This is a genomic window from Chitinophaga sp. sic0106 (assembly GCF_019219075.1).
In the GTDB taxonomy this organism is placed as follows: Bacteria; Bacteroidota; Bacteroidia; order Chitinophagales; family Chitinophagaceae; genus Chitinophaga.
Genome location: NZ_JAHUWJ010000001.1, coordinates 1 through 57,671, shown reverse-complemented (window position 1 = coordinate 57,671; position 57,671 = coordinate 1). Strand labels below are relative to the sequence as shown.

Annotated in this window: 54 protein-coding genes (1 of these 54 running past the window's edge); 36 read left to right on the top strand and 18 right to left on the bottom strand. The window is 46.1% G+C overall.

All coding sequences use genetic code 11. From position 1 onward, the window contains the following. Positions 1–120: the end of a PfkB family carbohydrate kinase gene (locus KW844_RS00270; protein ID WP_218374713.1), read on the top strand. 804 nt of this gene lie to the left of the window's left edge; the window shows 120 of its 924 coding nt (coding positions 805–924); its start codon lies beyond the left edge, outside the window; its stop codon occupies positions 118–120. A gap of 209 nt (positions 121–329) precedes the next feature. Here the strand turns inward: KW844_RS00270 and KW844_RS00265 are convergent, their stop codons facing one another. Beyond that, positions 330–1,121, bottom strand: a complete 792-nt coding sequence (locus KW844_RS00265) for a S1/P1 nuclease (RefSeq protein WP_218374712.1) — start codon at positions 1,119–1,121, stop codon at positions 330–332. Between the two features lie 102 nt (positions 1,122–1,223). Between KW844_RS00265 and uvrB the strand changes: the two genes are divergently transcribed. The 4 genes from uvrB to KW844_RS00245 all read left to right on the top strand — a co-directional run bounded on the left by uvrB (position 1,224) and on the right by KW844_RS00245 (position 7,323). Beyond that, positions 1,224–3,278: an excinuclease ABC subunit UvrB gene (uvrB, locus tag KW844_RS00260; protein ID WP_218374711.1), complete on the top strand. Its 2,055-nt coding sequence runs from the start codon at positions 1,224–1,226 to the stop codon at positions 3,276–3,278. A gap of 439 nt (positions 3,279–3,717) precedes the next feature. Continuing rightward, entirely contained in the window at positions 3,718–5,109 is a 1,392-nt protein-coding gene (locus tag KW844_RS00255) for an ammonium transporter (protein WP_218374710.1), read from the top strand. A 319-nt stretch (positions 5,110–5,428) separates the two neighbouring features. After that, on the top strand, positions 5,429–6,514 hold the full coding sequence (locus KW844_RS00250) for a porin (RefSeq protein WP_218374709.1): 1,086 nt from the start codon (positions 5,429–5,431) through the stop codon (positions 6,512–6,514). 149 nt (positions 6,515–6,663) lie between these two features. Further along, entirely contained in the window at positions 6,664–7,323 is a 660-nt protein-coding gene (locus KW844_RS00245; RefSeq protein ID WP_218374708.1) for a DUF2461 domain-containing protein, read from the top strand. A 46-nt stretch (positions 7,324–7,369) separates the two neighbouring features. Here the strand turns inward: KW844_RS00245 and KW844_RS00240 are convergent, their stop codons facing one another. Both KW844_RS00240 and KW844_RS00235 read right to left on the bottom strand, forming a co-directional pair. Further along, positions 7,370–7,621, bottom strand: coding sequence for a hypothetical protein (locus KW844_RS00240; RefSeq protein WP_218374707.1), 252 nt, complete (start codon positions 7,619–7,621; stop codon positions 7,370–7,372). A gap of 307 nt (positions 7,622–7,928) precedes the next feature. Beyond that, positions 7,929–8,918: an aspartate-semialdehyde dehydrogenase gene (locus tag KW844_RS00235; RefSeq protein ID WP_218374706.1), complete on the bottom strand. Its 990-nt coding sequence runs from the start codon at positions 8,916–8,918 to the stop codon at positions 7,929–7,931. 154 nt (positions 8,919–9,072) lie between these two features. On the opposite strand from KW844_RS00235, the gene KW844_RS00230 reads away from it, so the two are divergent. The 3 genes from KW844_RS00230 to KW844_RS00220 all read left to right on the top strand — a co-directional run bounded on the left by KW844_RS00230 (position 9,073) and on the right by KW844_RS00220 (position 13,355). Beyond that, on the top strand, positions 9,073–10,797 hold the full coding sequence (locus KW844_RS00230; RefSeq protein WP_218374705.1) for a lamin tail domain-containing protein: 1,725 nt from the start codon (positions 9,073–9,075) through the stop codon (positions 10,795–10,797). Between the two features lie 94 nt (positions 10,798–10,891). Further along, positions 10,892–11,563: a DUF5606 domain-containing protein gene (locus KW844_RS00225; RefSeq protein ID WP_218374704.1), complete on the top strand. Its 672-nt coding sequence runs from the start codon at positions 10,892–10,894 to the stop codon at positions 11,561–11,563. Positions 11,564–11,633: 70 nt separating this feature from the next. Continuing rightward, positions 11,634–13,355, top strand: a complete 1,722-nt coding sequence (locus tag KW844_RS00220; protein WP_218374703.1) for a M3 family oligoendopeptidase — start codon at positions 11,634–11,636, stop codon at positions 13,353–13,355. A 67-nt stretch (positions 13,356–13,422) separates the two neighbouring features. Here the strand turns inward: KW844_RS00220 and KW844_RS00215 are convergent, their stop codons facing one another. Together KW844_RS00215 and KW844_RS00210 are read right to left on the bottom strand one after the other, a co-directional pair. Beyond that, on the bottom strand, positions 13,423–13,857 hold the full coding sequence (locus tag KW844_RS00215; RefSeq protein WP_218374702.1) for a Fur family transcriptional regulator: 435 nt from the start codon (positions 13,855–13,857) through the stop codon (positions 13,423–13,425). A 12-nt stretch (positions 13,858–13,869) separates the two neighbouring features. Continuing rightward, complete coding sequence (locus tag KW844_RS00210; protein ID WP_218374701.1) at positions 13,870–14,496, bottom strand: SCO family protein; 627 nt, start codon at positions 14,494–14,496, stop codon at positions 13,870–13,872. Between the two features lie 169 nt (positions 14,497–14,665). On the opposite strand from KW844_RS00210, the gene KW844_RS00205 reads away from it, so the two are divergent. From KW844_RS00205 to KW844_RS00195, 3 genes are all read left to right on the top strand, one after another. After that, positions 14,666–15,067: a MerC domain-containing protein gene (locus KW844_RS00205; protein WP_218374700.1), complete on the top strand. Its 402-nt coding sequence runs from the start codon at positions 14,666–14,668 to the stop codon at positions 15,065–15,067. An 11-nt stretch (positions 15,068–15,078) separates the two neighbouring features. Then, the gene (locus KW844_RS00200) at positions 15,079–16,260 is read left to right on the top strand and encodes a GTP-binding protein (protein ID WP_218374699.1); all 1,182 of its coding nucleotides are present in this window, start codon (positions 15,079–15,081) and stop codon (positions 16,258–16,260) included. A 133-nt stretch (positions 16,261–16,393) separates the two neighbouring features. Next, complete coding sequence (locus tag KW844_RS00195) at positions 16,394–18,847, top strand: TonB-dependent receptor (RefSeq protein WP_218374698.1); 2,454 nt, start codon at positions 16,394–16,396, stop codon at positions 18,845–18,847. Here the strand turns inward: KW844_RS00195 and KW844_RS00190 are convergent. The 3 genes from KW844_RS00190 to KW844_RS00180 are packed head-to-tail and all read right to left on the bottom strand — an operon-like array spanning position 18,844 to position 20,909. Beyond that, entirely contained in the window at positions 18,844–19,515 is a 672-nt protein-coding gene (locus KW844_RS00190) for a hypothetical protein (RefSeq protein ID WP_218374697.1), read from the bottom strand. The two genes, KW844_RS00195 and KW844_RS00190, sit on opposite strands and share 4 nt — an antisense overlap. A 38-nt stretch (positions 19,516–19,553) precedes the next feature. After that, on the bottom strand, positions 19,554–20,120 hold the full coding sequence (purN, locus tag KW844_RS00185; RefSeq protein ID WP_218374696.1) for a phosphoribosylglycinamide formyltransferase: 567 nt from the start codon (positions 20,118–20,120) through the stop codon (positions 19,554–19,556). Positions 20,121–20,159: 39 nt separating this feature from the next. Further along, the gene (locus KW844_RS00180) at positions 20,160–20,909 is read right to left on the bottom strand and encodes a copper resistance protein NlpE N-terminal domain-containing protein (RefSeq protein ID WP_218374695.1); all 750 of its coding nucleotides are present in this window, start codon (positions 20,907–20,909) and stop codon (positions 20,160–20,162) included. Positions 20,910–21,398: 489 nt separating this feature from the next. Between KW844_RS00180 and KW844_RS00175 the strand changes: the two genes are divergently transcribed. The 15 genes from KW844_RS00175 (at position 21,399) to KW844_RS00105 (ending at position 37,386) form a co-directional block, all read left to right on the top strand. Next, positions 21,399–22,631 (top strand): c-type cytochrome, encoded by a 1,233-nt coding sequence (locus tag KW844_RS00175; RefSeq protein WP_370626460.1) that lies wholly within the window; start codon positions 21,399–21,401, stop codon positions 22,629–22,631. Between the two features lie 72 nt (positions 22,632–22,703). Further along, complete coding sequence (locus tag KW844_RS00170) at positions 22,704–25,766, top strand: TAT-variant-translocated molybdopterin oxidoreductase (RefSeq protein ID WP_218374694.1); 3,063 nt, start codon at positions 22,704–22,706, stop codon at positions 25,764–25,766. Positions 25,767–25,877: 111 nt separating this feature from the next. Then, complete coding sequence (gene nrfD, locus KW844_RS00165) at positions 25,878–27,314, top strand: NrfD/PsrC family molybdoenzyme membrane anchor subunit (RefSeq protein ID WP_218374693.1); 1,437 nt, start codon at positions 25,878–25,880, stop codon at positions 27,312–27,314. Positions 27,315–27,363: 49 nt separating this feature from the next. Next, positions 27,364–27,957, top strand: a complete 594-nt coding sequence (locus KW844_RS00160; RefSeq protein WP_073082072.1) for a DUF3341 domain-containing protein — start codon at positions 27,364–27,366, stop codon at positions 27,955–27,957. Positions 27,958–28,038: 81 nt separating this feature from the next. After that, positions 28,039–28,647, top strand: a complete 609-nt coding sequence (locus KW844_RS00155; RefSeq protein ID WP_218374692.1) for a cytochrome c — start codon at positions 28,039–28,041, stop codon at positions 28,645–28,647. Between the two features lie 49 nt (positions 28,648–28,696). Next, complete coding sequence (locus KW844_RS00150; RefSeq protein ID WP_218374691.1) at positions 28,697–29,902, top strand: quinol:cytochrome C oxidoreductase; 1,206 nt, start codon at positions 28,697–28,699, stop codon at positions 29,900–29,902. 63 nt (positions 29,903–29,965) lie between these two features. Continuing rightward, the gene (locus tag KW844_RS00145; protein ID WP_218374690.1) at positions 29,966–31,012 is read left to right on the top strand and encodes a cytochrome c oxidase subunit II; all 1,047 of its coding nucleotides are present in this window, start codon (positions 29,966–29,968) and stop codon (positions 31,010–31,012) included. A gap of 113 nt (positions 31,013–31,125) precedes the next feature. Then, positions 31,126–32,937, top strand: coding sequence for a cbb3-type cytochrome c oxidase subunit I (locus KW844_RS00140; RefSeq protein ID WP_218374689.1), 1,812 nt, complete (start codon positions 31,126–31,128; stop codon positions 32,935–32,937). 134 nt (positions 32,938–33,071) lie between these two features. Next, positions 33,072–33,947 (top strand): heme o synthase, encoded by an 876-nt coding sequence (gene cyoE, locus KW844_RS00135; protein WP_255578067.1) that lies wholly within the window; start codon positions 33,072–33,074, stop codon positions 33,945–33,947. Positions 33,948–33,981: 34 nt separating this feature from the next. Continuing rightward, on the top strand, positions 33,982–34,530 hold the full coding sequence (locus KW844_RS00130) for a cytochrome c oxidase subunit 3 (RefSeq protein WP_255578066.1): 549 nt from the start codon (positions 33,982–33,984) through the stop codon (positions 34,528–34,530). A gap of 27 nt (positions 34,531–34,557) precedes the next feature. Then, entirely contained in the window at positions 34,558–35,232 is a 675-nt protein-coding gene (locus tag KW844_RS00125) for a cytochrome c oxidase subunit 3 (RefSeq protein WP_218374687.1), read from the top strand. Positions 35,233–35,299: 67 nt separating this feature from the next. After that, positions 35,300–35,710, top strand: a complete 411-nt coding sequence (locus KW844_RS00120) for a cytochrome C oxidase subunit IV family protein (protein ID WP_218374686.1) — start codon at positions 35,300–35,302, stop codon at positions 35,708–35,710. A 57-nt stretch (positions 35,711–35,767) separates the two neighbouring features. After that, the gene (locus tag KW844_RS00115) at positions 35,768–36,460 is read left to right on the top strand and encodes an SCO family protein (protein ID WP_218374685.1); all 693 of its coding nucleotides are present in this window, start codon (positions 35,768–35,770) and stop codon (positions 36,458–36,460) included. Between the two features lie 77 nt (positions 36,461–36,537). Then, positions 36,538–37,110 (top strand): DUF420 domain-containing protein, encoded by a 573-nt coding sequence (locus KW844_RS00110; RefSeq protein WP_218374684.1) that lies wholly within the window; start codon positions 36,538–36,540, stop codon positions 37,108–37,110. 60 nt (positions 37,111–37,170) lie between these two features. After that, entirely contained in the window at positions 37,171–37,386 is a 216-nt protein-coding gene (locus tag KW844_RS00105; RefSeq protein ID WP_218374683.1) for a hypothetical protein, read from the top strand. A gap of 70 nt (positions 37,387–37,456) precedes the next feature. Here the strand turns inward: KW844_RS00105 and KW844_RS00100 are convergent, their stop codons facing one another. Together KW844_RS00100 and KW844_RS00095 are read right to left on the bottom strand one after the other, a co-directional pair. After that, positions 37,457–38,071, bottom strand: a complete 615-nt coding sequence (locus tag KW844_RS00100) for a MarR family winged helix-turn-helix transcriptional regulator (RefSeq protein ID WP_255578065.1) — start codon at positions 38,069–38,071, stop codon at positions 37,457–37,459. A gap of 119 nt (positions 38,072–38,190) precedes the next feature. Beyond that, complete coding sequence (locus KW844_RS00095; RefSeq protein WP_255578064.1) at positions 38,191–38,688, bottom strand: protoglobin domain-containing protein; 498 nt, start codon at positions 38,686–38,688, stop codon at positions 38,191–38,193. 205 nt (positions 38,689–38,893) lie between these two features. On the opposite strand from KW844_RS00095, the gene KW844_RS00090 reads away from it, so the two are divergent. Beyond that, positions 38,894–40,168 carry a chloride channel protein gene (locus tag KW844_RS00090; RefSeq protein ID WP_218374680.1) on the top strand — a complete coding sequence of 425 codons (1,275 nt, stop codon included), beginning with the start codon at positions 38,894–38,896 and terminating at the stop codon, positions 40,166–40,168. Here the strand turns inward: KW844_RS00090 and KW844_RS00085 are convergent. From KW844_RS00085 to KW844_RS00070, 4 genes are all read right to left on the bottom strand, one after another. Next, positions 40,116–40,442, bottom strand: a complete 327-nt coding sequence (locus tag KW844_RS00085) for a multidrug efflux SMR transporter (protein WP_218374679.1) — start codon at positions 40,440–40,442, stop codon at positions 40,116–40,118. The two genes, KW844_RS00090 and KW844_RS00085, sit on opposite strands and share 53 nt — an antisense overlap. Positions 40,443–40,628: 186 nt before the next feature. Beyond that, positions 40,629–41,291: a DNA alkylation repair protein gene (locus KW844_RS00080; protein ID WP_218374678.1), complete on the bottom strand. Its 663-nt coding sequence runs from the start codon at positions 41,289–41,291 to the stop codon at positions 40,629–40,631. Between the two features lie 2 nt (positions 41,292–41,293). Next, positions 41,294–42,196, bottom strand: a complete 903-nt coding sequence (gene meaB, locus KW844_RS00075; protein ID WP_218374677.1) for a methylmalonyl Co-A mutase-associated GTPase MeaB — start codon at positions 42,194–42,196, stop codon at positions 41,294–41,296. Between the two features lie 8 nt (positions 42,197–42,204). After that, positions 42,205–43,008 carry a glycosyltransferase family 2 protein gene (locus KW844_RS00070; RefSeq protein ID WP_218374676.1) on the bottom strand — a complete coding sequence of 268 codons (804 nt, stop codon included), beginning with the start codon at positions 43,006–43,008 and terminating at the stop codon, positions 42,205–42,207. Positions 43,009–43,153: 145 nt separating this feature from the next. Here KW844_RS00070 and KW844_RS00065 point away from each other — a divergent pair, with 145 nt between their 5' ends. From KW844_RS00065 to KW844_RS00050, 4 genes are all read left to right on the top strand, one after another. Next, positions 43,154–43,789 (top strand): LON peptidase substrate-binding domain-containing protein, encoded by a 636-nt coding sequence (locus tag KW844_RS00065; protein ID WP_218374675.1) that lies wholly within the window; start codon positions 43,154–43,156, stop codon positions 43,787–43,789. A gap of 172 nt (positions 43,790–43,961) precedes the next feature. After that, a complete protein-coding gene (locus KW844_RS00060; RefSeq protein WP_218374674.1) occupies positions 43,962–45,260 on the top strand; it encodes a hypothetical protein in 1,299 nt (432 codons plus the stop codon). 116 nt (positions 45,261–45,376) lie between these two features. Beyond that, a complete protein-coding gene (lptC, locus tag KW844_RS00055) occupies positions 45,377–46,126 on the top strand; it encodes an LPS export ABC transporter periplasmic protein LptC (RefSeq protein ID WP_218374673.1) in 750 nt (249 codons plus the stop codon). A 225-nt stretch (positions 46,127–46,351) separates the two neighbouring features. Then, positions 46,352–46,690, top strand: coding sequence for a tRNA-binding protein (locus KW844_RS00050; protein ID WP_218374672.1), 339 nt, complete (start codon positions 46,352–46,354; stop codon positions 46,688–46,690). Between the two features lie 622 nt (positions 46,691–47,312). Here KW844_RS00050 and KW844_RS00045 read toward each other — a convergent pair. Then, positions 47,313–49,445, bottom strand: a complete 2,133-nt coding sequence (locus tag KW844_RS00045) for a S9 family peptidase (protein ID WP_218374671.1) — start codon at positions 49,443–49,445, stop codon at positions 47,313–47,315. 322 nt (positions 49,446–49,767) lie between these two features. On the opposite strand from KW844_RS00045, the gene lysS reads away from it, so the two are divergent. The 3 genes from lysS to KW844_RS00030 all read left to right on the top strand — a co-directional run bounded on the left by lysS (position 49,768) and on the right by KW844_RS00030 (position 53,044). After that, complete coding sequence (gene lysS / locus KW844_RS00040) at positions 49,768–51,282, top strand: lysine--tRNA ligase (RefSeq protein ID WP_218374670.1); 1,515 nt, start codon at positions 49,768–49,770, stop codon at positions 51,280–51,282. 131 nt (positions 51,283–51,413) lie between these two features. Beyond that, positions 51,414–52,247: a universal stress protein gene (locus KW844_RS00035; RefSeq protein WP_218374669.1), complete on the top strand. Its 834-nt coding sequence runs from the start codon at positions 51,414–51,416 to the stop codon at positions 52,245–52,247. Between the two features lie 41 nt (positions 52,248–52,288). Beyond that, on the top strand, positions 52,289–53,044 hold the full coding sequence (locus tag KW844_RS00030) for a DUF4197 domain-containing protein (protein ID WP_218374668.1): 756 nt from the start codon (positions 52,289–52,291) through the stop codon (positions 53,042–53,044). Between the two features lie 103 nt (positions 53,045–53,147). On the opposite strand, the gene KW844_RS00025 is transcribed toward KW844_RS00030, so the two are convergent. Further along, positions 53,148–54,032 carry a flavin reductase family protein gene (locus KW844_RS00025; RefSeq protein ID WP_218374667.1) on the bottom strand — a complete coding sequence of 295 codons (885 nt, stop codon included), beginning with the start codon at positions 54,030–54,032 and terminating at the stop codon, positions 53,148–53,150. A 4-nt stretch (positions 54,033–54,036) separates the two neighbouring features. Next, positions 54,037–55,044 (bottom strand): fumarylacetoacetate hydrolase family protein, encoded by a 1,008-nt coding sequence (locus tag KW844_RS00020; RefSeq protein WP_218374666.1) that lies wholly within the window; start codon positions 55,042–55,044, stop codon positions 54,037–54,039. A 255-nt stretch (positions 55,045–55,299) separates the two neighbouring features. Here KW844_RS00020 and KW844_RS00015 point away from each other — a divergent pair, with 255 nt between their 5' ends. Then, entirely contained in the window at positions 55,300–56,439 is a 1,140-nt protein-coding gene (locus KW844_RS00015; RefSeq protein WP_255578061.1) for a class A beta-lactamase-related serine hydrolase, read from the top strand. Between the two features lie 126 nt (positions 56,440–56,565). Continuing rightward, positions 56,566–57,228 carry a sterol desaturase family protein gene (locus tag KW844_RS00010; protein ID WP_218374664.1) on the top strand — a complete coding sequence of 221 codons (663 nt, stop codon included), beginning with the start codon at positions 56,566–56,568 and terminating at the stop codon, positions 57,226–57,228. A 255-nt stretch (positions 57,229–57,483) separates the two neighbouring features. Here the strand turns inward: KW844_RS00010 and KW844_RS00005 are convergent. Further along, a partial coding sequence (locus KW844_RS00005; RefSeq protein ID WP_218374663.1) for a hypothetical protein occupies positions 57,484–57,671 on the bottom strand: 188 nt, incomplete at its 5' end.

Genomic DNA, 57,671 nt, shown 5'->3' with positions numbered 1-57,671 from the left:
GCTTCCTTCTGCGTGGAGCAATTCGGTACAGCCCGCATCAGAGAGGTTTCCAAAGAAGAGATCCACTCAAGAATTGACCAGTTTGTACAACTGGTAAACTTCGATATCGACCTGGTATAGTATTTAACCAGCAAATTATATAAGAAAGCCCGATGCACTTCATTTCGCATCGGGCTTTTTTGCTTTATGACTTTTTTAGACACTTGTACTGTTTATCCAATATGACAGTAGCAATGTCGTAATGAATGGAAGTTAGATAGCTCCCGGGTCAGCGCCGGCAGGCCCTGCGCGGAGCACATAATGCCGTTGGGCATTGAAAGGGACAGTATTTATTTAAAAATACCATTCAATACAGCCGCCAAACGCAAGCCACCTTTCAATAACTGCGTATTCAAATCTTCCACAAATACATAATTATAACGATAGCTCAACTTGGAGTCCGGTTTCGTATACCCGTATACTTTATCCGCCAGCAGGTGTGACTCAAACATCCAGTCGGCAATAGTGCCTGCCTGGTAAGACTTCACCTGTGCAGCAGGAGCAATATCCAGCGCCTTGGTATACTCGGTGTAGCTAAGCTGTTGGTATTCAATTAACTGTTCGTCCCAAACCCGATGCAGGTTAGAAGGATTGTTGAACCAGGTGACAGCCATCTTGTTACCACCCTGGTCTTCGTCGCGACCCACATGCAAAGGCTGGTGCATGTCTCCCATCATGTGAATGAGGAAGGTGAGCGCAAATACCTTTTGTTCCTGTGGCAGCTGGCGGTTTTTCAAATCCTTGATCATGGCATTGGTTTCAGTGTACAGATTTTCGCCGGTAGCGGCTTTCAGCAGCCGGTCGAACTCCGCACGCTCCACTCCCGCCGGAAAATCCAGGTAATGCCAGGTGTTAGTGTGGTCATATTTATGGGTAGTATCGGACTTGATGAAGTCGGGCCAGTTGGCCACCATCGCCATGGAAGTGCGACCCAGAATGGCCGCTACCGCCTTGCGGGCCTGTGGAGTAAGGTGGTTATACGCAATTTCCGCTACCACACGGTGGCCGATAGGGCCCCAGGCAAAGCCGGCGAATGGCAGCAAAACGCCCAGCAGCAAGGTAAAGATTAGTTTTTTTCTCATACTGTTGTTCCTGATTGAAAGGGCAAAAGTAAAGAGCTTTTTAACACTTTTGTCCGTACTTCTTTAGTATTTTTACATACTGCTCAATTTAAGATTCACATTATGCCATTTAAGATACAAGCGCCTTATGCTCCAGCTGGTGACCAGCCGGAAGCTATAAAACAATTGACTGAAGGCATCAACGAAGGTGAACAGTTTCAGACCCTGCTCGGGGTAACTGGCTCGGGTAAAACCTTTACTGTTGCAAATGTTATTCAGCAAGTACAACGCCCCACGTTGGTGTTGACCCACAACAAAACCCTGGTAGCCCAGCTATACGGGGAGCTACGCCAGTTTTTCCCGGATAATGCCGTGGAGTACTTCGTGTCGTACTACGATTATTACCAGCCGGAAGCCTATATGCCGGTTAGTGATACTTATATAGAGAAGGACCTGGCCATTAACGAAGAATTGGATAAACTACGTCTGAAAGCCACGTCTAACCTGCTCTCTGGCCGTAGGGATATTATTGTGGTTGCCAGCGTGTCCTGTATCTACGGTATGGGTAACCCTACCGATTACGAAAACGGTATTATCAGAATTCAGCTGGGGCAAACGATTGGCCGCAATGCCTTCCTCCATGCGCTGGTCAACTCCCTTTACCAGCGTACCACCGGGGATTTTAACCGTGGTAACTTCCGCGTACAGGGCGATACGGTAGATATCAATCTGCCTTATGTGGATTATGGCTATCGGATTACTTTCTTTGGAGATGAAATTGAAGAGATAGAAAGCTTTGACGTACAAAACGGGAAGCGTATCGGCAAAATGGAAAATGCTGCGATATTTCCCGCTAATCTCTACCTGGCACCAAAAGATATGATGAGAGAGATCATCTTTGAAATACAGGATGAATTGATGGCGCAGGTGGAATATTTTAAGGCAAATGGTAAGCTGATAGAGGCGCAGCGCCTTTCCGAACGCGTCAATTACGACCTGGAAATGATCCGGGAACTGGGTTATTGCAGCGGTATTGAAAACTATTCCAGGTTCCTCGACCGCCGTACCCCGGGTACCAGGCCTTTCTGCCTCCTGGACTACTTCCCGAAAGACTTTCTCCTCGTTATCGATGAGAGCCACGTAACAGTTCCGCAGATTGGCGGTATGTATGGCGGTGACCGCTCCCGTAAGCTGAATCTGGTGGAATATGGCTTCCGCCTGCCTTCAGCACTGGATAACCGGCCCCTGAATTTCTACGAGTTCGAAAATCTGGTGAATCAGGCCATTTTCGTGAGCGCTACCCCCGGTGAATATGAACTGAAAAAAACCGAAGGGGTGGTAGTAGAACAGGTAGTACGGCCTACCGGCCTGCTGGAACCGCCTATTGAAATCAGGCCCAGCGCCAATCAGGTAGACGACCTGCTGGATGAAATTGACCGCCGCGTACAAAAAGGAGACCGCGTATTGGTGACCACCCTCACCAAACGCATGGCGGAAGAAATGGACAAGTACCTCCAACGTATTAATATTAAGTCAAGATACATCCACTCAGAGGTAGATACCCTGGAACGTATCGAAATCCTGCGCGACCTTCGCCTGGGCAACATCGACGTGCTGGTTGGGGTGAACCTGCTCAGGGAGGGGCTGGACTTACCAGAAGTATCCCTGGTGGCAATTTTGGATGCAGATAAGGAAGGCTTCCTGCGCGATGAGCGTTCCCTGACCCAAACGGCAGGCCGTGCGGCACGTAACGTTGACGGGCTGGTAATCTTCTATGCAGATAAGATCACGGACAGTATGCAAAGGACGATTGATGAAACCGATCGCCGCAGGGAAAAACAACTGGCATATAATATAGAACATGGTATCACACCACGTACCGTACGTAAGAGTAAGGAGCAGATCCTGGCCCAAACCGGTGTGCTGGAAATAAAGAACTACGACGAAAACTCTCCTTATGCCGTGCACGATGAGGTGACGCTGGTTGCAGAGGCTGCTATGGAGGTGGCTAAAACTTCTGCGGCTACCGTAAAAACCATTCCGCAGATGGAAAAAGCGATCACCAAAGTGAAAAAAGAGATGGAGAAGGCATCCAGGGACCTCGATTTTATGGAGGCGGCCCGCTTGAGGGACCAGATGTTTGCTATGGAAAGAGAATTACAGGAGATGAAAGGGTAAAATCAAGGATTTTTGCCCGGCATTTGAAATATTTAATCACCTGCTCGCCTATATCATATATGTAATTATTTACAATATGATATAGGCGATTCTGTTTCGTCTTATAAAAAATTATATGTGTATTATACTTATTATAAATAATTTAATGTGAAGTTTTGATAATTGCAGTAGCAACTGTTACTCCTGATTTTGAAATTTGTTAACGTTCCCTTAATGTTCCTATAAATAATTGATAGCCAGTTAATTAATGAAGTTTTTTTGACTCTCATCTCTCCATATATTCTAAAAAATAATAATTAATATTATAATTATTTATTATTTGATTAGATCTGACTCAATATTTAGCCCCTAAATTCAAATAATTCTATTTTTAAGCCCTTCTATTTGACGTTTTAAATTTCACCCCTACTTTTATTTAAGAAATTTAAAATCAAATGCTATGATGAAAAAATCGTTTCAAGACTACCTACCCTTTATTTTTCTAGCGGTAGTTGCCGTAATCGGGATTTTTATTCCCACGCTCCCCTCTTATGCAGATGCGGGTAAATATAGCACTGCAGATATCGCCTGGATTCTGGTAGCTTCTTCGCTGGTATTCTTAATGACTCCGGGATTATCTTTCTTCTATGGCGGTATGGTTAATAGAAAGAATGTAATCTCCACAATGATGCAGAGCTTCATTGCCACCGGCCTTATCAGCATTGTTTGGGTAGTTGTCGGTTTTAGTCTGGCATTTGGTAAGTCCCACGGAGGACTGATTGGTGACCCCACCACTTTTTTCATGTTTAATAATGTAGGCAGCGGCGAACCCTGGAGCCTGGCCCCTACCATTCCTCTCCTGCTGTTCGCCCTCTTCCAGATGAAGTTTGCGATCATCACCCCAGCCCTGGTGGTAGGTGCAGTAGCAGAAAGAATCCGTTTCACCTCTTATGTACTGTTTATGGTGCTGTTCAGCATCCTGGTGTATGCACCAATTGCACACTGGACCTGGCATCCTGATGGTATCCTGTTTAAGCTGGGTGTGCTTGACTTCGCAGGTGGTACCGTAGTACATATCTCTGCTGGTTGCGCGGCACTCGCTGGTGCGATCGTACTGAAACGCAGAAAAGATCATATCGAAAAGAAAGAATTACAACCTGCAAATATTCCTTTTGTACTCCTCGGTACCGGTTTGCTCTGGTTTGGCTGGTTCGGTTTCAACGCCGGCTCTGCACTGGGTGCTAACCAACTCGCTGCAACTGCTTTCGCTACCACTAATACTGCCACAGCTGCTGCCGGTTTATCATGGGTATTCTTCGATGTAGTGCGTGGCCGCAAACCCTCAGCCCTCGGTTTCTGTATCGGTGCCGTTGTAGGTTTGGTTGCCATCACACCTGCCGCAGGATTTGTTGCTATCCCACAAAGTATATTCATCGGATTTGTTGCCGCAATCATCTCCAACATGATGGTGCATTGGAAATCCAAAACCAGCATCGACGATACCCTGGACGTATTTCCTTGCCATGGTGTAGGTGGTATGGTTGGTATGCTCCTCACCGGTGTATTTGCCACTAAAGCTATGAACAGCGCAGGTAATGATGGTTGGTTCTACGGCAACTTCGACCTGTTCAAAAATCAGGCACTCGGTCTGTTCCTCGTAGTAGCATACAGCTTCGCAGTATCATACGGCATCTTCAAACTGATCGATCTGTTCCACCCACTGCGTGTTACCGACGATGAAGAGTCACTCGGCCTCGATGCTACACAGCACAACGAAAGCTACCATCCTGCTATGATGACCGTCGACACAGAAGGTGATCTGAAGGAAGAAGCTGAAATGGCGCACTCCTGAACGACGCGCCCCCTTAACATAGCAAATGAATTAAAGTTCTTTGATCTGGACCTTTATCAACTGTATTAATAACTGTTCGTTTATTCGAATACGTTAGAAGACCCTGGAATGGATAGTTAACGCAGGAAGCCGACTACGGTGGAACTGCCTGAAAGCGGCTTCGTTAACTATCCGTTCCTAACTAGCTATCGCATGCACGTTACTTATTGAGTATGTAGAAGTTTACCTGAACCCGCCGTAAAGTACGCACGCACCCCAAAACAACGCAGAAAAGGCAGCATATACGTCTTACCATTTTATCAACCAAATTCATACGTAAATGAAACGAATGCTTACCACCTTATTCGCGACTGGCAGCTTATTGTCTGCATCTGCACAAACATCGACAGATACAACCACCGTCCCTGCTTTTAAATTGTCCGGTTCCGCGGATGTATACTATAAGTACAACCTGAACGGTAACAATACGGATAATAAAACCAGCTTTACCAACTCCCACAATTCTTTCGAATTGGGAATGGTATCGCTGAAAGCAGAGCACAGCTTCAAAAAAGGAAGTATCGTAGCCGACCTCGGTTTTGGCAGACGTGCCGGAGAATTCTCCTACAATGACGTACCCGGTTCTGCTAATGGCTTATCAATGGCCATCAAGCAATTGTATGTATCCTATCAGGTAACTGATAAAATTAAATTAAGCCTTGGTAGCTACGCCACACACGTAGGCTATGAACTGGTAGATGCTTATCTCAACAGGAACTATAGCATGAGTTATATGTTCAGCTATGGTCCCTTCTTCAATACGGGCGTGAAGGCTGATATTGCTTTAAGTTCTTCCCTCTCCGCGATGGTAGGCGTTTTTAACCCAACCGATCTGAAATCAGTTTCATTAAACAGTCATAAATATATAGGTGCACAGCTGGGTTGGGCACCTGCAGAAACACCCGTTAAGTTATACCTCAACTACCTCGAAGGAAAAGATACCAGTGGCATACAGAATCACCAGGTAGACGTGGTAGCGACCTACCAGGTGACAGAAAAGTTCGGCCTGGGCTATAACGGTACCTACAGCACCTACCTGGATACCAAAATAAAAGGTGAAGCCAACGCCAGTGCTAATTGGTGGGGATCTGCCCTGTACATTAATGCCGATTTTACTGACAAATTCGGCCTGACGATCAGGGGTGAATATTTCAGTGACAAAGACGCGCTCAAAGTATATGCTGCATCTCCCGAAGGGGGAAATATAGTAGCCGGTACCCTGTCATTTAACTATAAGATAGGAAACCTTACTTTGATCCCTGAATTCAGACTGGACAAGTCTTCTGTGGACCTGTTCAGTAAAAAGGATGGTGCCGCCACCACCTCTACCGCTAACGTATTATTTGCTGCAACATACCATTTTTAACGCCTGAGAAGGATTACAACACCGCTTATTGCTTTATGAGAATTAACCCTGTGGGTGCCCTCCGCGCCTGCAGGGTTTCCCCATTAGCTGCCGGAACGGGATGCACTTCTTCGTAACAATTACTATCTTGGGAAAAATAATTCCAGATAATGTTACAGTCTTCCACGTTAAAGTTTCTGCGGACGCTAAAGCAACATAATACCAAACCCTGGTTTGACGATCACCGCCAGGAATACGAAACTGCCAAAGATGACTTTGAAACACTGGTACAACAGGTGATTGATGGGGTGCAAAAACAGGACCCCACCGTGGCAGGCCTGCAGGTGAAGGATTGTGTGTTCAGGATATATAAAGATGTAAGGTTCTCAAAGGATAAGACTCCTTATAAGACCAATATGGGCGCTGCTTTTCAGCAGGGTGGGAAAAAATCCCCGCTGGCAGGATATTATTTTCACCTGGAACCCGGAGGGAATAGTTTTGCCGGGGGCGGCCTCTGGATGCCTCCCGCTCCGGTACTGAAAAAGGTCAGACAGGAAATAGATTACAATTTCGAAGAATTCGAAAGTATCATTTCCAACAAAGAGTTTATTAAACATTTTGGGAAGATAGAAGGAGAATCCCTGAAAACAGCACCGCAGGGCTATCAGCCGGATAATCCGGCTATCGCCTATCTCCGGCTCAAGAGCCTGGTAGTTACCCGTTCCCTTCCGGATGATGCCGTAGTACAGCCCGCTCTCGTGAGAGATATACTCAAAACATTTTCCCTGATGCAACCCCTGCTGCAGTTTATTAACCGGGCTATGGATTGATCCCGCCCGGTTTAATTAAGTAAAATTCAGCAAGTCATTAATCACTTTAGTTTTTGTGGATAAGGAACTCAAAAGGTCGTGCCTTCCTGTTTTTCAGGAGCTCTTCCTTGTCAGTTCTGGTGTGTGCAAATTTCTGATTGTAAACATTAGCCACTTCTATAATTGGAATAATGCCATCCAATGTATCCTGCTGATCAACAATGTTCATGATCCTGGATACCTGGGAGGAAAAGTTAGTGCTCCACTCTTCGGTAAACTTGTGCATTAACAAAAGCTCACGATTGGTGTTGGTTTTCATAGGACTTAAGGGTGTTTTCGTTAGACAATAGCGAAAAAGTTCACTCGCGCTCTAAAATCGGACTACTCAGAATCAGTTTAGCTGGCATAGGATTATTAATACCAAAATTGAATTTTATCTACCACAAATCAATACTACTTCCGTGTAATTTTTACCCGTACAAAGTTATGTTATTATAAAAAGGATAAAAAAAAGCAAGCGATAATTCGCTTGCTTTTAATATGTTACAGATTAAACTTCGTTTATCCGTTACCGATACTATGCCACTGCTATGATATTACAGGTATTGCATAGCACGACAGTATGATTATAACCAGTTCTTAGCCATCAGGAACTCAGCAATCTGCACGGCGTTAGTGGCAGCACCTTTTCTCAGGTTATCCGCTACTATCCACATGTTTACGGTTTTAGGCTGGGTTTCATCCCTGCGGATGCGGCCTACAAAAACCTCGTCTTTGTCATGCGCGTCCTTAGGCATTGGATATTCCGCTTTGGAAGGATTGTCAACCACAATCACACCAGGCGTTTTCGCCAGGAGTGTACGGATGTCTGCCAATTCGTATTCCTTATCAAACTCGATATTTACCGCTTCACTATGACCGCCCATCACCGGAATTCGTACAGTGGTAGCCGTTACCTGGATCTGGTCGTCGCCCATGATCTTTTTGGTTTCGTTGGTCATTTTCATTTCCTCTTTCGTATAGCCGTTATCGAGAAATACGTCGATCTGAGGAATTACGTTCAGGTCAATAGGGTAAGCATAAGCCATTTCGCCCTGTACACCCTGTCTTTCGTTCATTAACTGGTTTACCGCTTTAACGCCGGTACCGGTTACTGACTGATAAGTAGAAACTACTACTCTCTTAATTTTATATTGCTCGTGCAGTGGCTTTAACACCAGTACCATCTGAATGGTAGAGCAGTTAGGGTTGGCAATGATTTTGTCCTCCGGAGTCAGCGCATCACCATTAACTTCAGGTACCACCAGCTTTTTGCTAGGGTCCATTCTCCAGGCACTGGAGTTGTCGATTACAGTGATACCTGCTGCAGCGAACTTAGGAGCCCACTTCAGGGAAGTGCTACCGCCGGCAGAGAAGATAGCTACATTTGGTTTCATGGCAATTGCCGTATCTGCACTAACCACCTTATAGCCCTTGCCCTTAAATGTTACTTCCTTACCTACTGACTTCTCAGAAGCCACTGGAATCAATTCTGTGACAGGGAAATTCCTTTCTGTCAACACTTGTAACATTTTTGAGCCTACCAGTCCGGTAGCTCCTACTACGGCAACTTTCATTTTATTTTACATTTTAATTTTTAGGAAGGTCAAAATTAATATATCGCTGGCTCTTTTCATAATCTCTGTCATGTTTTTATCAGGCGTTAACATCCGCTAAAGGAATAGACCTGGAATCCCACCTAATTTTATACGCTCTTTAAAAGTATTTATTATGTTTTTAACCCTTGTTTGTCATGCATTAGTCATGCATGCGGTGCTGTTAATTTCCGCTGATACTTCATCTCCCAAAATTCATGAGGTAGTGATTCACGAAATCATGGCCAAACCCACGCCAGCTAAGGGACTTCCGCCTATTGAATACCTGGAGGTCCTGAACCGCACCAATGAAGTAATCAATTTGCAAGGATGTATACTAAAGGTAAATAACCGGGAGATATCATTGCCAGCAGTAACATTACCACCTCAGGGCCTGGGATTGCTATGCCCGCAGGCGGGGGTAGACAGCTTTCTGCATGCCAACACGATCGTTGTTTCCCGATGGCCAGCCATCGCGGACGATACAGGGACTATCGTATTATACTCCCCTCAACGGGAGGTGATACACGCAGTTTCGTATAACCGTAGCTGGTATGGCCATCCCGCAAAAGATGACGGTGGTTACAGCCTGGAAATGGTGAACGATGCCATCCCCTGTGCCGGCAAATCCAACTGGAGAGCCAGTACCGCGGATGCAGGAGGTACGCCGGGCAACCTGAATGCAGCTGCGGCTGACTGGGACGAACAGCTTCGCCCTGACCTGTTATATAGCTCCATACCTGACAGTAATCATACCCGCCTGGTATTCGCCCTGCCACTGGATAGTAATTCAGCCGCCACCACCACTAATTATGAACTGACTGAAACGAGCACCGGCAGGCTGCTCAGGCCCAGTAGCGTAACTGTTATACCGCCATTTTTCACCAGTATTTTAATATCCTGGGAGATGCCAATGCGGCCAGAAGAAAAATATCATCTCCATACAAAAAACTTGATTAGCTGTACCGGCATGGAAAGTCTCCAAAACACAGCACTACCACTGGCCATTCCAGCACCCGCAGGCAGGCAACAGGTGCTGTTCAGTGAAATCCTCTTTGACCCGGCAAAGGATATTTCCGGGTTTATAGAAATTGTAAATACAGGCGGGCATGCAGTAGACCTCCAGCAGCTTGTTTTTAAAAATATACGGGGAGATGCTACAGCAGATCCCGGAAAAAGGCTGAGTAACGATCACCGTATACTTTTACCAGGCCAGTGCCTGGCTTTTACCTCCAACGCCATGGCACTCTGCCACAGGTACGGCTGTACCAAGCCCCGGGGCATACAGGAAATAAATATGCCTGCCACCTACGTGGCAGGCGGTCAGCTGCTATTGACCGCAGATACCATGATACAGGACCTCGTGAGCTATAATGCCGACTGGCATTTCCGCTTATTAAACGACGGCGAAGGGATCTCACTGGCAAGAATTAGTTTTGAGCGCCCGGCAGCCACAGCGGAAAACTGGACTTCCACCCCCTCCAACGACGGGTTTGCCACCCCCGGATGGATCAAAGAAGTACCCGCGGGTAGCTCCGAAGCACTTAATTTCAGCATCTTAACACCTTTTTTTACCCCGGAATCAGCCAGCGGGAGCCAGGTGGCAAAATGTAGTCTTGACCTGGGAAAGCAGCAGTGGATGGGGACCGTCAGCGTATACGATATAACAGGCAGGCCTATACGCACCCTGGCAAGGAATACACTGCTGTCCGGCAGTGCCTCCTGGACCTGGGACGGATGTGATGAAAAAAAAGTACTTTTGCCGGCAGGTGTTTATATATTTTTAATCGAAATATTTAACCTCAAAGGTCAAACCCGGCGTTGGAAAGAACCGGTAGTTATGGCCAGAAATTTTCATTAATAAGGCCTACTGACAGCGATACCACTCAACGGTAAATTTGTCAGCGGGCAATCTATTAGAATTATTTATATTTGCGCTTCCTAAAAATTTGAACATGCAGTACAGAGAAATTGTTGCAGTAACCGGATTGGGCGGTTTGTTTCAGTTAATGGCCAGCAAACAAGATGGCGCCATCGTTAGGTCACTGGAAGATAAAAGCACTAGGTTTGTGTCTTCCCGTGTGCATAATTTTACTCCACTGGAAAGTATTGAAGTTTTTACCACCGGCGAAAACGTAAACCTGGCAGAAGTTTTCAAAGCGATGGACGAAAAAGCTGCAGCCTTCCCTCCACTGGATGCGAAAGCTGATAACAATACTATCAAAGCCTATTTCAAGAATGTATACCCTGACTTCGATGAAGAAAGAGTATATGTGAGCGATATGAAAAAAATGGTTAAATGGTTTACCATACTGAAAGCCAATGACCTGTTGAAATTTGAAGAAATACTGGCTGAAGAAGAAGCAGAGGCTGAAGAAGCTGAAGCAGCTCCGGTAAAGGAGAAAAAAGCTAAAGCAGCCGCAGCTGCACCTGCTGAAGCTACCGAAGTAGCCGAAGAGGAAAAACCTAAAAAACCTCGCGCTAAAAAAGCTGCTAAAGCAGAAGGCGAAGAGGCGGAAGGTGAAGAAAAACCTAAAAAAGCTGCGAAAGCTAAGAAAGAAGACGCCGCTGAAGGTGAAGAACCTAAAAAAGCTGCTAAACCACGCAAAAAGAAAACCGAAGAGTAATCTCCGGATTTTAACATAACTATTATTCCAGGCTGCCCTCGGGAAGCCTGGAATTTTTTATTTTAGTAAGATGAAGAATTTAAGCGCAGATATAAAGAAAACACCCCGTCACCTTCTTCCTGAAGATTTTAAAGTGACCACCTGGGAAGCCCTGCAGCCCTACTACGATGAACTGCAGCAACGCCCCCTCAATAACGTAGCCGAACTGGAAAAATGGCTCAAAGATATTAATGAACTCGAAGCTGTGATCAGTGAAGACGCCTGCTGGCGCCAGATCCGCATGACATGTGATACCACCGATAAATCACTCGAGGAAGCATTCGCATTCTTCTGCATGGAAATACAACCCAAAATGCAGCCCTATGCGGACGCCGTCAATAAAAAACTGCTGGCCAGCCCTTTCCTGAAAGATCTGGACCAGGACCTGTATAAAACATATCTCCGCAACGTGGATAAGCAGGTGAAACTCTTCCGCGAAGAGAATATCCCGCTGCACGCTGAACTCAGCGTTACCGCACAACAATACGGCGCCATCTCCGGCAAACAAACCGTAACCGTTAACGGTCAGGAATATACGCTGCAACAGGCGGCTAAATTCCTGCAAAGCAGCGACAGAGCCCTCCGCGAAGAAGTATTCCTGAAAACCGGCGAACGACGTCTGCAGGACCGCGAAGCACTCGATAAACTCTACACCGAACTCGTTGGCAAACGTGACCAGGTAGCTAAAAACGCCGGCTACGCCAACTACCGCGATTATAAATTCGTTGAACTCGGTCGCTTCGACTATACCAAGGAAGATTGCTTCCAGTTTCACGATGCCGTTAAATCGCATATCGTGCCACTGGTAAAAGATATCCTCGAACACCAGCGCCAAAAGCTGGAACTGGATACCCTCCGCCCATGGGATACCGATGCAGAGCCGGATGGGATAAAACCACTGGAGCCTTTTCATACCGGCGATGAACTGGTGGATAAAGCCACTAAGACTTTCGATGAGCTCGGACCTTTCTTTGGTAATTGCCTGCGGGTAATGAAGCAAATGAAACACCTCGACCTCGAAAGTCGCAAAGGCAAAGCACCAGGCGGTTACAACTGCCCACTCGCCGAAACCGGTGTGCCCTTTATTTTCATGAATGCGGCCGGCCAAATGCGCGACCTTACCACCATGGTACATGAAGGTGGGCACGCGGTGCATTCCTTCCTGGCGCACAACCTGCCACTGGCGGCTTTCAAGGAATATCCGATGGAAATCGCTGAAGTAGCCAGCATGAGTATGGAACTGTTTACCATGGATCACTGGCATATTTTCTTTGATAACGAAGAAGAACTCCGCCGTGCAAAACGCCAGCAACTGGAACGTTCTATCACCATCTTCCCATGGATCGCCATCATCGATAAATTCCAGCACTGGGTATACGAACACCCGAACCATACTGTGGCAGAACGTACCGCTAAATGGAACGAGATCCAGGACGAGTTTTCACCTAACATTGTGAATTGGAGTGGTTTGGAAGAATTCCGCGCTACTGCATGGCAACGCCAGCTGCACCTCTTCGAAGTGCCTTTCTACTATATCGAATACGGTATCGCTCAGCTGGGCGCCATCGCCATGTGGAAACAATACAAGGAAAATCCGCAGCAGGCACTGGATAATTACGTGGCGGCATTAAGTCTCGGTGGCACCAAAACACTGCCGGAGCTCTATAAAGCTGCCGGAATTAAATTCGACTTCTCCCCGGCCTATGTAAAAGACCTGGCAGATTTCGTAAAACAGGAAATGGATAAACTTTAAATAGGAAAGCCGGTCCCACGTGGACCGGCTTATTTCACAAACAAACTAATATCTTAAACGTATCTGGTTACTTACAGGTTTTGCAAACCCCACTCACCACTACTTCCACATTATGCATCGCATAGCCCTTTGGTAAGCTGATCTCAGGTATGTTGGTTTCATCCAGACACGTGGTAGTGCCGCAACTTTCACATTTGAAATGCACATGATGATCATGGTGATCATGTTCTGAACATTCCGATTTACATACTGCATAACGCACAGACGTGTCAGTTGTTGGAATTTTATGAATTATTCCTTTATCCAGGAAAGTTTGCAGGGTACGGTACACCGTTACTCTGTCAAAAGACTGCCCTGCCTGCGTTTCAATATCGCTATGTTCCAGCGCGCCGTTGCTTTTCATGAACAGCTCCAGGATTTTCATCCGGGTATCTGTTACACTCAGCTTACTATCCTTCAGCAGCGCCGTGATTTTTTCTGTTATTTGTTGTTTGGTGCCCATAGTTCAGGAGCTTTATTCATTCATTAATCGGTCTATATCAACGATTAGTTTTTGTACATCTTGTGTTTTGGTGCCTTCGTACAGGCCACGGATATGCCCGGCTTTATCTACCAGCGCAAACCATTGGGTATGAACGAAGTCTTCTTCGCCGCCTGGAGTGCCGTCATCTACCAGGTAACCCTGGCGTGCCAGGCGGTAAAGCTGCTTTTTGTCACCGGTCAGGAACCACCAGTTTTTGCTGTCGGCGCCATGCTTGCCGGCATAGGTTTTCAGCACTGATACGCTGTCATGCTCAGGATCTACCGTGTGTGAAAGTATCAGAAAATCCGGTTTGTCCTTATATGCAGCATAAACCTTTTCCATGTTGGCATTCATTTTTGGGCAGATGCCGGTGCAGGTGGTGAAAAAGTATTCAGCAACATATATTTTACCCTGCACATCGGCCTGGGTTCTGGTATTGCCTTCCTGGTCGGTAAAAGAGAACCCGGGAACTGTGTGGCCCGGTGTGCCCAGGACTGGTAGTTTTTCCACCCCGAAAAATGTGCCTTTCTCCCCCTTGATCACATATCCCGCATAGCCCAGAAACGCTATACTCAACACCACAAAGAATATTACCAAGCCTTTTGTTTTCTTTGACATAGCCTTTCTTCTAAAGTTTGTTCAATATACAAAGGTAGCACATACTTGACAGATGCCCATATCTCTGTTAACCCCCTTACCGTTTTTAACAAAATCTGAGAAATTTAAATAAAAATGCAACTATGTTGCAAAAATAATATATTTTTGTCGGGTAGAAATAATTTAAGAGATGATAGACCGACTTTTCTCCAGGCTGAACCTGGATGTGCTGGGCATTGGCGCCTCTGTGCTTTGCGCGGTACATTGTGCGCTGCTACCGCTGCTTATTTCCGCGCTCCCCTTACTGGGACTGCATTTTACAGGCCACGGCTTACTGGAGTATTGCCTCCTCTCTGTTTCTTTCCTGGCTGGCAGCGTGGCGCTGGGTCGCGGATACTGGTATCGCCACCGGAAAGTATGGCCGCTGCTCCTGTTCGGGATTGGTTTTATATGCCTGGTGGCAGGTCATTTTATTCCGTTGTTTCATGATTACGAGGGCTGGATAATAGCCCTGGGCGCTGGCCTGCTCGTAGCTGCCCATTGGGGAAATATTCGTCATACACCTCCTAAAGCCGCCACCTCAGCCAACTAAAAACTTTACATATGAATAAATTACCGGTAACGGTGCTGAGTGGCTTCCTCGGCGCAGGGAAAACTACTGTCCTGAATCACGTGCTGCACAACCGCGAAGGCCTGAAAGTAGCGGTGATCGTTAACGATATGAGCGAAGTAAATATCGACGCACAGCTGGTAAGGAATGAGCAGGTACTGCATAAAACCGAAGAAAAGCTGGTGGAACTCAGCAACGGCTGCATTTGCTGTACACTCCGGGAAGACTTGCTGAAGGAAGTGGAAAAACTGGCGCTCGAAAATAAATTCGATTATCTGCTGATTGAATCAACTGGTATTTCGGAACCTATTCCGGTAGCGCAAACATTCTGCTACCAGGATGAAGCCAATGGTATCGATCTGAGTGCCGTCAGCCGGTTGGATACCATGGTGACGGTGGTGGATGCCTACAATTTCCTGAACGATTTCAGCAGCGTGGAACGCTTGCAGGATAAGGGTCTTACAGATGAGGATGATGGCCGTACCATCGTTAATTTATTAACGGATCAGGTAGAGTTTGCAGATGTAATCCTGTTAAATAAGTGTGATCTCGTAAGCGCTGAAAAGTTAGGAATCCTTTCTGCTATGATCAGAAAGCTGAATGCAAACGCAAAAATTATTCATACCACTAAAGGGCAGGTGCCGTTGCAGGAAATTCTGGATACCAAACGATTCGATTTTGAAACTACTTCACAAAGTGCCGGTTGGCAGGCCGAACTGGAAACGGAGCATACACCGGAAACACTGGAATATGGCATTGCTTCCTTCGTATTCAGGAGCAGAAAACCTTTCCACCCGGAACGCTTCTGGCACTACATCCAACAGCAGTGGCCAGGTAATGTCATCCGCTCTAAAGGACTTTTCTGGCTGGCCTCCCGCCCGCAGATAGCGATAAACTGGAGCCAGGCGGGTGGTTCTGTGCGTGCCGATAAAGCCGGTTACTGGTGGTGTGCGATACCACGGCAGCGCTGGCAGGTGGATGAGGAAACTATGCAGCTGATCACAGATCGTTGGGATAACCGCTTCGCTGACCGGTACAATGAACTGGTGATCATCGGTCAGTTTATGGATAGAGCAACCATAGAGAATGAGCTGGAAAGCTGCCTCTGTACAGCAAAAGAGGTGGATGCCTACCTAAAGGGAGAACCCTTCAAAGACCCTTTTTTAATCTATTAATTTAGGCTAGACTAAAAAATAATTAAAGTACATTTAAATTGTTAAATATAGATTTGTAAAAAAATAGCTTCGGAAGTCTAAACATTTGTTACTATCCAAATCCCTGTTTTTAAAATGATAATATGATCTGAAGATGAAAAGATTTTTTACTGTTCTGTACCTGCAATTATTAACTGTACTGGCATTTGGCCAGCAAGCAACCGTAAAAGGAAAGATTACTGCTGCCGGAAAGCCGCTGCAGTACGCTACTGTCGCTATACCTGCCCTTCATACCGGTACGGTTACCGATAAAGAAGGCAACTACAAGCTCGCCATCAAACAGGGGACCTGGGACGTGACGGTGTCCATGATGGGATATCAGCCCCAAACCTTCACACATACTTTTGCCGGCGCCACAGAAACACTGGCGGAAATCAAGCTGACGGAAGACCTCTCCCGGCTGGATGAAGTAGTAGTCACCGGTGTTTCACGCAATACCATCGCCCGTAAAAACCCTGTTCCCATTGCTATTATCGGGAAGAAGGAATTGGTTACACAGGTAAATACCAACCTGATTGACGCCATCGTGAGGGGGGTGCCCGGCATCAGTGCCGTTACTACCGGCCCTAATATCTCCAAGCCCTTCATTCGTGGTCTGGGCTACAACCGTGTACTCACACTCTACGACGGACTGCGCCAGGAAGGCCAGCAATGGGGCGATGAGCATGGTATTGAAATCGACCAGTACGGGGTATCCCGTGCAGAAGTGGTGAAAGGCCCTGCCAGTCTCACCTATGGCTCCGATGCCCTCGCCGGTGTAATCAACATTATTCCGGAAGCACCCGCGGGGCCGCAAGGAAAGCTCAAAGGCAGCTTCCTCACTGATTACCAGACCAACAACGGCCTTATAGGCAGTTCGCTGGGTTTATCACTACAGCACCATGACTGGAAGTATGCCTTGCGCGGCACCATCCGGACCGCACATAATTATCGCAACGCGGTAGACGGATATGTATACGGTACTGCATTCCGGGAATCAAATCTCTCCGCATTAGCCCACCTGGATAAAAAATGGGGTTATTCCCATTTCGGAGCCACGCTCTATGATAACCTGCAGGAAATCCCTGACGGCAGCCGTGACTCTCTCACCAGAAAATTTACCCGGCAGGTAAAAGAAGCGGACGGGGACGATATCCGCAACAGGCCGCTGGTGCCGGAGTCGGACCTGAAAACATATACGCTCAATCCGCTGCACCAGCACATACAGCACTACCGACTCTATAACCGCAGTATGCTTAAACTGGGCGGTGGTGAACTCACGGGAACACTGGGTTATCAGCAAAGTATCAGACGGGAATATAATCATCCGGTGTATACCTCACAGGCAGGGCTATACGTAGTGCTGAACACCCTCAACTACGACCTGCGTTACAATCTCCCGGCGATAGCCGGGGTTGAAACCTCATTTGGCGTAAATGGTATGTACCAGGTAAATAAAAGCAAGGATGCCACCGACTTCCCGATCCCTGATTACCAGTTGTTTGATATTGGCGGTTTCCTGTTTGCCAGGAAAAGTTTTGGGAAAGTTGATATTTCCGGTGGCATCCGGTACGACCTCCGGACCATTCACTGGGACGACTTCTACGTGGGAGAAGATAAGACCACCGGCTTTGGTTACCATGCCACTGATACGGCGGGTGCCACCCTGCAGTTCCCGGAATTCCGAAAGCAATACACGGGTATTTCCGGTAGTCTGGGAATAACCTATAATATCAGCGAACGGATATTGGTAAAGGGGAATATTGCCAGGGGCTACCGCGCCCCGAATATTACGGAGATTGGCTCCAATGGACTGGACCCGGGCGCGCACATTGTATACCTCGGCAACCGCAGCTTTCAGCCGGAGTTTAGCCTGCAGCAGGACCTTGGTTTCCTGGCTTACCTGCCGGACCTGGATCTGAGCGTGGAACTCTTTAATAATAATATCCAGCACTATATCTACCAGGCACGGCTATACGATGCGAATGGTGACCCGGTGGTCATCGTGCCGGGGAATGTGACCTACAGTTACCAGCAATCCAAAGCCCGCCTGTTTGGGGCGGAAGCTTCGGTAAACCTGCATCCCCGCCGCTGGTCCTGGTTTACCTGGAATAACAGTATCGCCTATACGGAAGGGCAGAATAAAAACAAGGCGCTGATTGCCCAGCAAGGGGCAGCAGCAAAATATCTGCCACTGATACCGCCTATGCATATACGTTCGGATATAAAACTTACCGCCCCTGACTGGAAATGCTTTAGCAAGGCCTATATCCGCGGAGGTGTAGATGTGTATGCGGCCCAATCCCGCTACTATGGTGTGGATAATACGGAAACCTATACTCCTGGCTACACCCTGGTGAATCTGGGTGTAGGCGCTACTATTGAAAATAAGAAGGACAAGCCCTTGTTCGAATTATATGTGCAGGCGGATAATCTGCTGAATAAGGCTTACCAGTCGGGGCTGAACAGGCTCAAGTATTTTGAATACTACAGCGCATCGCCCAACGGAAGATCAGGTATATATAATATGGGGAGAAATATAAGTATGAAAGTGATAGTACCCTTTTAACGGGCCAGGTTCAGCCCGATCTTAATACCCAGGTGTAAACTCGGTAACACACTCACCAGGCGGCCATCGTTTATTTGTACGCTGTTATTATCAGATCCATGGTAGGTGGTGTACTGATAAACTTTGCCGCGTATGCCGAGGCCTACAAACGGATCGAGGATCAGTTTGTCTTTACTGAACTGGCGGCCTATTAACAGTTGGATGCCATAAACATCCTTGGTGGCGTTATTGGTATAGCCGGTACCGTTAATAGTCACATCTTCATTAGGGTAAAATACTTTTTTATAGAGAAGAACGGGTTCAAAGTAGGTGCCGGCTGCGCGTGCAGGAGCAAGGTCCCGGGACACCAGGTACAATTTAACGCCTGCCCTGAATCCTAGTCCGCGGCCATCTACAAACTGTTCTGTGCTGATGTCTGGTTTTTTCTGTCCGAAGTCGATTTTTTTGGTGAGTACGTAATCGGGGTAATCTGTATAGATGCCACTGATACCCAGTTCAATACTGAGCTTATCTGATATTTCCTGCTCCAGATAGATGTCCAGCTCATTAATTAAAGTGGTTGGATTGATCTTCAGATATGTATTGCGGTGGAAGCGTTTATCTTCCTGCGCAAAGGAAGTGAGGAAGGAGGAAACTAACAGACATATAAACAGCAGTGTCTTTTTCATACAGTTGAAGGGTTAGAAAGGAGCGGGTGACGCTCCTTTTATTTTTCCAATAATCGTTCCACAATTAGCGGGAACCATTGATGTTCCAGCACCTGCACCTTTTTAGCGAGGGTTTCCGGTGTGTCATCGGAGGTGATCACGCAGCGTTCCTGTAAAATCGGTGCACCATCGTCATACTTTTCATTAACGAAGTGAATGGTGATGCCGCTTTCTTTATCTCCGGCGGCAATAACGGCTTCGTGAACAAAGTGGCCGTACATACCTTTTCCTCCATATTTAGGAAGGAGGGCCGGGTGTATATTAATGATCTTATCCGGGAACGCCTTTACGAGATTGGCGGGGATTTTCCAGAGGAACCCTGCCAGCACGATCAGGTCTATATTATTTTCCTGGAGCTGCTTCACGTAGGTATCCCCACGGAAAAAGGCTTCTTTCTCTATTATAATGGAAGGGATACCTTCTTTTTCAGCTATCTGCAAAACGCCGGCTCCGGGCTTGTTACATACGATCAGTGATACTTTGCCTTTGGTGGAGTTTCTCAGGTGATCGATTATCTTCTGTGCATTGCTTCCTGCGCCTGAGGCGAATATGGCGATATTTTTCAATGTTACGTTGTTTGAAACCAGGTGCAAAAGTAGTACTTGCTATTTAATAAACTCCCCACAGCCTGAATATGTTTTCTCTCCCACCAGCAATTGTACCGTGTTGGGGCGGAGGTAGCCGCTCATGTCATCGGCGCAGGTGGTAGGGCGTATATTAATGGTGATGCCTTTGCCTTTATAAACTTTAAGTGTATCGGTATTGAGGGCCAGGCCTGGTAGTGGGGTGTAGATGCTGTCGCCTCCAACGGTTTTAAACCGGATGTTCTTTTTGTCCAGCTCCAGGGTCCAGAAGGGTTCGTTACCGTTAGCGAAGAAGGTGACTCCCTGTGTTTTTTTGTCGGCCAGGAGTTGGCGGCGGTCGCCGCCTTCTACCGGTTTCAGTATATAATTGCTGGCGAGCATGCCTTCTATGCGCTTGCCGGCTTTGTCGAGCAAGATAAGTTTATTCTCTGCGGCCACGAATGAAATGCTGTCATTCTTCTTTTCCAGTAGGGCGATGGAGTCGTTAATCGCCCGCCAGGTACCTGTTTCTACCGTTGCTATATTTTCTCCCCTGCCCTGGTAGGCAGTCAATTCGCTATAGGTAGAGTCATCATATAGGGAGATTTGATAGTCGATTCCGGGGCAGTCGGCGCAAGGGAGGGTGCCCTGATAGGTGCCGGCCAGTTTCATGGTTTGTCCGGGTGTTACCCTGTTTATCCTGATAGAGTCCTGTTGTTCCCGGGCTGCGTTGTTGTTATTACAGGCGGCTAAAGCCAGTGCCAGGGTGGATAAGAATAGTAGTCCGCGCATGGGTAATTTTTTAAGGGTATTAATGAACATTATGGTAAGGTGGCAGGTTATTAAGGTAAAATTAAGGTACCCGGTTCATAAATCGACGGAGGAGCTTATATATATTATTGTATAGCGAACCAGGATATAGGGGGTTATTATAGAATTCCAATCTGCATATATTATTATTATAACCCCATGAAACCTCATACCATATTATATATGCGTGAGGTTTAGTCAGAAGAGTCAATTCCCCTAATAAATTAATAACAAAGGGCAGGATCTGTAACAGGGGACTGTATAATCAGCCAGCAGCGGGAGTTTTGGAGTATCTGAGGCTCGGAAAATAGGAAAAAATTGGCATTATTTACGGCAATTATTTTTTTTATTTGTTGGTAAATTGTCAACATTCTGTCTTATTTTTGCTGGCACTTTTAAGAAACTTTAGGTCAAATCTAAACTATATAGGCTGTGTATCGTCGTGTTTCCATTCTTTTGCGCAAGCATTTTGTGAGTGTGCTTATTCTATGCGCTAGTATAGTAATTCCGTTTTCTTCCGTTAAAGCTGCGGATCCTAACGCTGGTAAAGCACTGTTCCAACAGAATTGCGCCTCATGTCACAATGTCTTCAAGAAGGTGACAGGTCCTGCACTTCAAGGTGTTGAGGGTAGATGGGCAGATAAGAAATTACTGCACCAATGGATTCGTAACTCAGCGTCAGTGCTTGCATCTGGCGATAAGTATGCGAATCAGCTGTTCGTTGAATACAACAAGACGGCAATGACTGCATTTCCAACTTTAACGGATGCAGACATTGACAACATCCTGGCGTATATCAATACAGCAAAACCTCCGGTACCTGCTGGAGGTGGTAATGGTACTGCCGGCGCTGGTGCTGGTACTGAATCTGGAAGCGATAACAGCCTCCTTTTCGGCATTATTACCCTGATCCTCGCAGTGGTAGCCCTGATCCTGATGCAAATCAACAGCAACCTGAACAAGTTGGCTGGTGATAAAGAAGGCGTTGCTACTCCTGAACCGGTTCCTTTCTACAAAAACAAAGCTTACATCGCGCTGGGTATCCTGGTGTTATTCATGGTAGGTGGTTACTTCACTATCCAGGGCGCTATTGGCCTGGGTCGTCAGAAAGACTACATGCCTGAGCAACCGATCTTCTACAGCCACAAAGTTCACGCGGGTATCAACCAGATCAACTGTCTGTATTGCCACGCTGGTGCTGAGAAATCCAAGCATGCGATGATTCCTTCCGAAAACATCTGTATGAACTGCCACAAGTCAATCAACTCTTACTCTGGCCCTGAGCTGTTTACAGCTGAAGGCAGAAAAGTTGACGGTACCGCAGAGATTCAGAAATTATACGATTACGTAGGATGGGATGCTGAAGCTGGTAAGTATACCAAGCCAGGTCGTCCTATTGAGTGGACTAAAATCCACAATCTGCCTGATCACGTTTACTTCAACCACTCCCAACACGTAGTGGCTGGTAAGCAACAGTGTCAGACCTGCCATGGTGCTATCACCGAAATGGATGAAGTTCATCAGTTCGCGGATCTGTCAATGGGCTGGTGTATCAACTGTCACCGTACTACCAAAGTGCAGTTCGCAGACAACAGCTACTACAGCATCTTCGAAAAACTCCATCAGGATGTTAAAGATGGTAAAATCGATAGCGTAACTGTTGAAATGGTAGGTGGTACAGATTGTCAAAAATGTCACTACTAGGATGGATTTGGAGATCTTAAATCTCAGATCAGAAGAATATCAAATTTTATAAACGTAACTCGTTAATATAACATGGAGCAAAAAAAGTATTGGAAAGGCTTGGAGGAGTTGCACAATACCGAAGCGCATCAGGAAATTGTGAAGAACGAATTCAGTGAAGAACTGCCGTTTGAGAGTGAAAGCCTGTTGAATGCTACAACCCCTCGCAGGGACTTCCTTAAATACCTCGGATTCACTACTGCTGCTGCTACTATCGCAGCCAGCTGTGAAACGCCTATAAAGAAAGCTATACCTTATGTGAACAAACCTGAAGAGATCACTCCGGGTGTAGCTAACTATTATGCTTCTTCCTACACTATTGATGGTGAATTCCTGCCACTGCTGGTGAAAACCCGCGAAGGCCGTCCTATCAAAATTGAAGGAAACACACTGTCTACCATCACTGGTGGTTCTACCACCGCTAAAGCACAGGGTGCTGTACTGAGCCTGTATGATACTGCTCGTCTGCGTTTCCCAACTATCGGCGGTAACGAAACTACCTGGACTGAGCTGGACAAACAGGTTGCCGGCGCGCTGGCAGGCCTGGGAGGCGCTCCTGTAGTAGTTCTCAGCTCTACCCTGCTGAGCCCTACCACTAAAAAAGCAATCGGTGAGTTCCTGGCGAAATATCCTGGCTCCCGTCACGTGGTGTACGATGCAGTTTCTTACTCCGGTATGCTCGCTGCAAACGAAGCCTCTTACGGTAAAAGAGTTATTCCTGGCTACCGCTTCGAAAACGCCTGGACCGTAGTTAGCCTTGGCGCCGATTTCCTCGGTACATGGTTAAACCCTGCTGAATTCGCGAAAGGATTCGCTGCTACCCGTAAGATCAATGCTAAGAATCCTGAAATGTCCAAACATTTCGCTTTCGAAAGCACCATGAGCCTCACCGGTGCTAACTCTGATTACCGTTATACGCATAAACCATCAGAAGCCGGTGCTGTAGCCCTGGCCCTGCTGGCAGCTGTAGGTGGTAGCGTAACCGCTCCTACCCTGGATCCTAAAGTAGCTGAAGGTGTTAAAAAAGCTGCCGCTTCTCTGAAAGCGAACGCTGGTAAAGCACTGGTAGTTTCCGGTTCCAACGATGTAAACGTACAGCTCATCGTTAACGCCATCAACAACGCGATCGGCGCTAACGGTACTACCATCGACCTCGCTAACCCTAGCAACTACCGCCAGGGTAACGACGTGGAAATGGCTAAACTGGTAAGTGACATGAACGCAGGCGCTATCGGCGGTCTGGTTGTTTATGGCGCTAACCCTGCTTACGACTATTTCGACGCAGCGAAATTCGCTGAAGGTCTGAAAAAAGTGAAACTCTCCGTTTCCTTCAACGACCGCGTAGACGAAACAACTGAACTCTGCAAATATGTAGCTCCTGATCATCACTTCCTCGAAAGCTGGAATGATGCAGAAGCTAAACCTGGTTATTATAGCTTCACCCAGCCTACTATCAGCCCGCTGTTCAAAACACGTGCTGCACAGGATTCCCTCCTGACATGGGCCGGTAACACTACTCCCTGGGTTGATTACCTGAGAAATGAGTGGGTAGCTAAACTGGGTGGCATCGAAGCATGGGATAAAGCCCTGCAGGACGGTGTAATCGAACCCGCTACGGCTCCTGCTATTGGTGGTGCAGCCTTCACTGGCGATGTTGCCGGTGCAGCCGCTAAAATCAGCAGCGCTAAGAAAGGTGGTAAACTGGAACTGGTACTCTACGAAAAAGTAGCTATCGGTAACGGTCGCCTCGCCAACAACCCATGGTTACAGGAAATGCCTGATCCAATCACGCGTTCCACCTGGGATAACTACGCTTGTATCTCCAACACCCTGGCTAAAACTTACTCTGTTCAGCTGGGTGATGATTACGAAATCAATCTCGGTAGAAAAGTACTGAAAATAAAAGCGAACGGTAAAGAAGTGGAACTGCCACTGCTGATCGTTCCTGGTATCCACCCTGAAGTGATTGCCATCGCTGTTGGTTACGGCCGTAGCGAAAAAGTTGGTAGAGCTGCAGGTGGTATCGGTAAAAACGCTTACATCTTCTCCAGCTTCAATGGTACCACTGTTGATTACTTCGCTCCTGAAGTAACCGCTGAGGCTACCGGTGCTAAATACGATGTGGCCCTGACCCAAACGCACAACAGCTACGAAGGTCGCCCTATCGTTAAAGAAACTACCCTCGAAGAGTTCAAAAAGAACCCGCACGAGGTGAACGAAGACAGAGCGGAACTGCAGAAATTCGGTAAGGATTTCCGCAAAGATGCTACCCTGTATCACAACTACGAATATCCTGGTATTAAATGGGGTATGTCCATCGACCTGAACACTTGCTTCGGTTGTGGTGCATGTACCATCGCTTGTCAGGCTGAAAATAACGTTTCTGTGGTAGGTAAGGAAGAAGTGGGTAAAGCGCATGAAATGCACTGGATCCGCATCGACCGTTACTTCTCTGGTGACGAAAACAATCCGGAAGTAGTATTCCAACCAATGCTGTGCCAGCACTGTGATAACGCTCCTTGTGAAAACGTTTGTCCGGTAGGTGCTACTAACCACAGCAATGAAGGTATCAACCAGATGGCGTATAACCGTTGCATTGGTACCCGTTACTGCGCTAACAACTGTCCTTACAAAGTACGTCGCCTCAACTGGAGAGACTGGAATGGTGCGGATAGCTTCGAAAACAACCTGTACGATGTTGCGGATATGAACGATAACCTGACCCGCATGGTGCTGAACCCGGATGTAGTGGTTCGTAGCCGTGGTGTGATGGAAAAATGTTCCTTCTGCGTACAGCGTCTGCAGGATGCTAAACTGACTGCTAAGAAAGATGGTCGCCCAATGAAAGATGGCGAAGCTAAAACAGCTTGTCAGCAGGCTTGCGCTGCCGATGCGATTGTATTCGGTAACGTAAATGATAAGAGCAGCGCAATCTACAAGATCCGTAACGAGGAACAGACAGAGAGAATGTACTATGTGCTGGAAGAAACCCACACATTACCTTCTATCAACTACCTGGCTAAGATCAGAAACAAGGACGCTGAGCCTAAAGCAGAAAAAGAAGCTGCTCACAAGGAAGAAGCGCACCACGCGTAAGATCTTAACAGGAAATCGTTAAGAGAAAAGAATAAGAAGTTACAGAATCTGAGATCATAACAAAAGACAAGGGCTAGTAGCTAGAAGCTAGCAGCTAAAAGCTTAAAGGATATGCATTTAAAATACGAATCCACACTGAGAGAACCTTTGGTAGACGGGGTTAAGGATTATCACCAGGTAACGGAAGATATCATTAGCCCTATCGAGGCTAAGCCTGGAAAATTGTGGTATGTAGGCTTTTTTATATCACTGGCACTGTTGGGCTTCGGCGCATTTTCAGTGTTTTGGCAGATCTATTTCGGGGTCGGTGTTTGGAATCTGAACAAGACCATCGGTTGGGGTTGGGATATCACCAACTTCGTATGGTGGGTAGGTATCGGTCACGCCGGTACACTGATTTCGGCCATCCTCCTGCTGTTCCGTCAGGGATGGCGTACAGGGGTTAACCGTGCGGCAGAAGCGATGACGATCTTCGCGGTAATGTGCGCCGGTCAGTTCCCTATCATTCACATGGGTCGCGTTTGGATGGCTTTCTTCATCCTGCCTTATCCTAACACCCGTGGTCCGGTTTGGGTTAACTTTAACTCTCCGCTCCTCTGGGACGTATTCGCGATCTCTACTTACTTCACGGTATCACTGTTGTTCTGGTACTCTGGTCTGATTCCAGATTTCGCAACCATCCGTGACAGAGCAAAAACTAAATTACGCAAGCATTTATACGGTATTGCTTCATTCGGCTGGACTGGTTCTACCAAGCACTGGCAACGTCATGAATCATTGTCACTGGTACTGGCAGGTTTATCTACTCCACTGGTACTCTCCGTACACACCATCGTATCTTTTGACTTTGCGACATCTGTAATTCCAGGTTGGCACACCACGATCTTCCCTCCTTACTTCGTTGCGGGTGCGATCTTCTCTGGTTTCGCGATGGTAAACACCCTCCTGATCATCACACGTAAAATCCTGAAACTGGAAGAATACATTACCATTGGCCACATGGAAGCCATGAACAAGGTAATTGTACTGACCGGTTCTGTGGTAGGTTGCGCTTACCTGACTGAGCTCTTCATGGCCTGGTACGGTGCTAACCCTTACGAGTTCGATACCTTCTTCAAATATCGCGCGGCAGGTCCTCTGGGCTGGTCTTACTGGATCATGATGACTTGTAACGTAATCACGCCTCAGGTGTTTTGGTTCCGCAAAATGAGAAGAAACGTAACGGTGACATTCGTAATGTCTATCATCGTAAACATCGGTATGTGGTTCGAGCGTTTCGTAATTATCTGTACTTCCCTGTATCGTGACTATCTGCCATCCAGCTGGTCTTACTATCGTCCATCCTGGCCGGAAGTTGGTTTCTACATGGGTACATTCGGTCTGTTCTTCACCTGCTTCTTCCTGTTTGCTAAATACTTCCCGGTAATTGCCGTAGCAGAGATCAAATCTGTTCTGAAAACTTCCGGTGAGAATTACAAAGAGAAAATGGAAGTGTACGAAGAAGAAAGCGCTGAGAAATTTGCTCACGACGTTGCGCACGCACACTAATAGACAGACAGAAACAGAACTAATTATTAGACTTTGAATTTTTAAATATATGGCTGTTAAAAATTTTGTTGTAGGGTTGTTTGACGATGAGGCAGTGTTGTTCCCAGCGGTAAAGAAAGTACGTACAGCTGGTTACAAATTACACGATGTGTACACTCCTTTCCCTGTGCATGGCCTTGATCACGCGATGGGCCTGAGGGAATCCAGCCTGCACACAGCCGGTTTTATCTATGGTATTACCGGTACAACTACGGCATTATCTTTCATGAGCTGGGTGTTTAATGTAGACTGGCCGCTGAACATCGGTGGTAAGCCTCACTTCCCATTACCAGCTTTTATTCCTATCACCTTCGAGTTAACAGTACTTTTCGCTGCAGTAGGTATGGTGATGACTTTCTGCTGGCTGTGTCAAATCATGCCAGGTGTTAAGAAGCACATCTTCCACCCAAGACAAACGGATGATAAGTTTGTAATGGTGATCGAACTGACTGAAAAAACCAACGCTGAAGAAGTAAAAAGCTTCCTCCAGGCGGCAGGTGCTCATGATATCAATGAGCAACAAGCTGAGGCCGGATGGTGGTTCGGCAGATTCGATAAGGATGATGAACCTTATCTCCGTAAGGTTAAACCGGTTAACGCGTAATTAAAAACAGCAAAAACGACAGTGGCAGTTACTACCTACTGTATTCACAATAAGCAGTAACTGCCAGTTAAATAAATTCTGATGAAAAGGACTTCCAACATATTGATTGTAGCCGCATTGGCAACTGGAGCTTTCCTGGCAGCTTGTAACAGAGGGGAGCACAACAGAAAGCCCGGCAGGATTTATATGCCAGACATGTATGAATCCCGTGCGTATGAATTCTACAATGCTCGTTTGTCAGGGATGAAACCAGTGGAAGGAACAGTAAAAAGAGGTGAAGTATTACCATACCATCTGAAAGAATCAGATACTGCTCTGGCTAATCTGGTAAAAAATCCGCTGACTATCACAGCAGCTGATCTGGCAGAAGGTGAGCGTTTATTCAACATTTACTGCGGTATCTGCCACGGTACAGCATTGGACGGTAACGGCCCTCTGTATAAAGGCGGAGATGGTCCTTACCCTGCAGCACCTGCTAACCTGGCATCCGGTCCTAAAGCAGCGTACTCTGAAGGTCGCCTGTTCCACGTGATGACTTACGGCTTCAACGCAATGGGTAGCTACGCTTCCCAGCTGGACAGAGCACAACGCTGGAAAATTGCCGCTTATATCAAGAGCAAAAATGCTCCGTCTGCTGCTCCTGCAGCCGCCGAAGCACCTGCAACTGATAGCGCTGCAGCAGCTAAATAAGTAAGAGAGAGTTAAACTGAATTTCAAACTAGTATTTTAATATACGATAATGAAAGACCAATTTGTAGTTCCAGCAAGATTAAAAAAGACCAGCTTCGTTTTGATGGGCGTGGGCTTGCTGACTTTATTGATCGGATTATTCGCGTTTCAAGGTGAGAACGCCACACGTTTCTGGGCCGGTCTGTTGCAGAACAGCAGCTTCTTTTTGCTGATTACATTAGCCAGCACATTCTTTATTGCTGCTACAACCCTGGCACATGGTGGTTGGCAGATCGCATTCCGTCGTGTTCCTGAAGCTATCTCAATGGCAGTACCTGTACTGTCTGGGATCTTGTTCGTGATCGTAATGATCCTGGTATTCGGTGAAAAAGATTCAATCTATCACTGGGTAAACCTCCATCACGTACACGAAGACAAAATCCTTACCTGGAAATCACCTTTCCTGAGCAAAACATTCTTTACTACCGCCACCATCATCACGCTGGGCCTGTGGATTTTCTTTACCCTGAAAATCCGCAAAATGTCTATCGAAGAAGATGGCTGGGACCTGAAACCTGCTACCGGTAAAAAAATCCTTTGGAGAAATACTGTAGTAGCTGGTGGATTCCTGGTAGTATTCACCCTCAGCGTTGGTTCTACCACTCCATGGTTATGGCTGATGAGCATCGATGCACATTGGTTCTCTACCATGTATTCCTGGTACACCTTCGCCAGCACCTGGGTATCTGGCCTGTCTCTGATCGCACTGTTCGTGGTATACCTGAAAAAACACGGTTACCTGACTTATGTAACAGAAGAGCACCTGCACGATCTGGGTAAATTCATGTTCGCCTTCAGTATCTTCTGGACTTACCTCTGGTTCTCCCAGTACATGCTGATCTGGTACGCTAACATGCCTGAAGAAACTGCTTACTTCCAGCCGCGCGTTTGGGGCGAATGGAGACCAATTTTCTTCCTGAACCTGCTGATTAACTTTATCACTCCGTTACTGTTCCTGATGAAAAGGGATACTAAACGTAACTATACCGCTGTTGTTTTCATGGCCTTCGTAATTATCGCTGGTCACTGGATGGACTTCTGGCAGATGGTTTACCCTGCTACCGTGAAACACCTGGTGTTCCCCTGGTATGAACTGGGATTAGGCTTAGGTTTTGTGGGGCTGATTATATTCCTGGTATCCAATGCGCTGACTAAAGCATCGCTGGTTCCAAAAAATCACCCATACCTGAAAGAGAGTATTGTTCACCACACCTAATCAGGTGAGAAAGGAGATCAGATAAAAGAAAAGCATTAGATAACTTAATTATTTCATATAGCAATGTCAGGATTTTTAGCAGTCTTAGTTGTTGTTCTCATATTCATAGTCATCTTCCAGATTGCGAAGGCGAGCGAATATGTGTCCATATTGAAGGGAGAAAAGAAAGCTCGCCAGCAGAGCAACCGTATAAACGGATTCCTGCTGATCGCATTCCTGGTGCTGGGGCTTATAGGAGTTTACTACTGTAACGATTTGCTGAAAGGGAAAATCCTGGGCGAATCTGCCTCTGTGCAGGGTGAAGGTGTAGATACCCTCATCTACGTTACCCTTGCCATCACCGGCGTAGTATTCGTTATTACTCAAATCGCCCTCTTCGCGTTTGCATTTAAATACCAGGAAAAAGAAGGCCAGAAAGCTTTCTACTTCCCGCATAACAATAAACTGGAAGTAATCTGGACAGTTATCCCGGCAATCGCCCTGACTGTTCTGGTAGCTTTCGGTCTGAAACACTGGTTCCAGCTGACCTCCGACGCTCCTGCCGATGCAGCAGTGGTAGAGGTTACCGGTAAACAGTTTAACTGGTTGATCCGTTACCCAGGTAAAGATGGTCAGCTCGGTCGTAAAGCGACTAACCTCATCGATCCTGCAGCATCCAACGAAATTGGTGTTGACTGGAACGATCCACTGTCAAAAGATGACTTCCAGGCAACTGAAGTTCACCTGGTGGTAGGTAAACCAGTGAAATTCGTAATCGGTTCCCGCGACGTTATCCACGACGTTGGTCTGCCTCATTTCCGTTTGAAAATGGATGCGGTACCTGGTATCCCAACCACACTCTGGTTCACTCCTAAGTTCACTACCAAGCAGATGAAAGAGAAAACCGGTAACCCGGATTTCACCTACGAAATTTCCTGCGACCAGATGTGCGGATCGGGTCACTACTCCATGAGAGGTGTGATTGTGGTAGAAACACAGGAAGAATATGATGCATGGGTAGCTAAACAACCTACTCAATACAGCCTGGCTCACCCTGATGCAGCACCCGCTGCCCCAGCTGCTGATGCTAAAGCTGATAGCACAAAAACTGTGGCTGCCAATATCAAGTAAGCCTTAATTTTGTGAAGAAGATTTTATTGACGGAGTCCAATTAATAACATTAAAAAAAAACTGACGCACGACAAAACTTCCCGGGTGTTAGTTTAATAAATACCGAACCGATTATGAGTAACGAAGCAACTTTGCACAGTCAACAGGAGGTTATGCACGGCGCGGGGGCGCATGATCATCACGATCATGAGCACCATGACAGTTTCATATCCAAGTATGTGTTCAGCATGGACCATAAAATGATTGCCAAACAATTCCTGATCACAGGTATTATCTGGGCTATCATTGGTGCTTTCTTTTCTGTACTGTTTCGTTTGCAACTCGGCTATCCGGATGCTACTTTCCCTTGGCTGGAAAGCATCCTGGGCCACTGGGCTAAAGGTGGTCGTATTACCCCTGAAGCATATTACGCCCTGGTAACCATGCACGGTACCATTCTCGTATTCTTTGTATTAACTGCCGGTTTGTCCGGTACCTTCTCGAACCTGCTTATTCCACTGCAGGTAGGTGCCCGCGACATGGCTTCCCCTTTCATGAACTGCCTCTCCTACTGGTTCTTCTTCCTGGCTAGTATGGTAATGATGGCTTCCCTGTTTGTACAAACAGGTCCTGCTTCCGGTGGTTGGACAATGTATCCGCCGCTGTCAGCACTGGGTGATGCCTCTATCGGTTCTAAAATAGGTGTGGATCTGTGGCTGACCTCCATGGCGCTGTTCGTAGTATCGCAGCTGCTCGGTGGTTTGAACTACATCTCCACTATCCTCAACATGCGTACGAAAGGTATGAGCATGACCAAAATGCCACTGACAATCTGGTCATTCTTCTTTACCGCCGTACTGGGTGTACTGTCTTTCCCTGTGTTACTGTCAGGTTTCATCCTGCTGCTCATGGATCGTCACGCAGGCACCAGCTTCTACCTGTCTGATATCTTCATCGCTGGTAAAGCACTCGCTAACGAAGGTGGTTCTGCCATCCTCTACCAACACTTGTTCTGGTTCCTGGGTCACCCAGAGGTATATATCATCATCCTCCCAGCCATGGGTATGGTTTCTGAAGTGCTCGCGATTAGTTCCCGTAAGCCTATCTTCGGTTACCTGGCAATGATCGGTTCCCTGTTCGCTATCTGTATCCTCGCCTTCCTGGTGTGGGCGCACCATATGTTCGTAACAGGTCTGAATCCATTCCTCGGTGCGTTCTTCGTACTGTTAACACTCCTGATCGCGGTACCATCTGCCATCAAGGTGTTTAACTGGATCACCACCATCTGGAAAGGTAATATCAGGTTTACCCCTGCTTCCCTGTTCTCTATCGGTTTTGTATCTACATTCATCTCCGGTGGTCTGACAGGTATCTGGCTGGGTAACTCCTCTATCGATATTCACCTGCACGATACTTACTTCGTTATCGCGCACTTCCATATCGTAATGGGTGTATCTGCATTCTTCGGTATGTTTGCCGGTATCTACCACTGGTTCCCTAAAATGTATGGCCGCTTCATGAATAACACCCTGGGTTATATCCACTTCTGGGTTACCCTGATTGGTGCTTACCTGATCTTCTGGCCTATGCACTATGAAGGTATGGCGGGTATGCCTAGAAGATATTTCGACTATTCTACCTGGGCTTCCTTCAATCAGTTCGAAGGCCTGAACCAATTCATCAGCTTCGTAGTAATCCTCGTATTCGCTACCCAGCTCCTGTTCGTGTTCAACTTCTTCTACAGCATTTTCAAAGGTAGAAAAATGACTACCCAGAACCCATGGAAGGCAACTTCCCTGGAATGGACCACTCCAATCCATGCAGGTCACGGTAACTGGCCTGGTGAGATTCCGGAAGTTCACCGCTGGGCTTATGACTACAGTAAAGATGGTAGAGACTTCATTCCTCAGACTGAACCACTCGGTCCGAACGAATCAGCTCACTAACAATATTTTTACAGGCGCCGGCAGGTATTTCATGTATCTGCCGGAACCTGTTAACTGTGATGTTTGTAAATTTGTTCTGAATTAACTTTCAGGACGTGGATAGAAAAAAAATGTTGCAAGAAAACTCCATAAAATTGTCGACATCTTATGCAGTAGCAAGCAAGGTGAAGGATTACTCTCAGTTAATGAAGTTTAATCTCACCTTCATGGTGGTGTTTTCATCCGTGGTGGCTTATCTGCTGGTGCCCGAGGTGGAGTTCAACATTATTAAAGTTCTTTTATTATTTGCTGGTGGTTTGCTGGTTTCAGGATCAGCCAATACCATCAACCAGATATGGGAAAAGGAAACGGACAAGCTGATGGCACGTACTGCCGTACGCCCGCTGCCTGCTGGTCGGATGACCGACGGAGAAGCGATCGTATTGGCAATCATCACCGGTGTAGCGGGTACCCTGATCATGGGTTACTGCTTTAACTGGCTGAGTGCCGGATTAAGCCTGCTGTCGCTGGTATTATACGGTTTCGTATACACTCCCTGGAAAAAATGGAATTCACTCGCCGTACTGGTAGGTGCTATTCCGGGTGCTTTGCCCCTGCTGATCGGCTGGGCTGCTGGTGCCAATTCACTTTCCGAGGGCGGCTGGTCGCTGTTCGCCATCCAGTTCTTATGGCAATTCCCGCATTTCTGGGCTATCGCCTGGATCGGACATAAAGACTATGCCAGAGCCGGTTTTAAACTCTTACCAGGCAACGGTGAACCTAATAAATTCACCGCATTGCAGGCAGTGCTCTATACACTGTTGATCATTCCAGCAGGCGTAGCTCCTTATATGTTACATATTACGGGTCGTATTTCCGCCATCGTAGCGATCTTAGCCGGATTGTTCTTCTTGTACAGGGCCATAAACCTCTACCGCAAGAACGACGTTCCCGCTGCACGCAAACTGATGTTCGGCTCTTATATCTACCTGACAATAGTACAGCTGGTGCAGTTGCTGGATAAATATTAATCAGAAACAGGAGGAAGTGATGCAAACAATGAGCATGCAACGTAAAAAAATACATCCGCACAAATATTCTCTGTGGATAGCTATGGGTAGTATCACCATGATGTTCATCGGGTTTACCAGTGCGTACGTTGTGAAGAGATCCCAGGCTAACTGGCTGGCATTTGAACTGCCACATATTTTCTGGCTTTCCACTGCTGTGATATTACTCAGCAGCGTGACCATACATCTGGCATTAAAGCAATTCAAGGAAAGGAATATGCAACGCTACAAACAGTTGATCACGCTTACCGCGTTCCTGGGAGTAGTTTTTGCAGTGTGCCAATGGTTAGGTTTTTCACAGATGAAATCTGAAGGACTACCTCTCAGCGGCCCGGTTTCTGCATCCTTTATTTATGTTATCGTAGGAGTGCACATCCTGCACGTGCTCGGTGGAGTAGTTGCCTTACTGGTAATGTTCTTCAGAGCCTACAGAACACGTGTCCGTTCCTACAGCGCAGTACCTATCGAAGTGGCTGCCACTTACTGGCACTTTGTAGATATACTGTGGATTTACCTGTTGGTTTTTTTAAGTATCGCGAGATAAACTTTGTAAAATTTTATAAAATAAACAATGGATACAGCAGTTACAGCGAAGAAAAAATGGTGGGCCGGAGGGTATTCTCCATTCAATGTGAACTACGGCAAGTTGATGATGTGGTATTTTCTGTTATCAGATGCGTTCACTTTCGGCGCATTGTTGATTTCATATGGTACCATCCGGTTTTCCAGCCCATCCTGGCCTGATCCGAATGAAGTCTTCAAATCCTTCCCAGGTATGGGACACGCGAACCTTCCGCTGATGTTCGTGAGTTTGATGACCTTCATCCTCATCATGAGTTCTGTAACAATGGTACTGGCCGTTCACGCTGGTCACCACAGAGATAGAAAAGCAGTAGCTAAATGGCTCGCCTGGACCATCGTCGGTGGTATCGCCTTCTTAAGCTGTCAGGCTTGGGAATGGACTCACCTCTATCACGAAGGTGCATGGTGGGGTCGTAATCCTTTCGCTAACGTAGATGGTACTGTTGCCTCTACCAACTTCACCAACTTCTTCTTCACTATCACCGGTTTCCACGGCTTGCACGTAACATCCGGCGTTGTGCTGAATATCGTAATCCTCATTAACGTACTGAAAGGTACTTATGATGACAGAGGTCACTACGAAATGGTGGAAAAAGTAGGTCTCTACTGGCACTTTGTAGATCTGGTTTGGGTATTCGTATTTACTTGCTTCTACCTGCTCTAAGAGAGTACCTTACAAGGTTTATTGACTACTGGAAATTGATTTAAGAATTTTATTAACAGAAATAGAAATGGAACATACTCAATCCTCAGAAATAATAGAACCTGTTCACCACGACTCTTCCACAAAAAAGATCTGGAGAACATTCTGGATCCTGTTGGGTATCACAGTTGCTGAAGTAGGTCTGGCATTCTTACACCTGGAAACCGGTTTTCCTAACAGAATGTTCCTGAACGGAATCTTCGTTATCCTGACCTTCTTCAAAGCATTCTATATCGTAGCTGAATTCATGCACCTCGGTCATGAAATCAAGAATCTGGTAATGACCATCCTTATGCCGCTGCTGCTGTTCATCTGGTTCATTGTCGCATTCCTTTATGAAGGTCACTCCTGGAAAAATATGAGAAAAGATCTCGCTCCAGGTACCAAAGTAGAAGCACCTAAAGCACCGGCTGCCGAAGGTCACGAAAAACACTACTAATATTTTTATTCAACTTAAATAGATAGGATCATCTCACGCAGGGCTTTATTAGGAGTAATGTTGGCGATTTTGGTGCCACTGACTGGTTATCTGATTGTAGATCACTACGGTAAGAATGTTGTACCCATTCCCCGTTACTTCATTCCCGAAAGAGTTGATACTATCATGACAGACGGCAAGGTCTCTTATGATACGGTTTACCATACCATAAGAGACTTTTCCATGTCTAATCAACTGGGAGAAAAAGTGAGTCTTAAAGATATGGAAGGCAAAATTCTGGTGGTAGATTTCTTCTTCACCTCCTGCCCAAGCATCTGCCCCACCCTCACCAAAAACCTGAGATTACTGCAAAGTGCCTACATCAAAAATGATTCACTGCTGCAGATTCTCTCCTTCTCGGTTGACCCTGTCAGGGATTCCGTTGATAAGCTGCGTAACTACGGCTACGACTACAAAGTAAACCCTGACAACTGGTGGCTGCTCACCGGTGATAAGAAAGAGATCTATGACCTCGCCCGTCACGACTTCTTCGTTTCCGTAACGGAAGGCGACGGTGGCCCGGATGATTTCGTTCACACCGAAAAAGTAGTGCTCATCGACAAAAACAGGCATATTCGCGGATATTATAACGGTCTCGACTCTACCGATATGAAAAGGCTGGCTACAGATGTGGCTATCCTCCACCTCGCTAAAGAGAAGAAACGACCGGGATTCGTGAAGTTCCTCAAAGGACTATTCTCCGGAAAATAATATTGCTTAAATAGGTAAGGTGAATAGAGAAAGGTTGTTCACCTTTCTTTATTCACCTTTCACTTTTACGGAATATCATGGATCTGAAAAATAAAAATCTCAATGTCCCGATAGCAATTGTTTCTATTGTTATCCCTGTGCTTGTAGCGGTCCTGTTTTACATGCCGAAGCCGGAACTCCATCCTGGGTTTGATATCAGGATTTTGCCGCTTTTCCATGCCATTCTGAACTCTGCTACAGCAGTATTGCTGGTGGCCAGCCTGTATTTCATTAAAAACAAACAGGTAAAGGCCCACAAAATCACCAATATCATCGCGGTGGTTTTGTCTATCATCTTCCTCCTCTCTTACGTTACCTACCATTCCCTGGCATCAGAAACCAAGTTTGCCGATCTAAACCACAATGGAATAGTAGAAGCTGCAGAGAAAGCTGCCGTTGGCGGCATCAGATATGTATATTATTTCCTGCTGCTGACGCACATTGTGTTGGCCGCCATCATCGTTCCATTTGTGTTGTTCACTTTGCTGAGAGCCTTCCAGAACGATATCCCAAGGCATAGAAAAATTGCCAGAATCACCTGGCCTATCTGGTTCTATGTGGCAGTTACAGGCGTAGTGGTGTATATCATGATATCTCCCTATTACCATTAATAGAAAATACGGGACAGGCTCCCGATTCTTTTGTAATTTTACTATACAAACTAGTAATCGATGAAGAAACTGTGTGTAATAACGCTGGCAGGATGGTTACTTACAACGGGTAACCAGGTGATGGCACAGTGCTCTCTCTGTACCAAAACAGCACAGCAACTCGGCGAGGGCCCCGCTAAAGGCCTCAACAATGGTATCCTTATGCTGGCACTTACGCCGCTTGCAATTATAGGATTCCTTGCTTTCCGTTGGTGGCAAAGCAATAAACACGCTTAAAAATAAGGAACATACGGCAGGAAGATCTCCTGCCGTAAATGTTTTGGTGATTGGTTTTTGCCCTCTCTTATCAGGCTTCTTCCAGCCTTACTTCAAAAGAAGTACAATCCAACCTTAAATCAGCCGGTTTTAAAGCCGACTTCATTAAACTGCAGTAATGTCCCTTTTTCAGGCTATAGTACTGGCAGTTAAAGCACATGCTTTGTGTTGTGGTGATTTCCTGCTGATTCAGCTGATAAATCAGCTGCATCAACTGCTCCAGTAACACTCCCTGCTCTTTCACCGGTACCTGCGCTACACTGTCCTCTAAAGGCTGTGCAAATCGCTCTACCTTCTTTGCCAACACTTTCCCTTCCTTCACCAGCTGTAAGCTGTGACTACGCGTGTCCGTGACACTGGCTTTCCTGACAAGATACTTTTTCTGCTCCAGCGATTTAACGGCATCGCTGATAGTAGCTTTAGTCATGTTGAAATAGGATGCCAGAGACGTAACGGTACGTTTTTCCTCCGGGTAATGCAGCAAATAAGTTAACACCTGAATCTGTATTGGACTTAATCCATACTGTGTGGCCTCTTGCCAGAGAAGCACTCTAAAGGCTTCTGATAAACGCTCCAAAGCGGCGACAACTTTGCTAGATGTATTGTCCGCCTGCTGCTCGGGGCTGAATGTGGATACTTTCCCCATGATAAATTTCGTGCTGTCCTTAATAGTTTGGGGGCAAGGTACAATATTAATATATGGGTGTAAATAGCATATTAGTGACATGTCGATATTCGTAGGCACTTGATAAGATTAGCAACCCATTAACTTTTATCTGTATACGCCCATAGCGCAATGCTTAAAGTAACCGCTTTAAACCAGGCTTGTTTTACATGCATCAGCTGATCGGCCGCTATCCCGGACAAGGCCAATACTTCATTACCAGCCTGTATCACCGGATATGCAAAAGCCGTCAGATAACGGAGGAGTTCAGGCTGCAATGGTCGCAATGGCCCCGCATCTTCCCTCACTGCATTTTCAATCGCCTCCCATTGTGGCTTCCCATCCCTGCTACATATCTGCTGTAGCCATTCACTAAACTTTGAAGCGGCAAACTCTTCCGCAGTGGCTAATTTAAAGTAGTTTGACAGGTAAGTATCCGCGCTGATATAACCATACCAGGCATGCATGATGTTGTTGGCGTGTTGCCTGATGACAGGTGCGGCCAACTGCAGGTATTCATCATCTTTTCTCGTATACATTAACATCCGTCTAAGTAATACCAGATCTCTGAAACGCTGATCTGGCGTGTGCTCAGGCATATCCGCCTGAGGAGTATAATTAAACATATCTGGGCGCTCAATCTGTTGATATATACAATATATGATAAGGTTTCCTAACGGGGAAAATTTTTGCAAGTGATTAACAATCAACGTAGGTGCGTAGAGGTTATAGTTATATTATTTTTTAAATAGTTTTGAGATTTTGGTATTAAGCATATAGATTTGGGCAACAGCGTGTCATTCTATGTATAACCGGCTTTTTCAGTTTAATAGTTATCGTACTCCCCTATTTGCTCCGGAAGGGATTATCGGCGGAAATACGGCGGACGAACCGCCGGTTAAACTTATCAGGATATGTGCATTGGCTTTGGCGGCAGGCCTGTTAGGATCAGCCCTTGCCTTTGGTATTTATTCCACGTTTTTTCTGCTTGGTAACCTGCTCTACCTTGGCCGGTTTTCTTTTGAAGCATTTGATGTTTACTATAGCGGCATTGGATACCTGATTATCCTATTACCTATCCTCACCACTACTGTTTGGTTTTGGGGTAAGCAAAAGAATAAGCCTGGCTATCAGCTGATGTTGGTGGCTATGGTATCCACCGGTGCACCATTGGGATTTGATGCCGTCGTTGTATATTTCAATAGTTTATGGATTGCCAGGTCACAAAAAAGATACGGACTGTCTGTCAGAGAGATGGAAATCCTTACTGTGACTGCCGTTGCAGGCGCGTTAACCTGGTGCTTCGGAACGCCACTGGCGGCCATCGCCTGTTGCATTGAATTATTTTTAGCAGAGCTATCATTGGTAACTGTTTTGCCACTGCTGATTTCAGTGGGCATCACTACTTTTTTTCAATACCACGGGAATCCCCAATTATATGAGTTGCAGGTAGATAACAGTAACGAATATACGCTACTGTGGCTTTATGGTATCATCGGTATTGTATGTGCGCTCCTGGCGGGTTTATACCGTTATCTATACCTCCGGGTACAAACGAAGTTTACATCTCCCTATGATAAAAAAAAATGGCTGATGCTGTTACCTGCACTGGTAGTGGGATTGGCAATATGGTATTATCCTGAAAACTACGGTCCGGGAAATAATTACCTGATACCACTATTGCACGGTGCCGTTACATTTAAAGTTATTTTGCTGATTTGTTTCGGGAGATATTTGTGCAGCCTTATTTACAGTAGCACGGCAAGTACCGGTGCCTCTGTTACTACACTACTGATCATCGGTGCATCGTGGGGATTGCTGACTGGCTTTATATTCCAGCTATCCTTCCCGCACTTGCATGTGAGTAGTACCATGATTGCCCTGGCAGGCATGGCTGCCTTCCTGACCGGCAGTACCCGCGCTGTGCTGACTGCATTGATTTTTACCATCGAAATGAGTCATTCAGCACAGGTACTCCCTGCTGTCAGTATCGCCTGTGCGGCGGCCTATGGCACCACGTACCTCCTTACTCGCCGCCGGAAACAAATTTTAAACCCACAATTGAAGCAATCAGCGTAGCAATAAAAAAGATACGCCATAATGCTGCCGGCTCCTTAAAAAATATCATACCTGCGATGGCAGTGCCTGCTGCGCCAATGCCCGTCCATACTGCATATGACGTGCCTATCGGTAGCCCATTGTTAATGGCTTTGTTCAGAAAAAAGAAGCTCAGCGAAATGCAGATAAAGAAACTGATGGAAGGCCACAGCTTTGAGAAATTTTCCGAATACTTCAGCGAGATGGTGAAGCCTACTTCAAATAATCCCCCAATGAATAGTAATATCCAAGCCATAATAACCAGATTTAATAAATAAAAAAATAGAAAATATTAGAGAGAGGTATGGGCGTAGAATGCCCTACGGACAATAATTAGAGGCCGTAATTGAAAACTGCGTACGCGATTAATATGCCTGTAGTGAAGGTTCGCATGCTGCAAAGATAACATTTTTTACGGTAGAGGGGTTCACTTGTCTTAAACTTACAACAATCGCAATGCTTCTCTTTTGCTGAGTGGCGCCAGCGGATATTGGGCTACAAACGCTTTAACGGATACCGGATTAACCTTTGAATATTCGCGCAGGGCCCATCCAATACCCTTTTGGATAAAAAATTCCTTGCTATGGTTGCACTGCAAAATGTAACGGAACAGTACTTTTTCATCCGTCTGCAACTTCCATCCATTCTGGTAAATGATGGCCCCGCGTTGCAGCCATATATTGTCACTGGCGATCCAGCGATCTGTAATAGCAGCCCTTTGTTCCGGGAATTTTTTAAACCAGGGAGATACTAATCCACTCAGTGTATTATCCACCGTATCCCACCACGATTTTTGCAGGATCATCCATTCGAATAACGCTATATGCGCAGGGATGAATTGCTTGTGCATGGATTGCATGATGTCAATAGCTGCATATTGATATTCGCGCTGTGGCAGTTTCCATAATGCTTTTACCAGCGCCGGCATTTCAGTAATCGCAGGCACGCCGTGTGTAGCTTTGAGGCCGCGCAGTAATAGTTTCCGCTGTGGTGACTTGATGCCGCAGAACTCAAACTGATCACGCATGTATTTCTTCATGGCTACTGCTTCGGTGGCATTAGCCGCTGTTTCAAACTCCTGGATAATCAGTGGAAGGTAATTCATGATCAGCTTTTAGATCTGATATAACCGTAAAGGTTAAACGAAGATGTGTCGAGTAGCATCTTTATCTCTGCCTGTAGGCTTTTTTTGCTAATATCTTTCATGCGACGGTATTGAATCAGCTGATAGGCTTTTTCCGCCAGCAGTAAGGAGTGCCGATGTTGGTTGTTGGTAGCCAATTGCTGATGTTTGTCTATCGCATCCGTAATTTCGTGTATGCCTTGCTGTTGGGTAGCCACTGATTTTACTACTGGTATTTCCCATCCATCGTGCTGGCGTGTATGAGCAAGGAGGCGCAGATTTTTTACAAATTCATCTGCATTTGCCCGGTCCGCTTTATTGACCACAAATATATCTGCGATCTCCATAAGGCCTGCTTTCATGGTCTGAATTTCATCACCGGCCTCCGGAACTACCACCACGATAGTTGTATCTGCAATACCGGCAATTTCGACTTCGCTTTGTCCAACACCCACTGTTTCTATAAAAAGGTAGTCAAAACCTGCTGCTTTGACCAGGTCGCTCACCTCAATAATTTTAGGGCTGAGCCCGCCAAGTGCACCGCGACTCGCCATAGACCGGATAAACACGTTGGGATTATTGTAATGCTGACTCATCCTTATCCTATCGCCCAGGAGCGCGCCATAATTGAATGGTGAGGAGGGGTCTACAGCTATGATGGCTATTTTTTTACCAGTGGTAAGCAGGTGTTGTATAAGTGCATTGACCAGTGTGCTTTTACCGGCCCCGGGAGGGCCGGTAATCCCAATAACTTTTGTAGGTGAGTGCTGGGGAAGGGCTTCCAGGAGCGCTTCATAGCCCGTGGCCTCGTTTTCCACCAGGGAAATGCAGCGGGCAAGTGATTTGATATGATGCGATCTGAGTCCCTCAAGCAGTGACTGGTCCATGTCGAAATTTATTTGTCCAGGTATTCGCTCAGCCCTTTGGTCGCCACTTTCTTATTGCCAGCTATGGCGACTTCTGTGAGCCGAACATTCTCCAGGTGCGTGCTCCGGGAAGCTTCATTATGAAACAGGTGATATACTACTCCCCTCATTTTAATGAATTTCTTACGGATACCTGAATTTAATAATCTGATTGCAATATCGGTGTCTTCCATCCCCCAACCAACAAAGATTTCGTCGTAGCCATTCACCATGATGAGGTCTTTCTTCCAGAAAGCCATGTTGCAGCCTTTTACGTAGTATTTATGGCGGCCCTTCATTTTGTATTTTTTCGCCATGAAGTTGGCAACCAGGGGAATGCGCATGGAATTGAAGCGGTATCCTGCAGGAATCCGTTTTATATCCAGGGACTGATCTACGAACACCTGTTCGGTGATTTCTTTGGTAAGGCACACCCTGCTGCCGGTCACAAAATATCCTGGTTCTGCGGTGGCAATATGATCAGCGATAAAATGTTTTTCCAGGATCAGGTCCCCATCCAGCTGGATTACATAGTCGCCGCTGGCTGCAGCAATTCCTTTGTTTCGGATCTGTGCCAGGCGGAATCCATCATCCGGTTGCCAGATATGAATCAGCGGCACTGGAAAATTTTGTTGAAAGGATTTGATGAGCTCCGTGGTTTCTTCACGGGAACCGTCATCTGCTACAATGACTTCTTTAGGCATAACAGTTTGCTGCCGCACGCTCTCCAGGCATAATTTGAGGGCTGCAGGCCAGTTGTAGGTGGCAATCAGTAAGGTGACTGTAGGTCGCATAAGGTAAATAGTAAAAGTACAGTATAATTAGAATATGATTCTCAGTTTGATGCTTACATTTAAGCGGTTGGCATTACCAGTTGTTACATTTATCCTGTGATGTAACTATATGATTTTATAACTTTAGCAAATAACGACAATTTGAATGACTAATTTTATTCCCATATTTCCTCTTGGCATTGTGGCTTATCCGGGTGAGCAGCTGAATCTGCACGTTTTTGAGCCAAAATATAAACAAATGGTGGCTGAATGTGTGGCGGAAGGGCGGCCTTTCGGTATCCCGGCCGTGGTGGATAAGAAGGTAATGGAGTATGGAACCCTGGTGAAAGTGGAAAAGGTGGATAAGCTGTATGATAATGGGGAGATGGATATTGTTACCAGGGGCGAGCGTGTCTTCAGGGTACTGGAGCTGGTGCAGCAGATTCCGGATAAATTATATGCCGGGGCGATCGTGAGCTATCCGGAGAATGATATGTCGGTGAGTGAGCGCCTCCGGGAAGAGGTATTGCACGGGGTCCGGGAGTTACATGCCATTTTACAGGTACATAAATCTTTCTCCAAACCGGATCTGCAGTTGATGTCATATGATGTAGCACATCACGCAGGTCTTTCATTATCAGAGGAATATGATATGCTGCACTTGTTTTATGAAGTACAACGCCTGGAATTTCTGAAGCAACATCTTCATAAAGTAATCCCCATGATGGCGGAAATGGAACGCCTGAAGGAGCGCGTAAAGTTGAATGGACATTTCCGGAATTTATCAGCCGGGGATATTTGATAACAATTATGCAGATGATGATCTGGTAAGGATTTGCGAAGAAAAAAGTGCCAACTTTAACGAGGTTTTAACAGGCCTGAATTTGGTTTTTTTTGCTTCCCGCCTTAAAAATTAGATATTTGCAGACCCATAATTAATCTGATAACGGGTTTAAAAACAATTCTGTAACTCAATGCATCGGACAAAAGCCAGCATTCTTTGTTTATTCGGGGCAGTTTTTCTGCTCGCAAATAATGCCACAGCACAGGATAATTCACCATATTCCCGTTACGGACTGGGTGATCTGAATAATAACCAGAATATTGTCAATCGCGGTATGGGTGGTGTTTCTCAGGCCTATAGTGATCCCACATCTGTGAACTTCATTAACCCGGCGAGTTATTCCAACTTACTTTTAACATCTTTAGATATAGCCGTTGAAGGTGGTGCCCGCAACATTAATGATGGGGGCGGTAGTTTCAGCAGCGGTTTCGGTACACTCTCCTACCTTCAGTTAGGTATTCCTATCAAGAAAAAGTGGGGTATGAATCTGGGGCTTCGCCCGGTTTCAAGAGTATCCTACAATATTCAGGAGCCGGTTACCGGCAATTTCTTCGATACAGTACGTTTGCCACTGATCAACCGTTACGAAGGCAGTGGTGGTTTATACCAGCTGTATGCCGGTACTGGTGTGGGCATTGGTAACTTCTCCATTGGGGTAAACATCGGGTACCTCTTTGGTAACCTGGAAAATAATACCACTATTATTTATCCGGGACAAACCATTTTTGCTTCCCGCCGTATGAATCGCATCAGCTACAACAGCTTTTTCTACAAGGCCGGGGTGCAGTATAAAGCGAAGCTCTCCAAAGATCTGGACCTCCAGTTGGGTGCGAGCGGAAGCCTGAACCAGAACATGAGCGCCAGAAGAGCGCAGCTGCATGAATCAGTTATCTACGATGCTTCTTCCAACAATTTCACCAACCAGGATACGGTATTGTATACCAAAGGTGCCAAAGGAACCGTGGTATATCCTACGGAGTTTGGTGGTGGTTTTATGCTGCGTAAGGCTGACAAATGGCAGGTGGGTGCTGACTTCAACACCACCAGCTGGCAGGATAACTTCAAAGTGTTTGGTACACCAGACCCGGAAACGCAGAATAGCTATAAAATGTCGGTAGGTGGCCAGTTTGTTCCTAACCTGAATGCACTGAGTGGTTATTGGAACAGGGTAGCTTATCGCCTGGGTGCTTACTACGGTAAGGACTATATTTACCTGAAAGAGAAGGATATGCCTTTATTCGGGGCTACTATCGGTGCCGGTTTACCGGTTCGCCGCCTGCCTTACAGCAACCAGTACAGCATGCTCAACCTGGCTTTGGAAATAGCCCACCGCGGCAATTCCGAAACAGCGCTGAAAGAAACCGTTTATCGCTTTTCCATTGGCTTTACGCTGAGCGACAGATGGTTTATCAAACGTAAATACGATTAACAGGATACAATAGCCTGATTATCTACATAACTTAATAGTAATGCAGTGTATGGTTGGGGAGGTAAATTCTTTTTATCTTCGCCTCGCATTCACTGCATTTCTTTTTTAACAGATCCATGATTAAAAGGATTTCATATTTCTTGTTGTTGGCAGCGCTGTTTAGCAGCTGTGAAAACGATATTGCTGCTGTAATGGCTTTTGACGCCAAGAAAGCAGCCGTGGAAAACGGAACGGATATCGTGACTATATTCAGCCAGGGAGGCCGGGTGAGTGCCAAGCTTACGGCGCCTGTAATGGAAAGAAGTTTGGAGCGCCCCAGTTATGTAGAGTTCAAACAAGGGCTGAAAGTGCTGATGTACGATTCCCTGCTGAACCTCACCAGCACCCTCACCGCCAAACATGGTAAGTATATGGAGGAGGAAGGGTTCGTTTACCTGCGCGACAGTGTGGAGCTGATTACCGTAAAAGGTGAAAAGCTGGAGAGTAACGAGCTGAATTATGACCCGCACCGCAAAATATTCTACTCTACCAAGGAGGTATTCATTACCACGCCCACTTCTCAGTTACATGGCTGGGGGCTGGAAGCCAACGAGGATTTTTCTGTAAAGAAGATATTGAGCGTAAGCGGACCTATTACCCTGGAAGACAGTACGGCCATGTCGGAGGATTCTACAGTAAATGCGGTGCCTTCTGCGGCTACCCCTACTGTTCCTGTGCCGGCAAGTACAACTGTAGCGCCTGCGGCACCAGCATCTCCCATACCCACTGGTGTACAGGCGGGAGCAAATGCACCAGTGATACCACCTAACGTTCTGCGTCCCCGCCCGGCGATATTAAAGGTGCAAAAAGATACCACTATACACTAAGTTTTATAACGGCATTGCCTAAACGAAAGAACCCCACCTGCAGAGGTGGGGTTCTTTCGCTTTAACCTATTTTTTAACCTAAAATTTGATCACATTAAAACCAATAATTATGCCAGACTCATGCTTTAAACCCAGAAATATCAAGGGTTTTTGCACTAGATATCTTTATTTTTAGGCTTGACATTTTGCATAAGGATCTTTACATTTATTAAATAACTTAAACGCATGGAATTAATCACCTGGCAGGATTTTGAAAAGGTAGAAATGAGAGTTGGAACGGTGGTGGAAGTGAATGACTTCCCGGAGGCACGCAACCCCTCCTACCAGTTAGTTATTGATTTTGGGCAGGAGATCGGACTCCGTAAATCCTCCGCTCAGATAACTGTTCTTTATAAAAAAGAGGAACTCCTAGGCAAACAGGTTGTTGCTGTCGTAAACTTCCCCAAAAAGCAGATCGCCAGGTTCATGTCGGAGTGCCTGGTTCTGGGCGCCGTTGGCGCTGATAAGTCTGTAACCCTCTTGCAGCCTGGACTTCCAGTCGAAAACGGATTGCGCATTGCGTAAAAAAATAATACGAACTAATCTAGTGGGTACTTTTAGTTGATAGTTAGTCGACTATATATATGTATTAGCGATAATTATTTTTTATTAATAATATCACATTATTTATAATATAATAACATATTTACCATTATCCCCACTTTACGAACAAAACCTTAACGTTCACGGAAATGAAAACACAGGAGAAAATGAAGGATATATCTTTGTTATAGGTTTTTCATAGGATATGGTTAAAATTATTACAAGGGCGGTATTCTTACCACCCTTTTTTCTTTCTCTAACTGAGAAAAAACCTGTCCATTTTATCCCGATGCCTCTTTTATATGTTGAATTAACCCCACAGTTATTATATATATAAATTCATAAAGTGATTTTCCTACTCATACGTTAACCCCGATTTTCTACACGTTCCCCGGTTAAAATATATCATTCACTAAAAAGGGCTTTCACCATATGGTAAAAACGGCCATCTTTGGTATAGGTTTTTCAATAAAGATATGGTTAAAATTTTTCGGGGCTGTAGTCTTGCAGCCCCGTTTCTTTTTCAAAAAAGATCATCCCTATATTATTATATACACAAAAACCCGGCCTGCTGGCCGGGTTTCGTGTTTTTATAGCTTTATGATTACTTCGTAAAGGCGGCCGGGAAGGCTTTGTCCAGCAGGTTATTATAGATAAACCTGTAAGATTCGCTGTTGGAATGCACGTTTTTAGGAGGGCTCCATCCATGACGTTCGCCAGGATAAAGCATGAACTCGAAATGCTTATTCATGTTCTCCATCTTATCGATCAGCTGGATACAGTTTTGCATGTGTACGTTATCATCCATGGTACCGTGGGTGATGCGGAGTAAGCCGTGGTATTTTTCTACATAAGGCATTACCGCGGTTTTCTTATAGCCATCCGGATTTTCAGCCGGGGTATCCATATAGCGTTCGGTATAGTGGCTGTCGTACAGTTGCCAGTCGGTTACCGCAAAGTTGCCCATGCCGTAATTAAACACATCGGCGCCGTAGGTCAGGGCCATACAGGTCATGTAACCACCAAAGCTGCCACCGGTCATACATACCTTATTGGTATCCGCCCATGGCTGGGAACGTAACCAACGGGTGGCGTCCATATAATCCTCAATTTCATGAATACCCAGGTTGCGGTGGATGTAGTTCATCCCGGCTTTACCCAGCTGTCCGCTGCTACGGTTGTCGATAGCTACCTGAATCACACCTTCCTGTGCCCACCACTGGGTTACATTCGTCTGTTTCCAGGTATCGTAAACGGTGCCGGCATTAGGGCCACCGTAGATGCTGATCAGGATCGGATAACGTTTACCAGCCTCCATATGCACCGGCATGGAAATGGTCATTGGCAGTTCCAGTCCATCGCGGGTTTTGTAGTACTTCAGCTCCGTTTTGGCCACATTATATTTGTCGAAATCAGTCCCTTTGCTATCGCCCAGCTGGCGAATCACTTTACCGTTATTATCCACAATAGCCATTTTAGCAGGAGTAGATAAGTTGCTATAAGTGGTAATAAAATACTTAGCACCTGGCGCCATGCTCACAATATTGTGGTATTCACCACTGGTGAGGCGGGTCAGGGCACCGTTTTTCATACTTACCTTATACAAATCAAAGCGGGTAGATGCTTCTTTACGGCCTACGAAATACACCACTTCGTTCTTCTGATCAATTTCAAGTACTTCTTTTACGGTCCAATTGCCGGAGGTCAGTTGCTTTTTCAGGCTGCCATCCATGTTGTGGAGGTAGAGGTGCGACCAACCGGTTTTATCGCTCTGCAGCAGGAAACCTTTGTTATTGTCCAGGAAAGGTACGGCATCAAACCAGTCGATCCAGGTTTTTTGCTTTTCGTCGTAGATTTCTTTCTTGGCGCCGCTTTGCGGGTTGATGCTGTATATTTTCAGGTTGTCCTGGCCACGGGGCATCCACTGAATCCAGAGGTTTTTGCTGTCGGCCGTCCAGAATGGGGTGCCAAAGTACTGGTCATCGTTTTCATTAAAATCGGCCCAAACGGTAGCACCGCCAGTAACCGGAACCACGCCCAGTTTCACTGCCGGGTTAGGGTCACCTGCCTTAGGATAACGGGTGTTTTCGAGATAGCCATGTTGCCCTTTCTCGCTGTAGATAGGGAATACAGGCACTTTGGTATCATTAAAGTGCATGTACGCGATATTTTTACTGTCGGGGCTCCACCAGAACGCGCGATATTTAGTAGGCCTGCCAAGGATTTCCTCGTAGTACACCCAGGATGCCCAGCCGTTGTAAATCACGTCGGTGCCATCGTTGGTATACCTGGTTTCTTTTTTAGATGCTATTTCTACACTGTATAAGTCATTGTTACGGGTAAAAGCCACGTACTTACCATCCGGGGAAAGGGTAGGATTTTTTTCCTGCTCTTTGTCGTTGGTGAGCTGGATGGTTTTACCATCGTTGCCGGTGTAGAAAACGTCATTGTTACGTACATCCACGATCGGGCCACCCACCGGTGCTGTATATACGGTGGCGTTGCCGGTGCGGGCATCAATGCTGTAAGCTTGTCCCTGGCGGATTTCGATGTAATGATCTCCATCTGCCCAGCCTCTTACTGCTGGCAAAGGAACCGTGATATTGCTGGCCTTACCCTTAAAGGCCTGCTCAAAGCTGATATCCTGCTTGTTTTGTGCTTTCAGCTGGGAAACGGCCAGCAGGCATAGGGCTGCGCCGGTAATACAGGTTGGTTTCAACCGCTGTACAATTCTCATAAAGTGATAATATGAATTTAGCTGTTAGATAGTGTTGGTGGGCGAAAATACGGATTCAGGCACATAACATCCGCATAAAATTCCATGAACGGAAGGCCGCTTTACCTCCTATGAAAGAATATCCTCCGGTTACCCCCTGAAATGCCCCGGATGCAAAGTATTTCCACAATTTGCAGTGTCTGCGCTTAATTTTATTCCGGTTTTCATAGGATATGGTCAAAAAGTAAGGGGCTGTAGTCTTACAGCCCTTTCCTATGCTTATAATTCACTTTCCTTGTTCCTTCTGCTTTATTCAGTTAAATTTGCACTCCAATTAAATCACATGACACAATTATCTGAGCAAGAGATTATCCGCCGGGAAAAATTACAGGAGCTGCAGAAACTGGGCATTGAGCCTTATCCTGCTGCCGAATACCCGGTTAATGATACTTCCGTAAACATCAAAACGAACTATTCGGAAGAAACGAAGGAGCAATTCCAGGATATATGCCTGGCAGGTCGTATTATGAGTGTTCGTGATATGGGTAAGGCCGCATTCGTAGAATTACAGGATGCAGCAGGCCGTATCCAGCTCTATGTACGCCGTGATGACATTTGCCCTGGTGAAGACAAAACCATGTATGACGTGGTTTTCAAGAAGTTAGCAGATATAGGCGATTTAGTTGGAGTGAAGGGATACGCATTTATCACCAAAACAGGTGCTACTTCCGTACATGCCCGTGAATTTACCATGCTTGCAAAAGCTCTACGCCCATTACCGATCGTAAAGGAAAAAGAAGGCGAAACATTCGACGCCGTTATTGATCCTGAATTTAAATATCGTCAGCGTTATGTGGATCTGATCATCAATCCACAGGTCAAAGAGGTTTTCGTGAAACGCACGAAAATCATGCAAACCATCCGCGATTTCTATAACAACCTCGGCTACCTGGAAGTAGAAACACCGATCCTCCAGCCTATCCCTGGTGGCGCCGCCGCCCGTCCGTTCGTTACTCACCATAACGCGCTGGATATGCCGCTGTACCTGCGTATCGCTAATGAGCTGTACCTGAAACGCCTCATCGTAGGAGGCTTTGAAGGAGTGTACGAATTTGCGAAAGACTTCCGCAACGAGGGTATGGACCGTACCCACAATCCGGAATTCACCGTAATGGAAATGTACGCGGCCTACAAAGATTACGAGTGGATGATGACCACCACCGAAACCCTGCTCGAAAAAGTGGCTATCGCATTACACGGTACCACCAAAGTGCAGGTAGGTGAAAAGGAAATTGACTTCAAAGCACCATTCCGTCGTGTAACCATGTACGATGCCATTAAGGAGCATACCGGGTTCGATATCTCTGATATGAACGAAGAGCAACTGCGTGAAGTATGCAAAAAACTCGATATCCACGTAGATCCTAAAATTGGTAAAGGCAAACTGATCGATGAAATCTTCGGTGAAAAATGCGAAGGCCATTACATTCAGCCAACTTTCATCACAGATTACCCAGTGGAAATGAGCCCGCTGACAAAAAAACACCGCAACAAACCTGGACTGGTAGAGCGTTTTGAGCTGATGGTAAATGGTAAGGAAATTGCCAACGCCTACAGTGAGCTGAACGATCCTATCGACCAGCGCGAGCGCTTTGAAGAGCAAATCCAGCTCATGGAACGTGGGGATGACGAAGCCATGTATATCGACTACGACTTCCTGCGCGCACTGGAATACGGTATGCCGCCAACCTCCGGTATCGGCATCGGTATCGACAGGCTTACCATGCTGATGACCAATCAGCCTTCCATCCAGGATGTACTCTTCTTCCCGCAGATGAAGCAGGAAAAAATGGACTAACAAAAAATAACATTAAATAACATTTGTAAAAAGCTGACCGGCATTAACTGGTCAGCTTTTTGCATTACAGACGTGGAACATTTTAGCGGCTACTTCGTTAAAGTAAATGTCATCCTTTAAACTTACCCGACATGAAAACAATCCTCGTTCCTACCGATTTCTCTGATATAGCTTACAACGCAGCTGCCTACGCTGTTGACCTCGCCCGCTCTATGGGAGCTGAAAGGGTATTGTTTTATCATGCTTACGAGCTGATAGTGCCTATCCCGGATGTGCCCACCGCCGTGCCCATGGTAAATGCTGATGACCTGCGTGATGCCAGTTTGGAAGGACTCGATAAGATGAGGAAAGAACTACAGCCGCTGGCCACCGAAAAAGTATCACTGCTCACCCGTGCAGATAATACCCTGCTGGCAGCCACCATTAACGACGTATGTAAACAGGAAGAAGTAGACCTGATCATTATGGGCATCACAGGTGGCAGCAAACTGGAGGAAATCCTGGTGGGCTCCAATACCATAGATGTTGTAAAACAAACAACCACACCAGTAATGATTATCCCAGGCCACGCCAGGTTTAAGCCTATTGAAAAAATTGTATTTGCCTGTGACCTGCGCCAGGTAGTAGATACCACCCCAATGGACTTGCTACGCAAACTACTGAACCTTTTTAATGCTGAAATCCATGTGATCAATATAGACCATCAGAGCAGGCATTTTACTACCGATACGCCGTTTGAAACACTGATGCTGGATACACTGCTGGAAGGTTATAGTCCGGTGTATCATTTCATTGATAATCCGAATGTAGTAGATGGAATTGTCACATTTGCAGAAGCCAATCATGCCGACCTGCTGCTGACCATCCCTAAAAAGCATGGCCTTTTCGAAAGCATTTTCAAAAGAAGCAGCACCAGCAAGCTGGCATTCAAAACTCATATCCCTTTGCTCACAATACACGAATAAATGTATACTTTTGATTTATTATAGGTAATCATCATAACACTATGCTTAAACGATCACTGTTAGTACTGCTGGGTGTATTTACCCTTCAGGCCAGCCAGGCACAGATTTTAGATAAACTCAAAAAACTGAGCCAGCCAAAAACCACTACCACTACATCTACCACCTCCGGAACTACCTCTTTGTCCACCATCACCCAGGGCGATGCGGGAACAGCCATTAAAGAAGCACTGTCCAAAGGCGTAACTGCCGGTATACAAAAGCTGAATAAAACTGACGGATTCTTCGGCAATGAAATTTATAAAATGCTGTTACCGGAAGATGCCGTTAAAGTTGGTAACACCTTGCGTCAGCTGGGAATGGGTAGTCTGGTGGATAAAGCTATTTTACAGATCAACCGTTCCGCTGAAAAAGCAGTAGGATTTGCAGCACCCATCTTTGTGGATGCTATTAAGCAAATGACACTTACCGATGCCCTGAACCTGGTAAAAGGTGGCAACACCTCTGCTACAGATTATTTCAAAAGCAAAACTACCGATAAGCTGAAAGCTGCTTTTGCACCTGTAGTAAAAAGCTCACTGGATAGTACACTGGCCACCAAATATTATGGTGATGCCGTTACTACCTACAATAAGCTGCCAACCACGTTCAATAAAATCAATCCTGACCTCCAGGACTATGTAACCACAAGGGCGGTAGCTGCGCTGTTTGATCAGATTGGTAAGGAAGAGCAGAATATCCGTGCTAATCCGGTTGCCAGAACCACTGATATCCTGAAAAAAGTATTCGGCGCGAAATAATTGATCAAATAGAGAACTGTATCGAACTTTTTAAGTCGGCAGCTGCCGCGTCAGGCGCGACACTATACAGCCGATATTAAAAATTCCGATACAGTTTTTTTATTTATACATTTCCGGAAAGCAGCACCTGCCAGGCCTCTGTCACTTTATTTTGCATAAGTAGCTTTTGCGCATAGGTATGCAGCTCCTTTTCCATTTCATCCGGGGTAATGCTGTAATACTGAACGATCTGTTTCAGATGATCATCTTCAAAAGCCGGATCAATCACCGGCATTTCATGCACATTACCTAGTTGGCCCAGGTTATTTCCCGTTAGGATGTTACTTTGCCTGATGCCTAATGGCAATGCATCTACGCCGATGCCTAGTTTGGTATTAGGTTTTGCTACTTCAAACACAGCATCACCGGAGGCGCGGCAATAGTAGTCGCCTCCCATACGGGCCACCAGGTCAATTTTATGTGGGTCGATTTTACCCTGCTCATCAAGTATCGATTCGTTAATGTGGATAAACACCGGTTCACAAATCACCAGGTTGCCGGCGCCGCCTTCCTGCCCTGTGGCAATTACTTCTCTCACCTGACATTCAAACTGCACGGGACTTTCCTTTACCCGGAAAGGCTTTACTTTTTCTGATGGCAGCGGGGTAAACCCTGCTTTTTCAAATTCGTTTATGCCTGCGGGATATTCGCAGCTGGCAAGGCTGGTTTGCTGTACCATGGCGTAATTCACCACATTAATTACCACCTGGCCGGTGGCCTGGATGTTTTCCAGTGTATGCTTCACCGTATTATCGCGCACGCGGCGGGATGGAGAAAATATCAGCGTCACCGGGTTGCTGCCAAATACGTTGAAAAAACTGAAGGGCGATAAATTAGGCACACCATCTTTATCAACCGTGCTGGCAAAGCAGATTGGCCGGGGAGAGATGGCACCCAGCAGGTAGGCATGCAGTTCGCTGGTTTTGATGGACTTCGGATCGATCTGCATGCGATTATGGTTTTTTCTTTAAGGCGAGGATAGAGAAGTCGCTTTCTTCTTTCACGATGGTATTTTTTAATACACCCAGTCCTGCAATTTCCATTTCCACTACATCGCCTGGCTGCAGCCATTGCTCCTGGTAAGCAGGGTCATTGAGTTTACCGGTGCCGTTCAGTTCCAGGAAGCAGCCGGTACCTACGGTGCCGCTACCAATCACATCTCCCGGGAGGATATTGGCGCCATAAGCACAACGCTCCAGGATTTCGGCAAAAGTCCAGTCCATATCTCCCATATTTCCTTCACTTACCTGGATGCCGTTTACCTTACAGGTCATTTTCAGGTTGTAATTGTTACCGGTATGGCCTGGTTTGGCAGGTATCAGGAATTCTTCCAGTTCATCCGGAGTTACCAGCATTGGGCCTATCACGGTGCTGAAGTCCTTCCCTTTTGCGGGGCCCAGGTTGAGCTTCATCTCCTCCATTTGCAGGGTTCGGGCGCTCATATCGTTCATGATCATGAAACCTCCGATATAATCATCTGCTTCTGCTGCGGTGATATTGCGTCCTGGCTTGCACACCACGATAGCCGCTTCCAGTTCAAAGTCGAGCTTATCGAAATGATCAGGCATGCAGGCAACATCGCCGGGACCCTGAATGGCATTATGGTTAGTGAAATAGAAGATAGGATATTCGTCAAATTCCGGGATCATCTCTACCTTCCGGTTTCTTCTGGCGGCAGCTACGTGCTGGCGGAAAGCATATCCATCGCGGCAGGAGGTAGGGAATGGAATAGATGCCAGGATCTGTACTGATTCTACAGGAATGCCGTTGGCTGGCTTGTTGCCGGCTTTCAGCCGGGCATCGGCATGTTTCGCTATGTCAATCACATCTTCCCAGACCATCAGCAACATCTGCATGTTATTAGGTAAATCGGGATGAAGATCCTGTGTGTTATACAGTAATCCGTCTACCAAAATGGCCAGTTGATCGGTCTCTTCTCTTAAATAGGTTACGAGTTTCATGATTATTGTGTAAGTTCTGGTTGTATGATTTACAATGGTCAAATATAAGAAATGTGAAGAAGGGGCTTTAGCCACCGGAATATTTTTTATAAATTCAGGTAGGGGAATGTTTCCCGGAGCACGTCTTTATTCAGAACCACCTGCTATATGCGCTATAAATTGTTGATAATCCTCAGTTGCTTACCATTGTTTCTCCTGGCCCAGGAGCGAACAGATAGCTTACTACAGCGGTTATTAACCGGAAAAAGCAGCCCTTTGCTACAAAGGATATTACAACAACCGGATTCTTTTCGTTATCAACTGATTTATACAGAGATAAATAGGGATCAGCAGAACGTCCCCCATTTCAGAAATTATTATTTCCATGTCAACGCTGACAAATACTACAATCCCGCCAGTACGGTTAAGCTGCCGGTAGCTGTTCTGGCATTGGAAAAGCTTAAATCTCTCCGAAATAAAGGCATCGGCCGGTTTACTACTATGCTGACGGATAGCACCCGCAGTGGTCAGATAAATGTACATGCAGATACCAGCACTGCCAATGGATTACCTTCGATCGGGCACTATGTGAAAGAGATATTTCTGATCAGCGATAACGATGCCTATAACCGGCTGTATGAATTCACCGGTCAGCAGCAGATCAATGAAAGACTGCAGCGGATGGGTTATGCCCATACCCGTATCGTGCGGCGTTTTATGCCATCTACGGAGGACGAAAACCGCTGCTCCCCCGCTATCCGCTTCGTGAATAAAGACAGTGTATTGCTGTACGCGCAGGCACCGGCATGCAGCACCATGCCATTCGATTATAGCAAAGCTATTACTATCGGTAACGGCTACTTCGACAAGGATGACAAACTGGTTCCGCTGCCGATGGATTTTACACGACATAATATTTTTGCATTGGAAGACTTACAACAGGTGTTGCAATCCGTACTTTTTCCTGCCTCAGTGTCCGCAGAAAGGCGTTTTGACCTGGATAGCGGCGACTATCGTTTTCTCTGCCAATATATGTCCGAATACCCTTCCGAATCTGATTATCCACATTATGACACCACGGAGTACTACAATAGTTTTACTAAGTTTTTCTTTTTTAAAGCAGGTCATCAAAACATACCGGGGCATATACGTGTATTCAATAAGGCAGGTTGGTCATATGGATTTTTAACAGATGCTGCTTATATCGTTGATTTCAAAAATAACGTGGAATTCATGCTTACGGCGAATATTTATGTTAACAGCGATGGTGTTTTGAATGATAATAAATATGAATATGATGAGGTGGGATACCCGTTTTTTAAAGAAACAGGTGAGTTAATTTATGAATATGAATTGGGGAGAAAACGTGCGTATACTCCTGATCTGAATGATTTCAAAATAAATTATTCTCAGTAAATTTGCACCGCGTTTTAGGCAAACCTTGACGAAAGGTAGTTAAGGACAGTTTCCCAAATTGTATCAGTACATAGATTAGATAGGTTTTATTCATTTCCCGTAATCCACTTAAAAAACAGGGGAGTCATGAAGTTTGAAAAGATTAAGAACAAAGGACAGGCAAGATTATTTGAGAGCCAATACCTCGAGATGCTCACGAAAACGCATCCACTGGTAATCTGGGGTATGTATATACCAATTATCAGCTACATGTTGTATTACAGCCACGACACATTAGGGTTTAAGGTGAGCACGGTGGCCATGATATTTTTCGGGGCTATGTTTTTCTGGTCCTTTTTTGAGTATATCATGCACCGCTTTATGTTTCACTTTGCGAGCGATAGTCCAAAGGTGCAGCGGTTTATCTATGTAATGCATGGTAATCACCATGAGTATCCAAGGGATAAGCAGCGATTGTTTATGCCGCCGGTACCCAGCCTGATACTGGCTTCTGCCATATTCGGGGCGCAGTATATTTTCCTGCGTCAGTATACCTTCATGTTTTTTCCAGGCTTTTTGTTGGGATACCTGATTTACGGCAGCATGCACTACGCCATCCACGCGTGGAATCCTCCGTTTAAATTCTTGAAGCCCTTATGGCGTAATCACCACCTGCATCATTACAAAAGCGAGGACAAAGGCTTTGGCGTTAGCTCCTCCGTATGGGATGTGGTATTTGGTACTTTCTTCGATCTGGACAAGGAGAAGGAAGACAAGGAAAAAGTAAAGGAACTGATGTTCAACAAGTAGTTGATGTCTCCATAAAAAAAGCCGGATAATCAAAGGATTATCCGGCTTTTTTGTGTGCGCCAGGCATGGCGATCTGCTATAGGGTGCAAGTCCCGAACCCACTTTGTAGTAGGAAGGGTTAGCCAATAGCAAGGGTGTCGCGGGCGACTGCGAATCTGAAGGAAGCTGGCGGCAAATATGGGAGCCTACGAACAGAAACTGTATATAAGGCAGAAATGATGCGGGTGATGTCGCACAACAAACAAAAGCCCGATACTACACAGACATCATTATGTAAATACAGAGGCTACATCCATAGAAAGCATATCGTCTTACCCTGGGAGATCTGTCTGTATACTTGTCAATGGTATGCGCGAATGCCGGAGAAGAAACAATAGCCAGAATAATAATGGCTAACTGGTACAGGCAGAAGTCAGCCGAAGCCGTAGTACTGTTTTTTTTTT

What these genes read in the sequence shown, in the direction of transcription:
- KW844_RS00265 (WP_218374712.1), bottom strand. Translation starts at nt 1,121, where the DNA reads ATGAGAAAAAAACTAATCTTTACCTTGCTGCTGGGCGTTTTGCTGCCA.
- uvrB (WP_218374711.1), top strand. Translation starts at nt 1,224, where the DNA reads ATGCCATTTAAGATACAAGCGCCTTATGCTCCAGCTGGTGACCAGCCG.
- KW844_RS00255 (WP_218374710.1), top strand. Translation starts at nt 3,718, where the DNA reads ATGATGAAAAAATCGTTTCAAGACTACCTACCCTTTATTTTTCTAGCG.
- KW844_RS00250 (WP_218374709.1), top strand. Translation starts at nt 5,429, where the DNA reads ATGAAACGAATGCTTACCACCTTATTCGCGACTGGCAGCTTATTGTCT.
- KW844_RS00245 (WP_218374708.1), top strand. Translation starts at nt 6,664, where the DNA reads ATGTTACAGTCTTCCACGTTAAAGTTTCTGCGGACGCTAAAGCAACAT.
- KW844_RS00240 (WP_218374707.1), bottom strand. Translation starts at nt 7,621, where the DNA reads ATGAAAACCAACACCAATCGTGAGCTTTTGTTAATGCACAAGTTTACC.
- KW844_RS00235 (WP_218374706.1), bottom strand. Translation starts at nt 8,918, where the DNA reads ATGAAAGTTGCCGTAGTAGGAGCTACCGGACTGGTAGGCTCAAAAATG.
- KW844_RS00230 (WP_218374705.1), top strand. Translation starts at nt 9,073, where the DNA reads ATGTTTTTAACCCTTGTTTGTCATGCATTAGTCATGCATGCGGTGCTG.
- KW844_RS00225 (WP_218374704.1), top strand. Translation starts at nt 10,892, where the DNA reads ATGCAGTACAGAGAAATTGTTGCAGTAACCGGATTGGGCGGTTTGTTT.
- KW844_RS00220 (WP_218374703.1), top strand. Translation starts at nt 11,634, where the DNA reads ATGAAGAATTTAAGCGCAGATATAAAGAAAACACCCCGTCACCTTCTT.
- KW844_RS00215 (WP_218374702.1), bottom strand. Translation starts at nt 13,857, where the DNA reads ATGGGCACCAAACAACAAATAACAGAAAAAATCACGGCGCTGCTGAAG.
- KW844_RS00210 (WP_218374701.1), bottom strand. Translation starts at nt 14,496, where the DNA reads ATGTCAAAGAAAACAAAAGGCTTGGTAATATTCTTTGTGGTGTTGAGT.
- KW844_RS00205 (WP_218374700.1), top strand. Translation starts at nt 14,666, where the DNA reads ATGATAGACCGACTTTTCTCCAGGCTGAACCTGGATGTGCTGGGCATT.
- KW844_RS00200 (WP_218374699.1), top strand. Translation starts at nt 15,079, where the DNA reads ATGAATAAATTACCGGTAACGGTGCTGAGTGGCTTCCTCGGCGCAGGG.
- KW844_RS00195 (WP_218374698.1), top strand. Translation starts at nt 16,394, where the DNA reads ATGAAAAGATTTTTTACTGTTCTGTACCTGCAATTATTAACTGTACTG.
- KW844_RS00190 (WP_218374697.1), bottom strand. Translation starts at nt 19,515, where the DNA reads ATGAAAAAGACACTGCTGTTTATATGTCTGTTAGTTTCCTCCTTCCTC.
- KW844_RS00180 (WP_218374695.1), bottom strand. Translation starts at nt 20,909, where the DNA reads ATGCGCGGACTACTATTCTTATCCACCCTGGCACTGGCTTTAGCCGCC.
- KW844_RS00170 (WP_218374694.1), top strand. Translation starts at nt 22,704, where the DNA reads ATGGAGCAAAAAAAGTATTGGAAAGGCTTGGAGGAGTTGCACAATACC.
- nrfD (WP_218374693.1), top strand. Translation starts at nt 25,878, where the DNA reads ATGCATTTAAAATACGAATCCACACTGAGAGAACCTTTGGTAGACGGG.
- KW844_RS00160 (WP_073082072.1), top strand. Translation starts at nt 27,364, where the DNA reads ATGGCTGTTAAAAATTTTGTTGTAGGGTTGTTTGACGATGAGGCAGTG.
- KW844_RS00155 (WP_218374692.1), top strand. Translation starts at nt 28,039, where the DNA reads ATGAAAAGGACTTCCAACATATTGATTGTAGCCGCATTGGCAACTGGA.
- KW844_RS00150 (WP_218374691.1), top strand. Translation starts at nt 28,697, where the DNA reads ATGAAAGACCAATTTGTAGTTCCAGCAAGATTAAAAAAGACCAGCTTC.
- KW844_RS00145 (WP_218374690.1), top strand. Translation starts at nt 29,966, where the DNA reads ATGTCAGGATTTTTAGCAGTCTTAGTTGTTGTTCTCATATTCATAGTC.
- KW844_RS00140 (WP_218374689.1), top strand. Translation starts at nt 31,126, where the DNA reads ATGAGTAACGAAGCAACTTTGCACAGTCAACAGGAGGTTATGCACGGC.
- KW844_RS00130 (WP_255578066.1), top strand. Translation starts at nt 33,982, where the DNA reads ATGCAACGTAAAAAAATACATCCGCACAAATATTCTCTGTGGATAGCT.
- KW844_RS00125 (WP_218374687.1), top strand. Translation starts at nt 34,558, where the DNA reads ATGGATACAGCAGTTACAGCGAAGAAAAAATGGTGGGCCGGAGGGTAT.
- KW844_RS00120 (WP_218374686.1), top strand. Translation starts at nt 35,300, where the DNA reads ATGGAACATACTCAATCCTCAGAAATAATAGAACCTGTTCACCACGAC.
- KW844_RS00115 (WP_218374685.1), top strand. Translation starts at nt 35,768, where the DNA reads ATGTTGGCGATTTTGGTGCCACTGACTGGTTATCTGATTGTAGATCAC.
- KW844_RS00110 (WP_218374684.1), top strand. Translation starts at nt 36,538, where the DNA reads ATGGATCTGAAAAATAAAAATCTCAATGTCCCGATAGCAATTGTTTCT.
- KW844_RS00105 (WP_218374683.1), top strand. Translation starts at nt 37,171, where the DNA reads ATGAAGAAACTGTGTGTAATAACGCTGGCAGGATGGTTACTTACAACG.
- KW844_RS00100 (WP_255578065.1), bottom strand. Translation starts at nt 38,071, where the DNA reads ATGGGGAAAGTATCCACATTCAGCCCCGAGCAGCAGGCGGACAATACA.
- KW844_RS00095 (WP_255578064.1), bottom strand. Translation starts at nt 38,688, where the DNA reads ATGCCTGAGCACACGCCAGATCAGCGTTTCAGAGATCTGGTATTACTT.
- KW844_RS00090 (WP_218374680.1), top strand. Translation starts at nt 38,894, where the DNA reads ATGTATAACCGGCTTTTTCAGTTTAATAGTTATCGTACTCCCCTATTT.
- KW844_RS00085 (WP_218374679.1), bottom strand. Translation starts at nt 40,442, where the DNA reads ATGGCTTGGATATTACTATTCATTGGGGGATTATTTGAAGTAGGCTTC.
- KW844_RS00080 (WP_218374678.1), bottom strand. Translation starts at nt 41,291, where the DNA reads ATGAATTACCTTCCACTGATTATCCAGGAGTTTGAAACAGCGGCTAAT.
- meaB (WP_218374677.1), bottom strand. Translation starts at nt 42,196, where the DNA reads ATGGACCAGTCACTGCTTGAGGGACTCAGATCGCATCATATCAAATCA.
- KW844_RS00070 (WP_218374676.1), bottom strand. Translation starts at nt 43,008, where the DNA reads ATGCGACCTACAGTCACCTTACTGATTGCCACCTACAACTGGCCTGCA.
- KW844_RS00065 (WP_218374675.1), top strand. Translation starts at nt 43,154, where the DNA reads ATGACTAATTTTATTCCCATATTTCCTCTTGGCATTGTGGCTTATCCG.
- KW844_RS00060 (WP_218374674.1), top strand. Translation starts at nt 43,962, where the DNA reads ATGCATCGGACAAAAGCCAGCATTCTTTGTTTATTCGGGGCAGTTTTT.
- lptC (WP_218374673.1), top strand. Translation starts at nt 45,377, where the DNA reads ATGATTAAAAGGATTTCATATTTCTTGTTGTTGGCAGCGCTGTTTAGC.
- KW844_RS00050 (WP_218374672.1), top strand. Translation starts at nt 46,352, where the DNA reads ATGGAATTAATCACCTGGCAGGATTTTGAAAAGGTAGAAATGAGAGTT.
- KW844_RS00045 (WP_218374671.1), bottom strand. Translation starts at nt 49,445, where the DNA reads ATGAGAATTGTACAGCGGTTGAAACCAACCTGTATTACCGGCGCAGCC.
- lysS (WP_218374670.1), top strand. Translation starts at nt 49,768, where the DNA reads ATGACACAATTATCTGAGCAAGAGATTATCCGCCGGGAAAAATTACAG.
- KW844_RS00035 (WP_218374669.1), top strand. Translation starts at nt 51,414, where the DNA reads ATGAAAACAATCCTCGTTCCTACCGATTTCTCTGATATAGCTTACAAC.
- KW844_RS00030 (WP_218374668.1), top strand. Translation starts at nt 52,289, where the DNA reads ATGCTTAAACGATCACTGTTAGTACTGCTGGGTGTATTTACCCTTCAG.
- KW844_RS00025 (WP_218374667.1), bottom strand. Translation starts at nt 54,032, where the DNA reads ATGCAGATCGATCCGAAGTCCATCAAAACCAGCGAACTGCATGCCTAC.
- KW844_RS00020 (WP_218374666.1), bottom strand. Translation starts at nt 55,044, where the DNA reads ATGAAACTCGTAACCTATTTAAGAGAAGAGACCGATCAACTGGCCATT.
- KW844_RS00010 (WP_218374664.1), top strand. Translation starts at nt 56,566, where the DNA reads ATGAAGTTTGAAAAGATTAAGAACAAAGGACAGGCAAGATTATTTGAG.